Raw genomic sequence first — 57,671 nt, 5'->3', positions numbered from 1 at the left:
GGCAAGCGCGGGTTTCTTGTAAACGGGTCAAACAGCCTTACATACGCTGCAGATCGCGTTGAGCCAACTGAGCGGCGGAGGTGCCCGGATATTGGGAAACCACCTGCTGCAGAATGCCTTTGACCTTGTCGGTATGACCCAGGCGGCGCTCTACATCGGCAAGCTTGTACAGCGAGTCAGGCACTTTGGCGTGCTTGGGGTACAACTGCGAAACCTTGGCAAAAGCCTGACCCGCACCTTGCAGATCGCCCTTGGCCAGGTTCACTTCGCCCAACCAGTACTGGGCATTGCCCGCGTACTGACTGTTCGGGTATTTGCGCAGGAATGCCGAAAACGCCTGGCTGGCCTTGTCGAAATCCTTGGCTTTGATCAGGTCGAAGGCCGCGTCGTAATAGAGCTTTTCCTTCGCCGGATCACCCGGTTCGCTGCTGGCCGCTGGCGCTTGAGTAGCAGCACTGGCACCTGCAGCTGCACCGGCGGCATTCATATCGCCACCGGCTGGAGAATTTTCAGGAGCCGCAGCGGGTGCACCGCCGGTTCCAATACGCCGATCAAGATCCTGGTATCGCTCCAGGTTTTCCTGCTTCATGCGCGCTACATCATTTTGCAGAACTTCGATCGCACCTTGTTGGCGTGCGAGTTGCTCCTGCATTTGTTGCAGTTGGTTGAACAGCACGCCCTGTGCCGAGGCAGGGGCCGTAACCCCTCCCCCGGCATAGGCGCCGTTCGTACCGTAACCCGCAGGCGGATAACTGCTCCCGCTATTGTTATAACCGGAGTTGTCATCGACCACAGGAACCGCAGCCCACACCGCAAGCGGTGCGAGGCTGAGAGCCAGAACAGTTACAGCACGACGGCACGTTCGCATGTCAAATTACTTACGCAGTTCGACGCGACGGTTTTGAGCCCAGGACTGCTCGTCGTGGCCAGTAGCAACTGGACGCTCTTTACCGTAGGAAACCAGTTCCAGCTGAGCTGGGGAAACACCTTGCAGTACCAGGTAGCGTTGAACGGCTTTCGCACGACGCTCGCCCAGTGCCATGTTGTACTCACGAGTACCACGTTCGTCGGTGTTGCCTTCCAGAACAACGCGAGCGCCGTTTGCTTTCAGGTCTTTGGCGTGAACGTCCAGAGCGCGCATGGCTTCTGGCTTCAGGTCCGAGCTGTCGTATTCGAAGTAGAAAGTGGTGATTGCGCGCAGAGCAGCTTCTTCGCTCAGGGAACCGTCAACTGCACCAGTGTTAGCGCCGTAACCAGCGTTTGGATCTACAGCGCCTGCACCGGCGTTGTCGCCGCCTTTGGACGAGCAACCTACAGCTACAGCCATGGCCAGAGCCAGCGCAGCAAATTTACCAAACTTCAGCATTTCCATCGTGAAACTCCTAATGAACCCCAGTGTGTTAAGTAAAACGTATAGCGCCGCGTCAGTTCAGGTAAGGGGACCAGGAAGGTTCTCTGACTTCGCCTTGAGCGGTAGGAAGCGGGAGCCTTACGCGTCCATTGATGGACACGAGCATCAAGACTCCCCGGCCCTGCTGGGCGGTGGCGTAGATTACCATGGTGCCGTTGGGCGCAACAGTGGCTGACTCGTCAAGGTTGGTGTCTGTCAGGATTTTTATGCTACCGCGCTGCAGATCCTGAGCGGCCACCCGGAAATTGGTGAAGCCATCCTGACGGTGAATCATGACAAGTGTCTTCTCGTCAGCCGACAGTTTCGGGTTGGCGTTGTAGTTACCGATAAAGGTCACACGCTCCGCGCCGCCACCACTGACGTTGGTCTTGTAGATCTGCGGCTTGCCGCCACGGTCGGAGGTGAAGTAGATGGTCGAACCATCCTTACCCCAGAACGGTTCGGTGTTGATGCCTGGACCTGAAGTCACGCGGGAGATCTGACGCGAACCCAGGTTCATCACGTAAATATCCGGGTTACCGTCCTTGGACAGGACGAAAGCCAGGCGCGAACCATCCGGTGACCAGGCTGGAGCACCATTCAGGCCTTCGAAGTTGGTGATCTGCTCGCGGCGACCGGTGTCGATGTTCTGCATGAAAATGCGCGGACGCTTCTGCTCGAACGACACATAGGCGATGCGCTTGCCATCGGGGGCGAAACGCGGCGACAGGATCGGCTCGCGCGATTGCAGCAGGGTCACGGCACGAGCACCGTCATAGTCCGAACGCTGCAGGGTGTAGCGCGTGTTGTTCACCGAAAAACGCTCGGCCGTCACGTACAGCAGACGCGTGGAGAACGCCCCCTTGATGCCGGTCAGTTTTTCGAACGACTGGTCGGAGATGAAGTGCGCCATGTCGCGCAGTTGATCGACACCACCCGAAACGCTGCCGGTCAGTACTTGCTGCTCGGTGGCGACGTTGAACAGAGCGTATTGCACCTGCAGACGACCGCCCGCCGGAACAATGCTGCCGACCATGATGTACTGGGCGCCCAGCGCCTTCCAGTCGCGGTAGATGACTTCGCTGGCCTGAGTCGGCTGGCTGATCATGTTCTGCTTCGGAATCGGCGCGTAGTAACCCGAGTTGCGCAGGTCATTGCCGATGATTTCCGCCATGTCATCCGGCAGGACGCTACCGCCCTGCCAGCCGAACGGCACTACCGCAATCGGTGTCGCCTGGGAGCTACCACTGCTGACCAGGATATTTTTTTCATCCGCTGTAGCCAATCCTGCAAAGCAGAACATGACTACAAGCAGTCCTCGAAGAAGGTTTCTCACAAGGCTAGATCCTCAGGTGTGAATGTCATCTTGAATGAACGATAGGGAGCGAAATCACTTGGTTTCAGACCCTGCATTTCGGTCAAACGACCAATATTTTTTACTGCCGCTACCGCGGAATTGTCGAACGGCACATCGCCACTGGAATGAGCGACCGAAACTCCGGAGATCGTTCCGTCAGGCAACATGTTGATCTGCAGGATCACTTTCATGCCCTTGCGTGCCGACGGCGGCTGCGCCCAACCTTCAGATGCCCTCGAACGAATCAGATCATCGAAGTTGCCCGCGGTTTCATCGCCCTGCTCATCCGCCAAAGCCTGTTGACGCTGCGGCTTGTCGGACAGCAAATCAGCCAAGGCCTGAGCCTTTTTCTCTTCGACCGATTTACGTGCAGCTTCCTGCGATTTTTTCTTCGCCGCATCGGCAGCCGCTTTCTTCTTCGCATCCTCGGCGATTTTCTTCTTCGCCTCCTCAGCAGCAGCTACTTTCTTGGCGTCTTCCGCGGCTTTCTTCTTCGCGTCTTCGACTATCTTTTTCTTCGCAGCTTCAGCAGCTGCTTTCTTGGCCTCTTCTTCAGCGGCTTTCTCGGCTTCTTCTTCGGCTTTCTTCTTGGCTATATCAGCCAATTGTTTCTGTTCGGCCTTTTTGGCTTCGGCGGTCTTCTTCGCTTCATCGGCTTTCTTGGCTTCATCAGCCTTTTTCGCCTCGTCCGCTTTCTTCGACTCGTCGGCCTTCTTGGCTTCCTCGGCTTTTTGAGCCACCTCTTCTTTCTTTTGTTCCGCAGCCTTTACCGCTTCCTGCTCGACCTTTTTCTGTTCCATCTGTTCGGCTTCGGTCTGGCGCGCAGCAGATTTCTGCGCTTCACCCGCAATCTTCTGATTGGTCTGGGTGGTCGCCCGACTTTTCGATTTCAGCTGGTACAGGGTCGCCTGGACAATCGGCTTGGCCGGCGGCAACTCCGGGGTCATGGCGAAACTGACGAACAGCATGCCAAACACCAGCACGTGCAGGCCAATCGCCCAGACACTAGGCCAGAAGTAGCTTTCCGAGGCTGTCGGCTCTCGCTGTTGCTGCATCAGGGCGCCTCGGTAATCAAGCCAACATTACCGACCCCGGCTTTCTGCAACCCACCCATGGCGCCCATCACGGAGCCGTAGTCGACGGTCTTGTCACCGCGAATGAACACTTGAGTGTGCTTGCCGCCTTCGTTACCGGCGCGAATGATCTTGGTCACCGCGTCAGTCATCTGCGGCAGGGTCATGGCCCTGTCCTGCTGCTTCTCGGTGTCGACTTCGCTGCCAAGGTTCCAGTAATAGGTCTTGTCAGACTTGATCGAAATGGTCAGGACCTGGGTGTTGTTGTCCTGCGGCAGGGCTTCGCTGGAAACCTTGGGCAGATCAACTTTCACGCCCTGATTGAGCATCGGTGCGGTCACCATGAAGATGACCAGCAGTACCAGCATCACGTCGATGTAAGGCACCACGTTCATCTCGGCAACCGGCTTGCGCTTTTTGCGAGCTCGAGCGATTAAAGCCATTGGGAATTACCTGCTTATTCTTCGCTGGTGTGCACTTTGCGGTGCAGGATCGCCTGGAACTCATCGGCGAAGGTGTAGTAACGGCTGAGCAAGGTTTCACTGCGAGCGGCGAAACGGTTGTAAGCGATTACCGCTGGAATGGCTGCGAACAGACCGATAGCGGTCGCGACCAGTGCTTCGGCGATACCTGGAGCCACGGTGGCCAGGGTCGCTTGCTGGGCAGCAGCCAGACCACGGAAGGAGTTCATGATGCCCCAGACCGTACCGAACAGACCGATGTACGGACTGACGGAACCGACGGTGGCCAGGAACGGCAGGCTCTGCTCGAGCTTTTCTTCTTCGCGGGAAATGGCCACGCGCATGGCACGCGCCACACCTTCCATGACGGCTTCCGGGTCAACGCCTGGCTGCTGACGCAGACGGGAAAACTCCTTGAAACCAGCGCGGAAGATCTGCTCTACACCAGAATCCGGGTCAGGGTTGCTACCGGCCTGGCGGTAGAGTTTGGACAAGTCGATACCCGACCAGAAGCGCTCTTCAAAGCTCTCCAGGGCACGGCGACCGGCGCGCAGCAAGTTGCTGCGCTGAAAAATCATGATCCACGAGGTCACCGATGCGGCTACCAGGATCAGCATTACCAACTGCACCACAACGCTGGCATTGCTGACCAGGCTCCACATGGAGGTATGGTCGACGACGTTAGCTTCCACGCTTTATCTCCTGCTCTGAGTGTGTACCCGCGCCGCTCACGTCGGCAAAGGCCGCACGTAGAGCTTCGGGAATGGCCCGGGGTTTCAAACTATGGGTGCGCACACAGGCCACCAAAAACTGCCCTTCGCAGAGCAGTGCATTATCCGCGGCTCGCCTGACCTGCTGTTTAAAGCGCAGACTGACGCGGTTCAATTCGATTACTTCTGCACTTACCAGAAGCTCGTCGTCCAGTCGCGCCGGCGCGTGATAGCGCGCTTCGCTGGAATGCACGACGAACAACAGGTCCTCACCTGCCAGCTGCGATTGGGCAAAGCCCAGTTCTCGTAGCCGCTCGGTTCGAGCCCGCTCCATAAACTTAAGGTAATTAACGTAATACACGATGCCGCCGGCATCGGTGTCCTCGTAATAAACGCGACAACGATGTGCGAACGACTCAAGCCCGTTTTGCGCGCGCATACTCTAGTGCTTACTCCTCAGGTTGCCAATCCAGCCAGGCAACTGTTTTTCATTCTTGAACGACTTTCGTGAGAAAGATCGGCAATCGCAGTCCTCTAGGACCACGCAAAGCCGAAATAAATCAGCACACAGAGGTCATCAATCGTCTACCACATCAAGAAACTCGTCTACCACGGGCATTTCACCCAAACGCGACGGGATATTCAAACCAAAATGCAGGTACGCATGCCGGGTCACTACCCGTCCACGCGGGGTCCGCATGATATAGCCCTGCTGAATCAGATAGGGCTCAAGCACGTCCTCGATGGTGTGCCGCTCCTCGCTGATTGCCGCGGCGAGACTGTCCACCCCGACCGGACCGCCATCGAACTTCTCGATCATGGTCAACAGCAGGCGTCGGTCCTGGTGATCGAAGCCACGCTCATCGACGTCCAGCAGGTTCAGCGCCAGATCAGCAATAGGTTTGGTGATATGCCCCTTGGCCCGGACTTCGGCAAAATCGCGCACCCGGCGCAATAACCGGTTGGCAATACGCGGCGTACCACGGGCCCGACGAGCGATTTCAAAGGCGCCCTCCGGATCCAGCGGCAAGCCGAGGATTTTCGCCGAACGGCTGACGATGGTCGCCAGATCCGCCGTGTTATAGAACTCCAGACGCTGCACGATACCGAAACGGTCACGCAACGGATTGGTCAACATCCCGGCACGGGTGGTGGCACCGACCAGGGTAAAGGGTGGCAGGTCGAGCTTGATCGAACGCGCCGCCGGCCCTTCACCAATCATGATGTCGAGCTGGAAGTCTTCCATGGCCGGGTACAGCACTTCTTCGACAATCGGTGACAGGCGATGGATCTCATCGATGAACAGTACGTCGTGAGGTTCGAGATTGGTCAGCAGCGCCGCCAGATCACCCGGACGCTCAAGGACCGGCCCCGAGGTGCTTTTGATCGATACACCCATTTCCTGGGCAATGATGTTGGCCAGGGTGGTTTTACCCAGCCCCGGCGGACCGAAGATCAGCGTGTGATCGAGGGACTCGTTGCGCCCACGGGCCGCCTGGATGAACAACTCCATCTGCTCGCGAACGGTTGGCTGGCCGATATATTCAGCCAGGCTGACGGGACGAATCGCACGGTCCTGGACTTCTTCGCGGTCACGGGGGCCACCCGTGGCGGCGATCAGACGATCAGCTTCAATCACTTAAATCATTCCCTTCAGGGCGCGACGGATCAGGTCTTCACTGCTCAAACCTTTCTCCTTGATGGCTGAAATCGCCTTGCTTGCCTCCTGCGGCTTGTAGCCCAGGGAAATCAGCGCGCTGACCGCGTCGTTTTCGGCGGTAGCCACCGGGGCCTGCGCATCCGGCCCACCCGGCTGGTTTGGGACCAGGGCGAACATCGCAGGCACGGTCTCCCAAGCCTTGAAGCGATCCTTGAGTTCCACCAACAAGCGCTCGGCGGTCTTCTTGCCGACGCCCGGCACCTTGGTCAGCGCCGACGTGTCCTGCGCTTGCACGCAACGCACCAATTCATCGACTTCAAGGCTGGACATCAGCGCCAGCGCCAGCTTGGGACCCACGCCATTGAGGCGGATCAGCTCACGGAAAAAATCGCGATCACGCTTGCCAATGAAACCGTAGAGCAACTGGGCGTCTTCGCGCACGACCAAATGGGTGTGCAAGGCGATCTGCTCTCCGACCGACGGCAGTCGATAGAGCGTGGTCATCGGCACTTCCAGCTCATAGCCCAGACCGTTTACATCCAGAATCAGGTGCGGCGGCTGTTTCTCAGCCAAGGTGCCGCGCAAACGTCCAATCACGTTTCAAATCCTTAAGCGTTGGCCAGATCTGGCTTTCGAGTACCAAAGTGAGCGTGGCCGCCGACAAAACAGGCGCAAAACGCTCAACGGATAAAATGAGTGGGCTGATGCTATCAGATCAGAGGCGAAGGCGACCGCCGCGACTGCGCGCTGCCCCCAGACCATGGGGTAACAGGCTGGAACGGGTGTGGGCATGACAAATGGCGATTGCCAGGGCGTCCGAGGCATCGATTTGCGGTTTGCTGGTCAGTTTCAGCATGTGCATGACCATCATCTGCACCTGCTCTTTATTCGCCGCGCCAGTCCCGGTCACCGCCTGCTTGACCTGGGTTGCGGTGTATTCGGCAATTTCCAGGTTTTCTTCAGCGCCCGCAACGATAGCGGCGCCGCGAGCCTGGCCCAGCTTCAGGGCCGAATCGGCATTGCGGGCCATGAAGACCTTTTCGATCCCCATGGTAACCGGGCCGTAGGTCTGGATGACTTCACGCACACCGCGAAAAACAATTTGCAGCCTCTCATGCAACTCGCCGCTGCCGGTACGAATACAGCCCGAGGCTACGTACACGCAGCCACGGCCGGTATCGCGTACCACGCCATAACCGGTAATGCGTGAACCGGGGTCGATACCAAGAATTAAAGTCATAACGCCTGCGGGTTAATTAAAAGCACGATAGTAAAAACAGCGAATAAAAAATGTGGGAGCGAGCCTGCTCGCGAAAGCGGTTTCATATTCAGCAACAATGCTGCCTGAAAATCCGCGTTCGCGAGCAGGCTCGCTCCCACATTGGATCTTAGTCGCCCTTAACCGAGCTGTGCGGCCACCGATTCCGGGATATCCGCATTGGAATAAACGTTCTGCACGTCGTCCAGGTCTTCGAGCATGTCGATCAGCTTGAGCACCTTCTCGGCGCCCTCCAGGTCCAGTTCGGCACTGGTGGTCGGCAGCATGACGATTTCCGCGTCATCACCTTTGAAACCGGCCGCTTCCAGGGCATGACGCACCGCGTAGAAATGGGTGAACGAAGTAAACACGTCGATGGAGCCATCTTCGTGGGTCACCACGTCATCGGCGTCGGCTTCCATGGCCGCTTCCATGAGCGCGTCTTCGTCGACGCCCGGCGCGAAGGAAATCTGCCCCTTGCGCTCGAACAGGTAAGCCACCGAACCGTCGGTCCCCAGGTTGCCGCCACATTTGCTGAACGCGTGACGCACAGCTGCTGCGGTGCGGTTGCGGTTGTCGGTCATGCACTCGACCATCACCGCTACGCCGCCCGGGCCATAACCTTCATAGCTCAGCTCGACCATGTCGTCGGTGTCGGCGGCGCCGGCACCACGAGCAACCGCGCGATCGATAATGTCACGACTCATGTTCGCGCCAAGGGCTTTGTCCAGCGCCAGACGCAAACGCGGGTTGGAGCCCGGATCACCGCCACCCTGACGGGCCGCGACAGTCAGTTCACGAATCCACTTGGTGAAAATCTTGCCCTTCTTGGCATCCTGACGTTCTTTGCGGTGCTTGATGTTCGCCCACTTGGAATGACCCGCCATAACTCGCTCCGAATTCTCTTTAAAACAACTCTCTTTAAAACAATGCCCGCACGCCCGTGAAGGCGAGCGGGCAACACAATCTGGATCTGACGCCCTGACGCATCGATCGATGCGCCAGGGCGATCAGTCTTACTCAGCCTTAGGCTGTTCGCGCAGACGAATGTGCAGCTCGCGCAGTGCCTTGGCGTCAACCAGACCCGGCGCCTGAGTCATGACACAGGCAGCGCTCTGGGTTTTCGGGAAGGCGATCACTTCACGGATCGACTGGGCGCCGGTCATCAGCATCACCAGACGGTCCAGACCGAACGCCAGACCACCGTGCGGCGGCGCGCCGTACTTCAGGGCGTCGAGCAGGAAGCCGAACTTCTCTTCCTGTTCCGCTTCGCTGATACCCAGCAGACGGAAGACCGATTGCTGCATTTCCTTGCGGTGGATACGGATCGAACCGCCGCCCAGCTCGGTGCCGTTCAGTACCATGTCGTAGGCGCGGGACAGAGCGGTCGCCGGGTTGGCTTCGAGCTCTTCCGGCGTGCACTTCGGTGCGGTGAACGGGTGGTGCAAGGCGGTGAAGCTGCCGTCGTCGTTCTCTTCGAACATCGGGAAGTCGACCACCCACATCGGTGCCCACTCGCAGGTCAGCAGGTTCAGGTCGTTACCGACCTTGATCCGCAGTGCGCCCAGCGCTTCGCTGACGATCTTGGCCTTGTCGGCGCCGAAGAACACGATGTCGCCATCAACCGCGCCAACGCGATCGAGGATCACATTGAGGTTGGCTTCCGGGATGTTCTTGACGATAGGCGACTGCAGGCCTTCGACGCCTTTGGCGCGCTCGTTGACCTTGATGTACGCCAGGCCCTTGGCACCGTAGATGCCGACGAACTTGGTGTAGTCGTCGATCTTGCTGCGCGGCATGCTCGCCCCGCCTGGAACGCGCAGAGCGGCGATACGGCTTTTCGGGTCGTTGGCCGGGCCACTGAACACCTTGAAGTCGACTTCCTTGAGCTGGTCGGCAACGTCAACCAGTTCCAGCGGGTTACGCAGGTCCGGCTTGTCGGAACCGTAACGACGCATGGCCTCTTCCCAGGTCATGTGCGGGAACTCACCGAATTCCAGACCCAGCACTTCCTTGAACAGGTTGCGGATCATGCCTTCGGTCAGGCCAATGATGTCGGCTTCGTTGAGGAAGCTGGTCTCGATGTCGATCTGGGTGAATTCCGGCTGACGGTCGGCACGCAGGTCTTCGTCACGGAAGCACTTGGCGATCTGGTAGTAACGATCGAAGCCGGCGACCATCAGCAGTTGCTTGAACAGCTGCGGCGATTGCGGCAAGGCGAAGAAGCTACCTGCGTGAGTACGGCTCGGCACCAGGTAGTCACGCGCACCTTCCGGGGTCGCACGGGTCAGGATCGGCGTTTCGACGTCGAGGAAGCCGTTCTCGTCCAGGTAGCGGCGGATGCTGGTGGTCATGCGCGAACGCAGACGCAGCTTCTCGAGCATTTCCGGACGACGCAGGTCGATGAAGCGATAGCGCAGGCGGGTTTCTTCGCCAACGTCGGAGAACTCGTTGAGCGGGAACGGCGGGGTTTCCGCTTCGTTCAATACTTCCAGCTCATAGCCCAGCACTTCGATCATGCCCGAAGTCATGTTGGCGTTGCCGGCACCGGCCGGACGCAGACGCACCTTGCCGGTGATCTTGACCACGTATTCGCTGCGCACACGGTCGGCGGCGGCGAAGGTTTCGGCGCGATCCGGATCGAACACCACCTGGGCCAGACCTTCACGATCACGGATATCGAGGAAAATCACCCCGCCGTGGTCACGACGACGGTGGACCCATCCGCAAAGGATAACTTCCTGACCTTCCAGGCTTTCGTTCAGTTGGCCGCAATAATGGCTGCGCATCATGGTAGTGGTTTCACTTCTCGTAATTCGAAATTCGATTGGAGGCCTTGCGCAGATGATGCAAGAGCTCGCGTGTGTCGTTCAACTTAGTCAGCTTTGTCGCCGCCGGCCAGATTCTTCTTCGAACCGGTTTTGAAGTCGGTTTCGTACCAGCCGTTGCCGCTGAGGCGGAAACCTGGCATGGACAGCATCTTCTTCAGTTCGGGCGCCTGGCAGGCAGGGCAGTCGACCAACGGTGCTGCGCTGATCTTCTGAATGGCTTCCAACTGATGACCACAGGAAGCACATTGATAGTCGTACATCGGCATGGGGTTGTCTCGGCAATCAGATTATTACCGCGCAAACGCTGGGTTTCGCGGCAAAGGGCGGGATTATATCCATTAAATCGAGCCTGTGCAGCCGTAACTCTGCACAGGCGTACGCTCATCCAGATCCGCAGACGGATACCACGGCCTGACCACGCAGGCCGGCCCGGCCACACACCTGCGCGTCATTCAGCGCTGCAGGTGCCTTCATTCAAACTGTGCACAACACACACCACCCGGACCAGCCCGCTGAAATTCTTTACCCCGCCATGACGCAGATGCACCTCTCTATCAACGTAGGAAAGCAACGCACTCACCGAGCAACTATTGATTTTCGCCATCCTGGCCAGAATGTCCCAATAGACCTGTTCAAGACGCAAACAGGTGGCAAAACCATTCAAACGTACTGATCGGGACAAGGGGCGCGCCAACCCCATATCAAACTCCCGAACAAACGGATCTCTCTTTACATCGTGCTGTACACCTTGAAACCGAGCGACATCGCCAGTCCCTTGTCCTGTTCCTTGATCCATACCGCTGACACTCCTTTGTCATACTTGCTTTCAACAAGAGCAACGCTCTGTTTCCTTATAGAAACGCAAGCGGATCGTTATATCCAGATGACTTTGTGACCATCAACGTAGGACAAGCCAACAACGGCAGGGAGACCGTTAACACGACCCCGGATCTATCCATAAGACAGGTTTTCATTGCAGGAAAAGTCAAAATCACCGGGCGAAAAAAGGCCGCAGAAGAGTCAGGCATCGCGCCAAGGCTCGGGGAAGCACTGACGGCACCGTCCGGGCACCCTCAACGATCAAGGCAGGTCCCTTGCCCGCGAGAAGCCAAAACCCCGCTTGAGCTCTCTAGAACAAGCCTTCAGATGACACCGGCAGACGACACCGATCACACCGTCGCCCTCTCCCTCCTTGTGCCGCCTGCGCTTGATTTGAGAAGGCCTGGGCTTTGCTGTTAAATAGAGGCGTGTCGCTGCCTCTATTTCCCTGGGTGCAGCGCATAGGCTGATACCGGGTACGTGTCCAGCGCCTCCCATTGTTCAGAAGCGAACCGTGCTCAATCAGCTCTTCCTTGTGATCCGTCTTAACGTGAGTTAATCAAAATGTTGAAAATCGTCCACCTGCTAACGGGCGCAGCGGCCCTGCTGCTGTCCTTCATCCCTAGCTTGCGAACCGAAGCCGTACCTTACCTGCAACAACCTGACGCGCTGTACCTGGCGTTCTTCGGCTTGCTCAACCTGACCCTCGCTCCGGTTATCCCCTACTGGAACAAAGGTCCACGTCACCAACTGCAAAATCTGGTCAGCGCCTTGCTGGTGCTTGCCGTTGTCCTGCAAACCCTGACACTCCTCGCACCGATGCCGGTAATTGGTGGTCAGCCTGCAGTTCTGCTCAGCCTCATCGTCGCTCTGGTTGCCGTATTTCTGCACCTGGCCATCAGCTTCTATCAATCCTCGCCTGCCGCCGCTACGCAAAATTACGATATGACCAATCGTGATACCGGCACCGTCAAGTGGTTCAACACCTCCAAGGGCTTCGGTTTCATTTCTCGCGACTCCGGAGATGATATTTTTGTGCACTTCCGTGCAATCCGTGGCGAAGGTCACCGCGTCCTGGTCGAAGGCCAGCGCGTGGAGTTTTCTGTCATGAACCGCGACAAGGGCCTGCAAGCTGAAGACGTGATCGCCGCTCTGCCGCGCCGCTGATTTCAGCCCCGTTCCCTGCGCAATAAAAAACCGCGATGCAGCCTGACTGCATCGCGGTTTTTTAATGCCTGTCGAATCGTTGCTGCAATCCGCACTCAGTAATGCGGCGGCGGAGCCTCTTCTTCAAAAGACTGGAACTGGCCGACCATCTCTTCCTGGCGCTTGAGCAACGCAGCCATTTGCAACTGCAAGCGATCGACCACTCGCTGCTGCGTCACCAGCACATCATTCATCGACTCAATAGTGTCATCCTGAAACGCCAGACGACTTTCCAGCTCGGTAACGCGCTCTTCCAGGCTCATGATTCAGCCCTCCAGAAACGTGAAGTCATCGGTCAAAACCAAACGAAGCCGTTCGCGAATCACTGCTACTTCTTCGGCACTGTAAGGCTTGGCCGGGTGTTTGCCCCAGACGGGGGCTGGCCAGGCAGCATCATCGCACTTACGCACAATGACATGCATGTGCAACTGACTGACGACATTACCCAAGGTCGCGACATTCAACTTGTCCGCGTCGAACGAATCCTTGAGTGTTTCGGCCAACTCCGTTGTTTCCCGCCACAATTGCAACTGGTCGGCGACATCCAGTTGAAACAACTCGCTGACATCCTCACGACGCGGCACCAGGATAAACCAGGGATAATTCGAATCATTGGACAGCAACAACCGGCTTAGAGGGAAATCCCCAATCGGCAGGGTGTCTTGTTCAAGTCGTGGATCTAAAGCGAACACCGCGCACACTCCTGCACCATTCATAAGATTCAGTTTAGCGCCCAGCCCCAAAGGCTGATCGCCTGCAACATAACAGCAGCATACCCGCGAACGCCGCACGGATCACGGCGAAAAAAACGTACGGCCTCCTCCGCCTGATGACCCGATACAAACGGTCAACGCATGAACGCCCCGACACTGAACATTTTTATTCTCGACGCACCAATCCAGAACCGAACCTTTTAACTTCGTCAAAAAATCAACGACCTACCCGCGAATGCAGACCTGTATTCGAGGCCTTCACTGTATGAATTTCGTACAATTTACAAAAAGTTTTGCACCAAATTCGCACAGTGCGTCTACGCTGAATCCATCGAGCATCCGCCGTCTACTCAACCACTAGGGTGAACAAGTAACATTTTTGGCTGTTACCCATGCTCTTTCATGGTGCAACACCAGAAGAACCACAGAGTCAAGCCCAAACAAATCAGCCTTGAAAGCCCTAGTTTCATGCGGTTTTGGTAATCAAGACAGGCGTTTGTAAAAAAACGTCTACAAAAAGCCGATTTGTGCACGCTTGTTGCATTGATACCCACATCGTCTATAAGGCATCCGCTGGAAGTCGGAACCTTAAGGCTCATAACAATAGCGGCATGGCTGCCCAAGGAGCTTCAAGTGCAGGACAGGGATTTCTTTTTTCTGATGCTGAAGCCTTGGAAAACGACGCTGAAGTTGTCAGTCCGAAGGCATGAAATTTATGGAATTACGACCTCTACAGCGCATTTTGCGACAGGGCCGTAAAGAAGCTGAAAGGTTAGATACGCAAGTATCGCCAACATTGTCGGCGTGATATAAGTTTGCGCCGACCCAAAAAGAAAGAGCCGCCCAGATAATAAATCAGGTGGGACGGCAGTACTCTTCTAAAACCAAAGGAGCAAATCACGATGCGCGTGATGAAGTGGAGCATGATCGCCCTGGCTGTTACTGCAGCTACCGGCACTCAAGTCGCTATGGCCGACCCGTTTGTAACCGACCAGGCTGACGCAAAAGGTTTCGTTGAAGGCGCCTCGGCTGGCGTAGTACTGAAGAACTACTACTTCAACCGTGACGTTAAAGCCGGCGGCAACGACCAGATCGACTGGACCCAAGGCATCCTGGGCAAATTCAGCTCAGGCTATACCCAGGGTACTGTGGGTGTTCGTGTTGAAGGCTTCGGCGATGCTGGCTATAAACTGGACGGTTCAGACGGACATGCTGGCACGGGTAACATGAGCTATTCCGTGGACAACGCCAATAATAAGCACGTCAACGACAGCATGGGTAAAGCAGGCGCGGCAGTAGCTGTTCGCATCTCCAAAACCGAGCTGAAATTTGGTGACCAGACGCCTACCACTGCTCCAGTATTCGCTCTCGGTGGCAGCCGCCTGTTCCAGCAGACCGCTCGTGGTTTCCAACTGCAAAGCAGCGAGGTCAAAGACCTCGATCTCGAAGCCGGTCACTTCTATGCTGGCAGCAGCCAGGACCAGATGACGATGCAGGGCAACCTCCGGACTGCATATGCGGGCACCACCGTCCAGTCCGCCGACTATCTGGGTGGCAAATATGGCATCAATGAGAACCTGAGCGTTTCCCTCTACGGTGCCAAGCTCCAAGACACCTGGAACCAGTACTACGCCAACACGAACTACACCCTTCCGTTGGCGACTGACCAATCCCTGAACTTCGACGTCAACGTCTATCACACAACTGACACCGGCGCAGCGAAAGCAGGCAAGATCGACAACACTGCCTACTCGCTGGCGGCTGCCTACTCCTTCCTGAAGGCGCACACCTTTACCCTGGCCTTCCAGCAGGTACACGGTGATACACCATTCGACTACATCGGTGTGGGCGATCGCCAAGACCGTGGTGGCGATTCGATCTTCCTGGCCAACTCCATCCAGTACTCTGACTTTAACGGCCCTGGCGAGAAATCCATCCAGGCACGTTATGACCTGAAAATGGCTGAATACGGCGTACCAGGCCTGAGCTTCATGGCTCGTTATGTCCACGGCCAAGGCATCGACGGTACCCATGCTGATCCTAACGGCCAGTATGTTGGTCAGTACGGCGCAGATGGCAAGCACTTCGAAACCAACCTGGAAGCCAAGTACGTTGTTCAGGCCGGTCCTCTGAAAGACCTGTCCTTCCGTGCACGCCAAGCTTGGCACAGAGCTAACGGTGACGACTCGGGCGAAGGCAATATCAACGAGTTCCGCCTGATCACCGAGTACCCGCTGAACATCCTGTAATCGCTACGACTACAGTTGTTCGCTGGATATAAAAAAGGCCCATCACTGATGGGCCTTTTTTTGTGCCTGATTTATGACAACTTGAAATCAACACTAATAAATAGCCAGCTAATAATAAGCCAGCACTCTATCCCGGTTTCAGAACAACAAAACAGCAGACTGTAAAAACACTCAAGGGGCTTATCGCCCCTTGAGTTCGTCGCCGATACTTGACCACAAGGCCAAGTGACCCGTACTTGTTACGCTGTTTCCTGAACCATACGAATGACGCGTTGTGGAAACGGAATATCAATACCTGCGGCCTTCAGACGATCGCGGGAGTGTTCATTGAACAGGAACAGCACATCCCAATAATTGGCGGTATTCACCCAGACACGCAGGGACACGGTGATCGAGCTGTCACCCAGGGTCGATACCACCGCTACTGGCGCCGGATCGGCCAACACGCGCTCATCCTTGGCCAGCTCCAGCAGCACTTCACGCGCCTTCTGCAAATCGGCGTCGTAATTCACACTCACGTCAAACACCACCTTACGGGTCAGCTGACGGTTGGTGTTGGTGATGATGCCGTTGGACAGAATGCCGTTGGGCACGATGACCGTCTTGTTGTCGCCAGTGCGGATAATCGTATGGAAGATCTGAATGCTGTCGACTGTACCTGCGGTACCTTGAGCTTCAATGAAGTCACCGATACGGAACGGACGGAACAACAGGATCAGCACGCCGCCAGCGAAATTCGCCAGGCTGCCTTGCAACGCCAGACCGATGGCCAGTGTCGCCGCACCGATAGCCGCCACGAACGAGGTGGTTTCTACACCGATCATCGAGGCTACGCTGACAATCAGCATCATCTTGAGAACGATATTCGCCAGGCTGGTCACAAACCCCTGCAACGCCAGGTCGGCATTACGCAGGGCCAGCAGTTTGCCAACCTTGTGGGTCAGCCTGTTGATCAGCCACCAGCCAATGGCCAGGGTAATGACCGCCAGCAGCACACGGCTGCCGTACTCCATGATCATCGGGATCCAGGTCTGGGAAGCCTTGACCAGGTTGTCCACTTCAGCATTTATGTCCATCTATATCTCTCCTGATTCCCGGCTACCCGGCGTGTAAAAAACCCAGCGGCAGAACAACCGAACCGGCTAAGGCTCAATCATTTCTGCCGCTGCTGGGGCCTCGGACGTCAATAACGCCCGGAGGTTCCCTGAGACTGATCAGTCGCGGAAGTTGTTGAACTGCAGCGGCATGCCAAATTCCTTGGCGCGCAATGCCGCAATGGCTTCCTGCAGGTCATCACGCTTCTTGCCAGTGATGCGTACCTGCTCGCCCTGAATGGCGGCCTGGACCTTGAGCTTGGCGTCCTTGACGTGAGCAACGATCTTCTTCGCCAGCTCCTTGTCGATGCCTTCCTTGAGCACAGCGTCCTGCTTCATCAGCTTGCCGGAAGCATAGGCGTCTTTTACCTCAAGGCACTGCACGTCGATCTTGCGCTTGACCAATGCCAGCTTGAGGATCTCGATCATCGCTTCAAGCTGGAAGTCGGCCTCGGCAGTGAGGTTGACGGTCAGGTCCTTTTCCTTGAACTCGAAGCTGCCTTTGCCTTTCAAGTCATAACGACGGTCGAGCTCCTTGACGGCGTTCTCGACCGCGTTGGTGACTTCGTGTTTGTCCAGTTCGGATACCACGTCGAACGACGGCATGTAATTTCTCCAATAAAAAGGGCGCGCTCAATAGAAATGGAGCACGCCTGGCTTGCGGTTAAAATCCGCGCTGATTATAACGGGTCTTTCACATCCTTCACTGCGAGCCTCACATGCGCCAGCCAATCCGAGCAAAAAGCTGATGTCGACCACCTGGCACATTCTTGGCGCTGGCAGTCTGGGCACCCTGTGGGCCACGCGTCTGGCGCGGGCCGGCCTGCCGGTGAAACTGATTGTGCGCGATGCGGCGCGATTGCAGGCCTATCAGGCCGCAGGCGGGCTGACATTGGTTGAACAGGGCGAAGCGCAGCGCTATGCGATTCCCGGCGAGACCGTCGACAGCATCGGGCCGATAGACCGCTTGCTGGTCGCCTGCAAAGCCTACGACGCCGAAAGCGCGGTGGCGCAACTGGCCCCGCGCCTGGCGCCCAACGCCGAGCTGATTCTGTTGCAGAACGGCCTTGGCAGCCAGGACGCAGTGGCCGCACGCGTCCCGCAGGCGCGCTGCATCTTCGCATCAAGCACCGAAGGCGCGTTTCGCGATGACGACTGGCGCGTGGTGTTTGCCGGTCATGGGTTCACCTGGCTCGGCGATGCCAGCCACCCTACCCCACCGATCTGGCTGGATGACCTGAGCGCGGCCGGCATCCCCCACGAGTGGAGCACGGACATCCTGACCCGGCTGTGGCGCAAACTGGCGCTCAATTGTGCGATCAACCCTCTGACCGTCCTGCATGACTGCCGCAACGGCGGCTTGCAACAGCACCATTGCGAGGTCGCCACCCTCTGCGCCGAGCTGAGCGAGTTGCTGCAACGTTGCGGCCAGCCGACCGCTGCGCAGAACCTGCAGCAGGAAGTCGAGCGGGTGATTCAAGCGACGGCGGCCAACTACTCGTCGATGTACCAGGACGTCGCCAATCAACGCCGAACCGAAATCAGTTACCTGCTCGGGCACGCTTGCGCCGTCGCGTCGAGACACCAACTGGTGCTGCCGCACCTCAACCAATTGCAGCAGCGGTTGATCACGCACCTGCACACGCGCGGATTGCCCAGCGACTGAGCAGCGGCTACGCTGCCTTCCTGTTCCTTTTTAGCGACGACCCCAATGCCATTGCGCCAGCGCCTTGAAAACCTGCCTGTCGGCCAGAAACTGCTGGCCGCCCTGTTGGTGCTGTTGACCACCGTATTGCTGGTGGCCAACCTGACTTTTATCAGCGCCGCCTATTGGATTTCCCAGGAAAGCATGGCCCCACAGGCCTTGCAGACCATCGGCCGACTGGTGGCCAACCCGTCAATCGCCGTCCAGGCGCTGAACTCGCCGGAAGAAGCCGAAAGGCTGCTCAACGAACTCAAGAGCTATTCACCGCTCAAAACGGCAGCGCTGTATGACGGCAAAGGCCAGCGCCTGGCCCAGGTGCAGCACGGCGAAAAGCTCAAGCTGCCTGAGCACTATCGGGATATCGAGGCCTGGCAGGCCACCGAATTTCGCAGCAATCAGTTGATAACCCTGCTGCGCCCGGGCGAGGCGCCCGGCCACCTGCTGCTGGTGGCCAGCAGCGAGTTGCCCATGGCCTTCTACACCGGCACCCTGACCGCCAGCCTCGGGATTCTGATTTTCAGCGTGCTGTTGTGGCTGGTCATTGCCCGGCAGATCAAACGCTTGATCACCCGCCCCATCCATGAGCTCGAAGAATTGTCCCGGCAGGTCACTCGCGAAGAAAACTACTCGTTGCGTGCCTCTCGCGGTAACCACGATGAAATCGGCAGCCTCGCCGAAGCCTTCAACACCATGCTCTCGCGCATCGAAGCCCGCGAGCAGCAACTCAAACGGGCGCGGGACGATTCCCAGGCCGCCTACGACCAGGCCCAGGGCCTGGCCGAGGAAACCCGTCACACCAACCGCAAGCTGGAACTGGAAGTCCAGGTGCGGAGCAAGATCGAGAAGAAACTCACCGGTTTTCAGAACTACCTCAACAGCATTATCGACTCGATGCCTTCGGCACTGATCGCCCTTGACGAACAGCTCTACGTGACCCAATGGAACCAGGAGGCCAGCGCACTCTCCGGCACGCGCCTGGACGAAGCGTTGAACCAGCCGATCTTCCTCGCCTTCGAACCGCTCAAGCCGTTCCTGCCGCAGCTCAAGGAAACCGTCGAGCAGCACAGCGTGGCCAAGATCGAGCGCGTCACCTGGGTCAAGGACGACGAACCCAAGCATTACGCGCTGACCTTTTATCCATTGATGGGCGGTGCCGGACGTGGCGTGGTGATCCGGATCGACGACATCACCCAGCGCCTGTCCCTGGAAGAAATGATGGTGCAGTCGGAGAAGATGCTCTCGGTCGGTGGCCTCGCGGCGGGTATGGCCCACGAAATCAACAACCCCTTGGGCGCGATCCTGCATAACGTGCAGAACATTCGCCGGCGCTTGTCGGCGGACCTGCCCAAGAACATCGAAACCGCCGAACAGCTCGGCATCGCGCTGGACAGCGTCAATCGCTACCTGCACAGCCGCGAAGTGCCGCAACTGCTCGACGGTATTCAGCAGGCCGGCGCCCGAGCGGCGAAAATCGTCACCCACATGCTCAGTTTCAGTCGTCGCAGCAACCGCCAAATGGCCCCGTGCGATCTGCCGGCACTGATCGATCAAGCGGTGGAAATCGCCGGCAACGACTTCGATCTGGCCATTGGCTTCGACTTCAAGGGCCAGGCCATCACTCGTCAGTTCGACCCGCAACTGGGCCCGGTGCCCGGCACCGCCAACGAACTGGAACAAGTGCTGCTCAACCTGCTGAAAAACGCTGCCCAGGCGATTCACCAGCGTGAAGACGACCGCGAGCCAGGGCGAATCATTCTGCGCACCCGACTGAACCCGCCGTGGGCAGAAATCCAGGTGGAAGATAACGGCGTGGGCATGAGCGAGAACGTGCGCAAACGCACCTTCGAACCGTTCTTCACCACCAAGGAAATCGGCCAGGGCACCGGCCTCGGGCTGTCGGTGTCGTACTTCATCATCACCAACAACCACAAGGGTCAGATGGAAGTGCAATCGACCCTCGGCCAAGGCACCTGTATCACCTTGCGCCTGCCATTGGCGGGCACCCCGCTCGCCTCTCACGAACTCAAACAACTGGAGGGCTAAGCATGGGTTTTCGCCTGTCGAAGATTTACACCCGCACCGGCGACAAAGGTGAAACCGGGCTTGGCGACGGTCGCCGTGTCCCCAAGGACCATCCACGCGTCGAGGCCATCGGCGAAGTCGATACGCTGAACAGTCAGTTGGGATTGCTGCTGGCCAGGTTGGCTGAGCAATGCCGCGAACATCCTGGCCTGGCTGAGGTGATCGAGGTGCTTGAGCCTTGCCAGCACCGGTTGTTCGACTTGGGTGGCGAACTGGCAATGCCGGTGTATCAGGCGCTGAATGCGGCGGAAGTCGAACGCCTGGAAGCGGCGATCGATGTCTGGAACGAGGAGCTGGGACCGCTGAAGAATTTCATTCTGCCCGGTGGTTCAGCCTTGATTGCCCAAGCCCACGTCTGCCGCAGCCTGGCGCGCAGTGCCGAGCGGCGGTGCCAGCATCTCAATGCGCTGGAGCCGTTGGCCGGAGTTGGCCTGGCGTACATCAATCGCTTGTCGGACCTGTTGTTTGTGGCGGCTCGGCTGATTGCCAAGCGCCAGGGGATTGCGGAGATTTTGTGGCAGGCGGCAGCGAAGCCTGAGGTTTAGTCCGTCTATCAGGCCGTCATCGCGAGCAGGCTCGCTCCCACACTGGATCTCCTGTGAACACAATATATGTGAACACTAGAGATCACCTGTGGGAGCGAGCCTGCTCGCGAAGGGGCCAGTAGCCACACCGCAGAATCAGGCCTCAGGCCAAAACGCCCGAATCCCCGCCACGCCCTGCGCGCCCGCTTCCCAGGCTTTCTGCCGTTCAGCGGGGCCTACTCCACCGAGCAGAAACACCGGTTTGCTGAAGCCCGCGATCAATTGCGAGGCCTGCTCCCAACCCAGCGGCAATGCATCCGGGTGAGTCTGGGTCGGCTGAACCGGTGACAGGGTGACGAAGTCCACGCCCATCTGCTCGGCCAGGCTCAGTTCCTCGGCGTTGTGGCAGGAGGCCGCCAACCAGCGCGAAGCGGGCAACGGACGCCCGGCACTCGCGTACTTACGCAGCTGCGCGGCGGTGATGTGCCAACCGGCGGCCGGGAAGTCTCCCAGCCACTCGAACGGGCCCTTGAGCATCAGTTGCGCCTTGCCGGCACACAACCCCACGGCATCCACCGCCAGATCGCGGTATTGCGGGTCGTAGCCATTCGGCGCACGCAACTGAATCAGCTTGATCCCACCGGCGATGGCTTTCTGAATACCGCGCAGCATGGCCGGAGTTTCCAGCCCTTCCGGGGTGATCAGGTAGTCGCCTGGCAAGCGCGCAGCCGCCACGATCGGCTGGTTGGCGGCCGGAAACTCGTAGTCACCCAGTTCACGCGCCGTTACCCACGCCAACGGCTGGCCTTCTGCGCCATGGGGTTCGCCGGTAAACGCCGAGACCTCCCAGACATCCAGCAACACCTGCTTGTCCGGGTAGTCATGCTGAACCTTGATCAATGGCCGAGCGGCACTGACCACAATGCCCAACTCTTCCTTCAGCTCGCGCGACAGTGCGGTTTGCACCGCTTCACCGTCCTCGACCTTGCCACCGGGAAACTCCCACAGGCCGCCCTGGTGTTGGTTATCGGCGCGGCGAGCGATGAGGATCTTGCCGCTGGCATCACGGATGACAGCCGCCGCTACATGAACTCGTTTCACCGCACTATTTCCTCTAAACCGGCTTTCTGCCAGGCCTTGAAGGCTGGCCATTGGTAAATTGCTTCGACATAGGCGGCATCAACCGCCGGCAACGCCACCTGATAAGTACGCAGGCGCACGGCAATCGGTGCGAAAAAGGCGTCCGCCAGACTCACACCACCGAACAGGAACGGGCCGGGCTCAGTTGCAACGGCACGGCATTCAGCCCACAACGCCAGCATCCGCTCGACTTCCACCTTCACTTCAGGCGGCATCGGCGACAGCGGTGCATCGTGGCTCAGGTCAAACGGCATGTTGCCGCGCATGGCAAAGAAGCCGCTGTGCATTTGTGCGCAGGCCGAACGGGCCTGGGCGCGGGCGGCGATGTCCTTCGGCCAAAGGTTGGCGTTCGGGAAACGCTCAACCAGGTACTCGGCGATCGCCAACGAGTCGGCAATGGTGCCGTGTTCGGTTTTCAGCAACGGGACTTTGGCGGTCGGCGAATGCTTGAGCAGGCGCTCGCGGGTGTCAGGCTGGTTCAGCTTGATCAGTTCTTCGGTGTAGCTCACGCCGGCCAGTTCCAGCGCCAGAGCCCCGCGCAGGGACCAGGAGGAATACAGTTTGTCGCCGATGATCAGGTGGTAACTCATGTTCAGGCGCCTTTTGATGAAATGAACAAGCCAGTCTTGTGGTGACTGACAGACCGTCATCGCGAGCAGGCTCGCTCCCACAGGGATTGAGGTGTACATAGATCCAATGTGGGAGCGAGCCTGCTCGCGATTAGAGCAACTGAGTCTAAATCCTGGTTATGTGCGGTACTCAGCGTTGATCTTCACGTATTCGTGGGACAGGTCGGTGGTCCAGATGGTTTCGCTGCAATCGCCGCGACCCAGTTCGATACGAATAGTGATTTCTTCACGTTGCATCACGGCCGAACCCTGGGCTTCGGTGTAAGTCGCGGCGCGCGCGCCACGGCTGGCGATGCAGACTTCACCAAGGAACACGTCGATCTTGCTCACGTCCAGGTTCGGCACACCGGCACGGCCAACGGCCGCCAGGATACGGCCCCAGTTCGGGTCGGAGGCAAACAGCGCGGTCTTGATCAACGGCGAATGCGCCACGGTGTAACCGACGTCCAGGCATTCCTGGTGATTGCCGCCGCCGTTGACTTCAACGGTGACAAATTTGGTCGCGCCTTCGCCGTCGCGAACAATGGCCTGGGCTACGTCCATGCAAACCTCGAACACCGCCTGCTTCAGCGCTGCGAACAGTGGACCGCTGGCGGAGGTGATTTCCGGCAGTGCGGCCTTGCCGGTAGCGATCAGCATGCAGCAATCGTTGGTCGAGGTGTCGCCGTCAATGGTGATGCGGTTGAACGACTTGTTGGCGCCGTCCAGCATCAGGTTTTGCAACACCTCGCGGGACACTTTGGCGTCGGTAGCGATGTAACCGAGCATGGTCGCCATGTTCGGACGAATCATGCCGGCGCCTTTGCTGATCCCGGTGACGGTGATGGTCACGCCTTCATACTGGAACTGCCGGCTCGCCCCCTTTGGCAGGGTGTCGGTGGTCATGATCCCGGTGGCCGCAGCCGCCCAGTTGTTCTCCGACAGGTCATCGAGGGCAGCTTGCAGCGCGCCTTCGATCTTCTCGACCGGCAGCGGTTCGCCGATTACGCCCGTGGAGTACGGCAGCACCTGGCTGGCGTCGACACCGGTCAACTCAGCCAGTTTGGCGCACGTGCGCTCGGCGGCAGCCAGGCCAGGTTCGCCGGTACCGGCGTTGGCGTTGCCGGTGTTGGTCAGCAGGTAGCGTACCGGGCCTTGCACGCGTTGCTTGGCCAGAATCACCGGTGCTGCGCAAAAGGCGTTCAACGTGAACACTCCGGCGACCGTGGAACCTTCAGCACAGCGCATGACCACGACATCTTTGCGCCCAGGGCGCTTGATGCCGGCCGAAGCGATACCGAGTTCAAAACCGGCAACCGGGTGCAACGTTGGCAAAGGACCAAGACCAACAGCCATGAATGCGCTCCTTAAAATGTTATCTGCACCGTCGTCGCCCTGTTCTTTTTTAACCTGGCATCGGTGATTTAAATGGCAAAACGCCGCGACGGCATAAGCCGGTCGCGGCGCGGGTATTTCAATGTCTGGCAAAAATCTTAGTTGATCTGGCCGTGACAGTGTTTGTACTTCTTGCCCGAACCGCAATAGCAAAGCTCGTTGCGGCCCAGCTTCTGCTCGTTACGCACCGGAGCGACAGCGAGGGCCACGTCGAGCTCCTCACCCAATGCTTCCGGTTGCTCCAGACCTGGGGCCTGGGCGTGTTCGAACTGCATGCGTGCAGCCAGTGCCTCGGCTTCCTGACGCAGGCGCGCTTCTTCTTCGATCGGATCTTCGCGGCGAACCTGAACGTGCGACAGCACACGGATCGAGTCGCGCTTGATCGAATCCAGCAGCTCGGAGAACAGCGTGAACGACTCGCGCTTGTATTCCTGCTTCGGGTTCTTCTGTGCATAACCACGCAGGTGGATGCCGTGACGCAGGTGGTCCATGGTCGACAGGTGGTCTTTCCACAGGTCGTCCAGCACGCGCAGCACGATTTGCTTCTCGAAGGTGCGCAGCGCTTCAGCGCTCGCCTGCTCTTCTTTCTCGTTGTACGCCGCCAGCAGCTCTTGCATCAGCTTCTCGCGCAGGGTCTCTTCGTACAGGTGATCATCTTCGTCGAGCCATTGCTGGATCGGCAGACTCACCCCGAAGTCACTCTGCAGGGCTGCTTCCAGACCGGCAACGTCCCACTGTTCAGGCAGCGATTGCGGTGGAATGTGTGCGCTGACCGTTGCGTCGAGCACATCCTGACGGAAGTCGGCGATGGTTTCGCCGATGTTGTCGGCAGCCAGCAACGTGTTACGCATGTGATAGATCACTTTACGCTGTTCGTTGTTGACGTCGTCGAACTCGAGCAGTTGCTTACGAATGTCGAAGTTACGACCTTCAACCTTGCGCTGAGCCTTTTCGATGGCGTTGGTCACCATGCGGTGCTCGATCGCTTCGCCAGGCTGCATGCCCAGGGCCTTCATGAAGTTCTTCACCCGGTCCGAGGCAAAGATGCGCATCAGGCTGTCTTCCAGCGACAGGTAGAAACGGCTGGAACCGGCGTCACCCTGACGACCGGCACGACCGCGCAGCTGGTTATCGATACGGCGCGATTCGTGACGCTCGGAGGCGATCACCTGCAAGCCGCCCGATTCGAGCACTTGCTGGTGACGCTTCTGCCAGTCGGCCTTGATCTGGGCGATCTGCTCGGGGGTCGGATCCTCGAGGGAGGCGACTTCCACTTCCCAGTTACCGCCCAACAGAATGTCGGTACCACGACCGGCCATGTTGGTGGCAATGGTCAGCGCACCCGGACGACCGGCCTGAGCGATGATCTCGGCTTCTTTTTCGTGGAACTTGGCGTTCAGAACCTTGTGTTCGATGCCTTCCTTCACGAGCAGGCTGGACATGTGCTCGGACGTTTCGATGGTCGCGGTGCCCACCAGTACCGGGCGGCCCTGGGCCATGCTTTCCTTGATGTCGGCAACGATGGCGGCGTACTTCTCGTCCGCGGTGAGGAACACCAGGTCGTTGTAGTCTTTACGCGCCAGCGGCTTGTTCGGTGGAATGACCATCACCGCCAGACCGTAGATCTGGTGGAATTCGAACGCTTCGGTGTCCGCCGTACCGGTCATGCCAGACAGCTTGTTGTAGAGACGGAAGTAGTTCTGGAACGTGGTCGAAGCCAGGGTCTGGCTCTCGGCCTGAATATTCAGGTGTTCCTTGGCTTCGATGGCCTGGTGCAGGCCTTCGGACAGACGACGACCCGGCATGGTACGGCCGGTGTGCTCGTCGACCAGTACAACCTGACCGTCCTGGACGATGTATTCGACGTTGCGATGGAACAGTTTGTGCGCACGCAGACCGGCATAAACGTGGGTCAGCAGGCCCAGGTTGTGCGACGAGTACAGGCTCTCGCCTTCAGCCAGCAGGCCGATGCGGGTCAGCACGTCTTCGATGAACTGGTGACCGGCTTCGTTGAGCTCGACCTGACGGGTCTTCTCGTCGACGGTGTAGTGACCGGCCTTGGTGACTTCGCCTTCCACTTCTTCGACATGCAGCTCCAGTTGCGGGATCAGCTTGTTGATCTCGATGTAGAGCTTGGAGCTGTCTTCGGCCTGACCAGAGATGATCAGTGGGGTACGGGCTTCGTCGATCAGGATCGAGTCGACTTCGTCGATCACGGCAAAATTGAGTTCGCGCTGGAATTTTTCTTCCATGCTGAACGCCATGTTGTCGCGCAGGTAGTCAAAACCGAATTCGTTGTTGGTGCCGTAGGTGATGTCGGCGGCGTAGGCAGCACGCTTCTCTTCCGGCGGCTGGAACGGCGTAACCACGCCGACGCTCAGGCCGAGGAATTCGTAGAGCGGACGCATCCAGTTGGCGTCACGACGAGCCAGATAGTCGTTCACGGTGACAACGTGCACGCCCTTGTCGGAAAGCGCGTTGAGGTAAACGGCCAGTGTGGCCACCAGGGTCTTGCCTTCACCGGTACGCATTTCGGCAATCATGCCTTCGTGCAAGGTCATGCCACCGATCAACTGGACGTCGAAGTGGCGCATACCCATCACCCGCTTGCCGGCTTCGCGGGCAACCGCAAAGGCTTCAGGCAGCAGTTTGTCGAGGGTTTCACCTTTGGCGATGCGGGCCTTGAACTCATCAGTCTTGGCGCGCAGCTGATCGTCCGAAAGGGCCACCATTTGCTCTTCGAAGGCATTGACGATCTGTACCGTCTTGAGCATGCGCTTGACTTCACGCTCGTTCTTGCTTCCAAAAAGTTTCTTTAACAAAGGCGCAAACATATCGGCAGGATCTTCCACACAAAGGGATGGAGGGCGGCCCCGTGAGTCGCCCGTGCAGCCCTCATGGCCGCATGCGAACGAGCATTCTACCCGGAAACGATGGTGAGGAAAGTGGCGTTGTTCCACGATGCATGCACAGCGCTGTTACGGGGCTCACTTAAAATAAGGGCTTTTTGCTGAACTTCAAGCCATGCACGGCAGAAGTTACTCATTGATTTAATGAGTAAAGCGGTCACAAAGCAATGGGTCAGGTGCATCAAGTGCTTTCTGCTACCATGGCGGCTCTGTTACTTCAGGTGTCTGATCATGGCATTTCGCCCTCTTACGGCCAGAGCACCCGCCGTTCTGCTTCGCGAAGCCAAACCGTTAAAAGCCATTTTCGGCCACGCACAACGCCTGGGTCATTTACAGCGGTTGCTGGAAAGCCAGTTGCAGCCGGCCGCTCGTGAACATTGCCATGTGGCGTCGTGGCGCGAAGGCAGCTTGTTGCTGATTGTCACCGATGGTCATTGGGCCACCCGCCTGCGGTATCAGCAAAAGCGTCTGCAACGGCAATTACAGATGTTCGACGAGTTCGCCAGCCTGACGCGAATTCTGTTCAAGGTTCAACCGCCAACCGTGCAACAAGGGGCGGCTGGCCATACCATCAGTTTGTCGACCGATGCGGGCGCAACCATCCAGGCCACCGCCGATGGCATCAGCGATCCGAAACTGCGCGCTGCGCTCGAACGCCTGGCGGCGCACGCCAAACCCAAGGCCTGACATAGAACCAATGTGGGCATCCAAAAAATATTCAGCGGCGTTTGCTGCCGCCGAGCAACGACCCCATCAAACCGCGGACCCGTTGTCGCCCCGACTGATTAACCGCCTGTCGCATTGCCGTCTTCAATACCTGCCCCGCCGCCCCCCCCTCATAAACTGCCGGGCTTGTCGGTGCGTCAGGCATTTGGTCGCCCGCGTTTAAGCTTTAGTCCTGCGCAGCCGATAGATATAAGCGAGAGACCAGACTGAAAATCAGGTCCGATAATTCCCTAAGGACAGACGGAAATATCAGCCTATGTGCAACAGCGCCCATTGTGCGCGCGCTTTTCAACGCAACACGCCCCAACAAATATGACCTTAGCGGACACCTCAAGCCATGAACAATAATCTGCGCTTCAGCCACAAAATCCTGCTTGCCGCCGCCCTCATCGTCATTGCCGCATTCGCCACCTTTACGCTGTACAACGACTATTTGCAGCGCAACGCGATTCGTCAGGACCTCGACAACTACCTGAATGAAATGGGTAATGTCACGGCTGCCAATATCGAAACCTGGCTGACCGGGCGCATTCTCCTGGTCGAAAACCTCGCCCAGAACATCGCTATCAACCCCGAACAAGCCAACGTCGCCAGCCTGCTTGAACAGAACGCCCTGACCTCGACCTTCATGGCGTCCTACCTGGGTGACGCCACCGGCAGTTTCACCATCCGCCCGGATGCGAAAATGCCGGACGGTTTCGATCCTCGCGTTCGCCCTTGGTATAAAGGCGCCGAAAACAGCGCAACCGCCACACTGACCGAACCCTATATAGATGCGGCCACTGGCCAAACCATCATCTCCATCGCCACCGCCTCGAAAAAGGCCGGCAAAAGCGTTGGCGTTGTCGGCGGTGACCTGAGCCTGCAAACCCTGATCAACAACCTCAAGGCCCTGGACTTCGGCGGCATGGGGTACGCGTTCCTGGTCAGCGCAGACGGCAAAATCCTGGTCCACCCGGACAAAGCGCTGGTGATGAAATCGCTCAGCGAAGCCTATCCGCAAAACACGCCACGCATCGGCAGCAACTTCACTGAAGTCGAGGTCGACGGCCAGACGCGCATTTTCACCTTCACCCAGATCAAAGGCCTGCCGTCGGTCAACTGGTACATCGGCCTGTCCGTGGACAAGGGCAAGGCTTTCTCGATGCTCAGTTCGTTCCGTACCTCGGCGATCATCGCCACGGTGATCGCCGTCGCAATCATCATCGCCTTGCTCGGCATGCTGATCCGTATCCTGATCCAGCCGCTGCACGTCATGACCCGCGCCATGCAGGACATTGCCGACGGTGAAGGCGATCTGACCCGTCGCCTGACCATCCAGAGCCAGGACGAATTCGGCATCCTGGGCAGCGCGTTCAACCGCTTTGTCGAACGTATCCATGGTTCGATCCGCGAAGTGTCGTCGGCGACCGAGCACGTCAACGAAGTGGCCCTGCGGGTGGTCAGCGCGTCGAACTCGTCAATGCTCAACTCCGACGAACAATCGAGCCGGACCAACAGTGTGGCGGCCGCGATCAACCAACTGGGCGCTGCTGCTCAGGAAATCGCCCGGAACGCGGCGCAAGCCTCTCATCAGGCCAGCGATGCCCGCAGCCTGGCCGAAGACGGCCAGCAAGTGGTCGACCGCAGCATCGCCGCAATGAATCAGCTGTCGAGCATGCTCAGCGCCTCCAGCACCAACATCGAGTCGCTGAACAGCAAGACCGTGAACATCGGGCAGATTCTCGAAGTGATCACCAGCATCTCCCAGCAAACCAACCTGCTGGCGCTCAACGCGGCGATTGAAGCAGCACGGGCCGGTGAGGCCGGACGTGGTTTCGCGGTGGTTGCCGATGAAGTCCGCAACCTGGCGCACCGCACCCAGGAGTCGGCGCAGCAAGTGCAAACCATGATCGAGGAGCTGCAAGTCGGCGCCCGCGAATCGGTCAGCACCATGAGCGACAGCCAACGCCACAGCCAGGAAAGCGTAGAGATCGCCAACCTCGCGGGTGAGCGCCTGAACAGCGTGACGCTGCGTATCGGTGAGATCGACGGCATGAACCAGTCGGTGGCCACCGCCACCGAGGAACAAACCGCCGTGGTGGAGTCGATCAATGTCGACATCACCGAGATCAACACCCTGAATCAGGAAGGCGTGGAAAACCTGCAATCGACGCTGCGGGCCTGTTCCGACCTGGAGCGGCAAGCGTCGCGATTGAAGCAGCTTGTAGGCAGTTTCCGGATTTAACGCCCTTTAGGGCTTTTTCTCGGGTAAGTTCGCGCCTACAGCTGTAGGCGCGGGCTCTTCCTGCAATTGCTCCCAGAGCTCGGCGGCACCAGGAAACTCGGTGCCATCTTCGGCACTCAGGTCATCCGGGTCGTAACGACTCAAGCACCCCTCGCCCAAGGTCGCGGGCGCTTTGGATGTTGCTTTATCCAGTGGATCAGTCATCTCCCCTACCTCACGCTGAAAAAAAGGGCCTGAAGCGATTGAACTCTCAGGCCCTTGTTTTTTCAATCAGTACTCAGCAGTCAGAACACGACGGTTTTGTTGCCATGCACCAGCACGCGGTCTTCCAGGTGATAGCGCAGGCCACGGGCCAGCACCATCTTCTCGACGTCACGGCCGAAACGCACCATGTCTTCGATGCTGTCGCTGTGGCTGACACGCACCACGTCCTGCTCGATGATCGGGCCGGCGTCCAGCTCTTCGGTCACGTAGTGGCAGGTCGCACCGATCAGCTTCACGCCACGCATCGACGCCTGGTGGTACGGCTTGGCACCGACGAACGACGGCAGGAAGCTGTGGTGAATGTTGATGACCTTGTGGGCGTACTCAGTGCACAACGCCGGCGGCAGGATCTGCATGTAACGCGCCAGCACCACCACTTCAGCGTCGTGCTGCTTGACCAGGCGCGAGACTTCGGCAAATGCCGGCTCTTTGTTCTGCGGGTCCACCGGCACGTGGTAATAAGGAATGCCGTGCCACTCGACCATGCTGCGCAGGTCGTCATGGTTGGAAATCACGCAGGAGATTTCACAGTCCAGCTCGTCGCTGTGCCAGCGGTGCAGCAAGTCGGCCAGGCAGTGCGACTCGCGGCTGGCCATCAGCACAACGCGTTTTTTCTGCGCGGTGTCGGTGATACGCCAGTTCATCGAGAACTCTTCGGCGATCGGCGCAAACGCCTCACGAAACGCCTCAAGGCCGAATGGCAGCGAGTCGGCACGAATTTCGTGACGCATGAAAAACCAGCCACTGAGATTGTCCGAGTGATGGCTCGCTTCAGTGATCCAGCCGTTATGTGACGCCAGAAAGTTACTGACTTTAGCAACGATACCGACGCGGTCCGGGCAAGCAATCACTAGCCGAAAAGTGCGCATGGGGGGAAAACTCCAGAACTTCGCAAAGGCCGCTATTCTAGCGATTGCGCAGCAAAACTGCAGTATTCCTGACGCCCTGCCCAGCGTATCAGCGCAACGAGCGGTGCCTCGCCATGCCGAAAGGCTCCCTGAACGCACAACAATGTTCTTTGGCGAAATACGCAAGCGGGCAATTGTGAGTATCTGTGATGAAACCCTGACAAGTTTTAACAGCGAATGCGGCTTTTGCGCTAAACACTCTAATTAATTTAAATAAAAGCCTGCTTAAATGTTTACTTGATGAAACACCCTGACTATTATTGCGCCACTGTTCCCTGCCATCCAGTGCCCAACATAAGGTAGTCCTCATGTCCTTGATCAACGAATACCGCGCCACCGAAGAAGCTATCAAAGAGCTGCAAGCCCGTTTGAAGAACCTGTCCCAAGACGACAAACTGCAAACCGAGCTGGAATTCGAAGGCAAACTGCGTACCCTGATGGGCGAATACTCCAAGTCCCTGCGCGACATCATCGCCCTGCTGGATCCGGAATCCAAAGTTAAAGCGCCACGCGGTGCAGTAAAAACTACCGGCACCAAGCGTGCCCGCAAGGTTAAACAATACAAAAACCCGCACAACGGCGAAGTCATCGAAACCAAAGGTGGCAACCACAAGACACTGAAAGAGTGGAAAGCCAAGTGGGGCGGTGACGTGGTTGAAAGCTGGGCTACCCTGCTGGGCTAAGCCGCAACCCGCTTCGCAGGTTCATTTGCGAACACCAGAAAACGCCAGCAACCGCTGGCGTTTTTTTATGTCTGGCATTCGGTATTTGTACGGCTTATTTCAAAGACCCAAACGTTTGCGTAATGAGTCAGCATACTCACGCCACTCGTTCAGTACCTGCTGCTGAATCGGTGTAGCACTAAGCGACCATTGCGCCGTCGCCTCATTAAAACCCTGCAAGGTATTGGGCGCACCCCATCGGGCGTCTGACAAACGTTGCTGACAGAATAATCTCCAGCGTTCGTGCTCCTCGTCATTCAACGTGTCAGGAAAGTTACGCGCGCGATAACGAAATAATAATTCCGGCAAACGTTCATCATCGAACGGCCACTGCTCTTGCGCTAATTGCATCGGGTCAGCCGTTCTGACTTGTTCACATAAACGCCGGTCCCGGTCGCCAATGAAGCCGTCGTATAACTGTTGCTCAGGATCCTCACTCGGCGTGAAATCCTCACTGGCATAAATCGCCAGAACTTTATCTCGCCACACTTCTTGTGCGTCACTTAGCCGCAGTACGCGCGCCTGATACAGCGCCGTGTCCAGTTGCAGTCGTTGCTGGTCTTCGGCGCGCAATACCGACAACGGCGCCACCACCGGGCAGCGGTTGATGTGAATCAGTTTGAGTGGCACCGGCAACTCGCCTTCGGCCAGATCCTCACGGCGAGTGTATAAACGCTGACGCAAGGTCTCGGCGTCCAGATCAAGTAGCCCCTGCGGGTCGAGATGCAGGTCGCAGACAATCAATGCATTGCGATTACGCGGGTGCCAGGCCAGCGGCAAGACCACACCGACATAGCTGCGGGCGGCCGAGAAACGCCCGGAGATATGCACCATCGGTTGCAACAGACGGACTTGATCCATGACCTTCTGCTTGCTGCGCAACTTGAACAGCCAGTCGTAGAGTTTCGGCTGTTTGTCGCGGATCAACCGCGCCAGGGCGATAGTTGCGCGCACGTCGGACAACGCATCGTGGGCCTGGCCATGATCGATGCCATTGGCGGCGGTCAGGCGTTCGAGTTTCAACGTGACGCGGCCGTCCTCTTCTGGCCAGACGATACCGTCCGGGCGCAACGCGTACGCCGCGCGCACCACATCGATCAGATCCCAGCGACTATTACCGCCCTGCCACTCCCGCGCATACGGGTCGAAGAAATTGCGGTACAGGCTGTAACGGGTCATTTCATCGTCGAAGCGCAAGGTGTTGTAACCCGCACCACAGGTTCCGGGAGCGGCGAGCTGCGCATGAACCCTGGTCATGAAGTCAGCCTCACTCAGGCCTTGTTCCGCCAGGCGGCTCGGGGTAATGCCGGTGATCACACACGCCGCCGGGTGAGGCAGGATGTCGTCACTTGGCTGGCAGTAGAGATTGACCGGCGCGTCGATCTCGTTGAGGTCGAAGTCAGTGCGAATGCCGGCCACTTGCAGCGGGCGGTCGCAGCGCGGTGTGATGCCAGTGGTTTCGTAGTCGTACCAGAAGATGGAGGTCACGGGTTGTTCCTGAACTTGAGACGGGCGAAGTCTAGGCGCTCAAGCGCGGCGCCGACCAGCTATCTTGCTATTCAAGCATTTCTTGTCATACATAGTTATGTCGTAAGCGCGGCGAAGACTGCTAGCATCGAAACCGTATTGAATCCCGACCAGGCCACTTCACCAGGTTGATCATGCGCAAGACGTCAGCACTGCCAAGGAAAGCAACGCTGCCCCCGCCACTGGACACGCGGTATCAGGTTGAAACGCCGGAAGGCATCGACCTGCCACTGCGACCGGCCGGGTTGATGCCGCGTGCACTGGCGTTTGCCATCGACCTGGGGGTGCGCGGGCTGGTGCTGGGCCTGCTGTTTATTGTCCTGGCCTTTCTGGGGAAGCTCGGCATCGGGCTGGGCTCGGTGCTGCTGTTTCTGGTCAGTTGGTGGTACATGGTGCTGTTCGAGGTGCTTAACCAGGGCTGCTCACCCGGCAAACAGCTGATGGGGCTGCGTGTCGTACATGACGATGGCACGCCCGTTGGCTGGTCGGCCTCGCTGATCCGCAACCTGCTGCGGTTCGTCGACATGCTGCCGTTCGGCTACAGCCTCGGCGCCATCAGTTGCCTGCAACATCCGACCTTCAAACGGCTGGGCGATATTGCGGCCGGCACACTGGTGATTTACTGCGAGCAACCGGTCACCCGACCACCGATTCCGCTGGCGTTGCCACTGCCCCCACCCTTTGCGCTGCACCTCAACGAGCAACGCGCGGTGTTGGGTTTCGCCGAACGTCAGGCGGAGCTCTCCAGCGAACGGATCAATGAGCTGGCCGCGATCCTCGCCGAGCCGCTCCACGTTCCACCGTCCCACGCGGCCGCCGAACTCAACGGTATTGCTCGCGGTTTGCTGGGGCCGGCATGAAGCAAAGCCTTTTCGAAAGTCGCCATCAACCCGAATGGGATCAATTTTCCCAACGGCTCGATCTGCTGGAGCGCGGCAAAGCCAGCGCCCATGACTGCACTTCATTCCCCAAGGATTACCGACGGTTGTGCCAGCACCTGACGCTGGCCCAGGAACGCGCCTACAGCAGCTATCTGATCGACCCCTTGCAACAGCTGGTACTGCGCGGGCACCAACAACTTTACCGGTATCGCAGCCGGGTCGGCGCGGATCTGCTGGCCTTTGTCCTTGCCGGTTTTCCTCGATTGGTCCGTGAGCAATGGCCCTTCGTGCTGGTCTCAAGCCTGCTGTTTTTTGGCTCGCTGATCGGCATCGGCCTGCTGGTGTACCTGTTCCCCGAGCTGATCTACAACCTGGTCCCGGTCGAACAGATTTCCGAGATGCAAGGCATGTACGACCCGCTGGCCGGTCACCTGGGGCGCGCGGCGGAACGTGCCGCCAGTGATGACTGGGTGATGTTCGGTTACTACATCATGCACAACATCGGCATCGCCTTTCAGACCTTCGCCAGCGGTTTGCTGTTTGGCCTGGGCAGTGTGTTTTTCCTGTTCTTCAACGGATTGACGATCGGTGCGGTTGCTGGCCACCTGACGCACATCGGCTATGGGGAAAATTTCTGGTCATTCGTCGTCGGCCACGGCGCCTTCGAGCTCAGCGCCATTGCCCTGGCCGGTGCGGCAGGCCTGCATCTGGGCTGGGCACTGATCGCCCCCGGGCGTTTGCCACGCGGTGAAGCGCTGCGCCTGGCGGCTCGCAAAAGCGTGTTGATGATTTGCGGCGCCATGCTGTTTCTACTGATTGCCGCCTTTATCGAAGCCTACTGGTCATCCCGTACCGGGCCTGCGCCGCTGATCAAATACCTGGTGGGCGCGGCCCTTTGGGCCATGGTGGCGATTTACCTGATTTTTGCCGGACGCACTCGTCATGCGCCTGAGTGATGCCAGCGTGGTCATTCGCCCTCGTACCACCTGGGAAGCCATGGACCTCGGCGTTCTGCTGAGTCAGCAACATCGCCGTCTGCTGATGACCAGTTGGGCCATTGTCACGCTGCCGGTTTTCAGCCTGTTGACCCTGTTGCTGTGGGATTCGCCCTCGATGGCCGTGTTGCTGTTCTGGTGGTTGAAACCGGCCTTCGAACGGCTACCGCTGTACATCCTCTCCAGCGCTTTGTTCGGCGAAACCCCGACCTTGAGGCAGGCGCTGCGCCAATGGCCGCGCCTGCTCAAACCCCAACTGCTGGCCAGCCTGACATGGCGCCGTTTTGGCCTGAGCCGCAGCTTCATCATGCCGGTCGTGCAGCTTGAAGGGCTCGGCGGCCTGGAACGCCAACAGCGCCTGGCCGTGCTGCAACAACGCGACGCCGGCGCCGCACGCTGGCTGACGCTGATTGGCGCTCATCTGGAAACCGCCCTGTGGATCGGCCTGATGGTGCTGTTCTATCTCTTGCTGCCGGCGCAAATCGAACTGGACTGGGACTGGCAGACGCTGATCTCCACCCCGGAGCAGGACTGGCTCTGGCTGGACCACCTGAGCAATACGCTCTATGCGCTGATCCTTATCGTCTGGGAGCCGATCTATGTCGCCTGCGGTTTCAGCCTGTACCTGAACCGCCGCACCCGGCTTGAAGCCTGGGATATCGAACTGGTGTTTCGTCGCCTGCGCCAACGCCTGAGCAGCGTCGCGGCCAGCCTGCTGATGATCGGGCTGCTGTGGTTGCCCGCAGCACCGCCACTCTGGGCCGCCGAACCCGCCGACGCACCTAACAGCCCGCGCCTGCTCCAGCAACCGCTGACCAGCCAGGCCGCCAGCAACAGCATCAAAGCCATACTCGACGCACCACCGTTCAAGAATCCGCAGACGGTCACCCACTATCGCTTCGCTGAAGAAAAGCCCGATCAACCTGCCAGGGCCGAAACACCGGGATGGCTCAAGGCGCTTTTCGCACTGCTGGACAGCAGGCGCTTCGCCGGCCTGGCGCAGCTCATCGAGGTGCTGTTGTGGGCGTGTGTCACCGGCACCATCGCTCTGCTGATCTGGCGCTACCGCGATTGGCTGCAAACCTTTGTCAGTCGCCAACCAAAACCGCGCAACACGCCTGCACGCCCGGCACTGCCGCAACTGTTTGGCCTTGACCTCAGTCGCGAAACCCTGCCAGACGATATCGCCGCCAGTGCTGAAAACCTCTGGCTGACTCAGCCCCGCGAGGCCCTTGGGTTGCTCTATCGAGCACTGCTCAGCCGCCTGCTGCACGACTTCAATCTGCCACTCAACGCCGCCGACACCGAGGGGCAGGTGCTTGCGCATGTCCAACAGTTGCAACAACCGGCCCTGCAAGCCTTCAGCAACACACTGACCGTGCACTGGCAGAACATGGCCTACGGACATCGCCTGCCACCGGCGCATCTGCAACAGGAACTGTGTGACGGCTGGCGAGCGTTGTTCGGCCCGGGAGCAATCCGTTGAACCGGCAGCGGCTGATCCTCGGTGTGTTGTTCGCCGGGTTGCTCGGTGTGCTGGGTGTTTATCTGTACCAGCAGGCCACGCCCTATCAGGAAGTCATCGACCACGGCCCCTCCCCGCAAGCCCGGGCAAACCCCTATCTGGCGGCCGAACACTTTTTGCGCAAACAAGGACTGAGCGTTTCTCACGCCAACAGTCTGGACATCCTGCCGTTGCTGGAACCGCGTCAGCACAGCCTGTTACTGCTCGGTGATCGCGCCAACATGACCCCGCGCCAGGTCGAGCAAGTACTGAACTGGACCCGCGCCGGTGGACGTTTACTGTTTGTCGCCGAAGCCTTGTGGGATGAAAAAACCGGCAAAAGTGGCGACCTGTTGCTCGACCGGGTGCAAGTGCATCAATCCATGAGTAAAGACCTCGGCAATCCACCACCCGATGCCGAAGCTGATCCTTACCCGAACCTGACCAAACTCTATCTCGAAGACGAAGATGCCCCGGCCTACGCCAGCTTCGACCCGCAGTTTCATCTCGAAGACCCGAAAAACCTCGCCCAGTCCTGGGCCAACAGCGCCCTGGCCACCCACATGATGCAACTCGGCTACGGCCAGGGTTCCATCACGGTGGTCACCGACGCCGAACTGTGGAAAACCCCGAATATCGGTCAATACGACAACGCCTGGTTGCTCTGGTACCTGTATTCGGACACGGGCGTGACCCTGCTTTTCAATATCGATCATGACAACCTGCTGACCTTGCTACTGCGTTATTTTCCTCAGGCACTGGTCGCGCTCGCCGCATTGTTGGGGCTGTGGATCTGGCATGTCGGGCTGCGCCAAGGGCCATTGCAGGCACCTGTCCCCAAAGCCCGCCGGCAACTTCAAGAACATTTGCGCGCCAGCGCCGACTTCATGTTGCGGCGCAGCGGTCAGCACACCTTGCTACTTGGCCTGCAACATGACGTGCTGCGCCGCGCCCGACACCGTCACCCAGGCTTCGAACACCTCGGCGTCGCCGAACAATGGCAGGTACTCGCACACCTGACCGGTCAACCGACTCGCGCCATCAGCCAGGCACTCAGCCCGCGGCCCAAACAGCGGCTGTCCAGCGCTGAGTTCAGCCGTCAGGTCGCCCACCTGCAAACCCTCAGGAATGCCTTATGATCCGGTACTAGGAAAGCGTTAGATCGCTGTGATATTAGAAACAGACACTTAGAAGTTCAGACGCTTTAAGGTAGATCTATCGGCCTAATTGGTCAGAGCTGACAAAGTGATTGAGTTTCTGATTAGCACAGAGGACGGCAGATGGAGCTAGTGTGGGCTACTGAGGACTTGGTAATCGTTGGGCAACCCTATCCTGGGTTCCCCATTTTGCTTTGGAACTCGATGGAGAGTTGCGTCCCGGCCAATCAATTCTTTCGTCACTACCTGCTTCGCGGGGCTATCGGCTCTAAGCGATCCTGGCCCAGTACTGGACGCGCTCTTTACGATTTCTTCAGCTTCCTCCAAGCCCATGAGTTGGACTGGCGCGACGTTGATCGTGGCGAGGCAAAGAGCCTTGTGGCGGGCTATAGGGACTATTGCCTGATGGTGTGCGAATTGGCACCAAATACCACGCGCCAGCGCCTGACTTATATCTGTAAATTCTACGAGTACGCGCTGAAGGAGGGTTGGGTGAAACGCCTGCCCTTCGCCTTTGAAGAACGCACTGTGAGGCGTAACACAGGCTTCCTTGCGCATGTCGATGCCAGTGGCGGCAAGGCCATGGCAAACGATGTTATGCCGCGTAGCCACAAGACCCTGCCCAAGTTTCTGAGCATGGCCGAGATCAAGTCGCTACTGGCCGCAGCGGAAAACCCCCATCACCGGATGATGATGCGCCTGGCGCTACATACGGGTCTGCGCCGCAAGGAAATCGCCGCCTTCCCGCTGGTCTATGTTTTCGACCCGGACAAGGCTGGACGTACCGAACGCAACTTCCGCATTCGGCTCGATCCGTTCGACGGCAGCGGCATGGTGACCAAGGGCAGCAAGCAGCGAGATATATACGTCAGCCGCAAATTCATGGCCGAACTCTATCGCTATGTGACGAAGGTCCGCGGCGAGCGTGCCTCGCAAAGCAAGACTCCACAAAAGGCGCTGCTCCTCAACCAGTCCGGGGAACCCTATGGCGACGACGGCAAGAGCCTCAATCGGATCATCAGTGAGACCGGCAAGCGGGGTGGAATCAAGGTCCATACGCACATGCTGCGGCATACCTATGCAACCCATACCCTGGTCAGCCTTCAGCGTAACCCTGCAACCGGGCTGGAGCCACTGGTGTTCCTTCAGCGGCAACTCGGTCACAGCTCGATTCAGACGACCATGGTGTACCTGCACCTGGTCAACGAAATGGCCGACGAGGCGGTGCTGGCCTATGACGATGAGTTGAACGAACTGGCGGGGGCGGCCTGATGGGCAAGCGCAAGGAATTTACTAAGACAGACCTCAGCGTCCCGCAAGTCGACCACAGCCGCGACATGGCAGGTAATGTGGTCATTTTGCCCGAGGCCATCCCTCCGACGAACACCACGGTCAAGTTCGGGCGGAACGCCACCACCAGCCGTAACTTCGACTTTTCCCGGTGGTACGGCGTTGGCATCGACCCCATCACGTACGCCTGCCAGCGACAGATCGAGCGATTCATCGTCGACCAGAAGGGCTCCGTCTCGGCCTGCACCGTGACTAGCTACTGCAAGGACGGGCTGCGCCATTTACTCAACTACTGCGCGCTGCGGGCGACCGCTTTTGCCCGTGACTTGACCCTGAGCGACGTGAATCGCGACTTGGTCGACGGTTATCTCGGCCATCTGGCTGAACTTGGCGTTGCAACTATCACCCAGAAGAACTTTTACTCGAAGACCAAGCCCGTGCTACTCGCTATCGGGCGGCGCAGGTTGATACCTTTGGTCGACTCCGGCGATGCAGCCACCTTCCCACGCAATCCCTTCCCGAACAGCACCCGCAAGGCTAAGGGCGAGACGGCGCTGTCCAAGCGCGAGCGGCAAGCGTTTACGATGGCACTGCGTCAGGCCATCAAGCCGATCTGGGCCGATAATGTGTCTATAACCGGCGAACTGCTATCCCTCGCCCTACTGATCGTGGCGTTGCACACTGGACGTAATACCACGCCACTTCTGGAAATGCGCCGAGACTGCCTGCGCCCGCATCCCAAGGACAACACTGTGTTCCTGGTGCTGTGGAAGCGGCGCGGTTACAACAGTAACAAGGTGGTGCTACGCGCCGAGTCGAACGCCGAACGCGTTCTGGAATCCACGCCGAGTGTGAGAACCAACGTGGAGTGCCTGATCCGCCGCGTGATGGCCCTTACGGAGGCCCTGGATGCAGAGGTCCCGGACGACCTCAAGGGTCGCGTGTGGCTATATCGCAGTCGCAGCAACAAGAGTATCGGTCAAATCACGGCGTTGAGCGGAGAAATGTTGGGTCGAGCGACAAGCCGCCTTATAGCTGAGTATAAGCTGATCGACTGCAACGGAAAGCCACTGCGCATCAACATCTCGCGTTTACGCAAGACTTTCGCCAATCGCATCTTTGAACTGACTGACGGTGATCTTGCCACCACCGCCGCAGCTCTCGGCAATACGCCGCAGGTGGCCGGCCAAAATTACCTGGCACCCAATGAGAATGCCCGTCGAAACTGGCAGTTTATGGGTGAGGTACTGGTGCAAGAGTTGCTGACTGAGACCATCGGTGCAACCTATAGGGATACCCCCATGGGCCGATGCACCGACCCGGTCAACGGCCAGTACGCGCCGAAGCGCGAGGATACGACTTGCATGAACTTCATGAACTGCCTGCGCTGCAAGCATTACGCGGTGACCGCCGAGGATCTGTACAAGCTTTTTAGCTTCTACTTCCGCGTGCTCGCCGAGCGCTCGCGCATGGACAAGCGACGCTGGGCACGGGAGTACTCCCATATCCCCCGCTTGATCGATCACTACATCATCTCCGAGGGGCTACGGCGCGGAATCTTCAAGGCCGCAGCGGTTGAGGCCGCTCGGGAACAAGCCCGCACCCTGCCGCACCCGTTCTGGTCGGTTGATCTGATCGATAATTTAGAGGTCTTCGCGTGAGCGACAAAAGCCCGGTAGCACTAACTTGGGGATCCGTTGCCGATCAACCGAACGATATGCGGGGGCTCACCGAATCCGAACGCGACGCCCTGATCATTAGCGCTACTCAGGTCGATGGGCAGTGGGTCATTCTCAGCCGCTACGGCGACGACACTTGGCAACTCGACGGCTTCACCACCAACGCGAAACCCAGCCATAAACGGTTGGACTTCGGCAACTTTCCACCGGTATTTCGGACTGTGATGAAGGCGATATTGTACCGCTACTTACGCCGCGGGCGTCGTGGCGTGGGGCGGCCCAAAGGCCGCGCATTACGACAACTTTTCTCTGATACAAGGCCATTTCTGCGTCACCTTGTAACGCTGAAACTCGACCATCTGGGTGCGGTGACACCGCTAATCTGCGCAACCTATATGACTGCCTGCAAGGCGCATCGCCAAATCAGCCAATCCAAAGAAAAGCCACTGTCGCAGCGTGGGTTGGAGGGCCGCTTCGTTGCCGTTGAATCCCTTTATGAACTGAGCCAATACACCGACGATCCGATGCCGCAACATCCTTGGCCCGAGACTTCCGCGAAGGCTATGGCGGGGCTTACCGGCAGCGGCGCCCAAAGCGGCAGGACGCCACTGATTCCCGATAACGTGTTCTGCATCCTGTTCGAGCAAGCCTATCAGCAGATTGAACGCGGCCAGCAATTGCTTGACCTGCGCGTTGGGCTGGATGCCGTCACGGAGCAGCTAAAGGGGTTGTCGTTATTCGACATGATAAGAGCGAAGAACCAACATTTGGAGGCCCATGGTTGGGATGGGGGTCTGAGGGCATTCAACAAGGCGATGATCGACCTACGCACGGCCTGCTACATCGTCCTAGCCAGCACCTCCGGCTGTCGCAACCACGAATTGAGCAACCTACAGTCGGGCGCGCACCACCGAACCCAGGATGATGAAGGCACCGTCTTCCACTGGATGCGCTCACGTTCAGACAAGACCGATACCGGCATCCATGACTGGATGATCCCCGAAGCCGCCGTGCGTGCCTTGCGCCTGATGGAGCGCTGGGCCGCTCCCTATCAAGCCATGCTCGCCGCCGAGATCGCGCAACTGCGACGCGTCAACCCACACGATCCGCAAATCGTCGAAGCGTACAAGCACCGCCATGCGCTCTTTCTCGGTGTATATGCGACAAAAGGCAACCAGGTGCGCACGCTTACCAACTCGAGCTGGAATTATTGCCTCAAAGCGTTTGCCAAGGATTGCGGACTGAGCTGGAACCTATCCAGCCACCAGTTTCGCCGCAAGTTCGCCAACTACGCCGCGCACAGTCGCTTCGGTGACCTGCGCTATCTCAAAGAGCATTACGCGCACTGGACGCTGGACATGACCTTGGGCTACGCCATGGACGATAGCTGGGGACAGCATCTGGACCTTGATCTTTACGCCGATATTCAGGGGGAGTTGGAAGATATAAAATTCGGCATCGTGGATAACTGGCTAGGTGACGAAGCCTTGGCCGGGGGCTATGGCATCGAGCTCAAGCAGTGGCAGCGGGAGCCGCAGAACTTGTTGATCTTCAAGGATCACGCCTCGATGCTGAAGTCCATTGCCGAGAGCACCGCAATTCGCAGCAACGGCCATGCCTGGTGCACGGCGGACAATGACGGATGCGTCGGCAATACCCTTGAGCGTACTCGCTGCAGCAACTGCAACAATGCCGTAATCGGGCGCGGTCACGCGCCCATCTACCAGCGGCTCTACGATGATTTGAAAGGGCTGCTGCATTGCACGGACATTGGCGAGGGCGGCCGCCAGCGCGTTGAGCGCAACCTGAATCGCTGCCGTGACGTACTGGCCCAGCTGGGAATGGCTCCGGAGACTCTAATCGCATGAAACCCAAGGACAAGGCAACCAACTACAAACCGGCTGAGGATCGGGAAAAGGATCTACGGCTCGCGCTCTACCGCATCCAGAAGGGACGCGCCCATACCGGGGAAACCAAGGTTACCATCGCCGCCGTAGCCCGCGAAGCGGGCATATCGACGTCACTGATCCACAACTACTACCCAGACATTGCCGAGGCTATCCGCGAAACTCAGGGGCGCTCCAGTCGCGCGATGCGAGATGTGAAGCAACAAGATTTGATGGCCGAGCGAGCGAAGTCCGCTGGCTACCGTCAGGAGATAGAGGAACTGCGGGCGAAGGTCGCCAATCTCGCTTCAGTCAACGAGGTGCTACTGGACGAAAACCGTGTCCTCAAGGCGAAGATGAGCGATCGTAATGTGGTCGCTCTGGCTTCAAGGAAGCCGCACGGATAGGTCGATTTCACATAACCGGCTTGATCGGCAAAGGTCACAACGCGACAGACAGAGAGACGGATACCACGGCCGGATGAAGATGTCGGTTCGTAGGCAAAACTCCATATGAGCTTGGCGCTTTAGAACGTGCGATTGACCCTATGAACTTCCGCCTCCGGGTTGAGGGCGGTCTACTTCGTCTCCGTCCTCTGAGGTGTAGAGGAAGTCCATGTCTTCAGCTTTGAAAGACCATTTTCCGACAAGCTCCCTGCCTGCATCTGCTCCGCCTAATACGGCCTGCGCAGCAGGGAATAGGTTCGCGTAGAACAGCGCGAAATGTCCCATCACCATGAGGCCGATCTGGATGTTCGACAGGGCCAAGTCGTATTGGGTGCTGAGGTCTGCCGCTTGGCCAATCTGTATGCTGCTGATGAAGTCACTGTGAACATACCCGCTCAGGTACGGATAGATCGACGTAAAATACGTACGATGGAGGCCGGCCTCCTCCGCCAATTGATTCCACGGTGCACCGGCTTGCCAGTTTCCTTGCCGCAGTTGCTTCTTCCGGTCGGAGTGATATGCCTGGTAAATAGGTGACGCTTCGATCAGCAGGAGAAGTGCTGCTGCGTCCTCTATTGCTTTCTGCTTCCCAATTTTCACTTCCTTGGTGGATGCAAATAATTTGCTTCGTTTTTTCCAGCCGCCATACACCCAGACGTTGTGTCGGAAGGTACGAATCGCGGCGTCACCATTGGCGTGCAGCCAGTGCATCACCAGATAGTTCTCAATAGCGGATCGTGTGACGACCATCACTGATGAATGGTCGATGTAACCATACGGTGGCAAAATGGGTGTCCTGAATCCACAAGGCTCAAGCAGAGCTCTAGCCGAGCACAGATGCTTGAAAAGCTTCATCGACAAGTTATGCAAGTCAACCGACCACGCCGGAGCGTTGACGTTGACATACCCCGCTCGTGCCTGAGCGGTGATCATGTCAGCCATCAATGTGATCAGAACATCGAATTCACCCTCCAGCTCGGTGCTTCGCTCGTAGTGCCATACCATTGTCATTTCCTATGCTTTGGGCTTCCGCGCTGGAGATATAAGTAACGCGCAATTTGAACACAAATAGGTGCTATTTAGCCTTTCTCTGGGCACCAGCTGCGCCTTATGGCGGGGTGAGTCCACCGAGTCGCGTTTGCTCGTTGTGCCTATACCGCATGTCGGGAATAAAAGGAGGGAATACAGCCATCAACCAGAGGTCTGAATAAATGAGTGCAATGGCGAATATATGCTAAACCCTAGGTAGATTCGTAGAGGTCCACAGGCCGATGCAAGGCTATTGCTGATGGGTAGCTAGGGGAATATCCTCCGCTGCCTCGCACCATATCGGCAACCGTAGGCTGGTCGTGGGCTCCTAGGAGCTATCTCCTATGTTGCGTTCAACACGGAAGCTATTTTGATGTCGAAACGGAAGACGGATTTGCCTAGAGGAGAATGACAATGAGCAAAAGTCGCGAACATAAAACTTTGATGGATAGACTAAAAAGCTATTACCAAGGTGCGGAACGTGAGGCAGCGAAAACAACGCCTTTCTACGTCACAGGAGACGGCGTGATGTTTGCTGACCCAAAAGAGGTAATTCGTTCACAAGCTGTGCAGAATCAGCTTTCGGCCTTCGAATCCTTGCGGACGGAGATGCAGGGCAAAAAGAGCGACGCCAAAAAACGGGTCACAAAAGGCGATTAGACTAGGCGTTTTTAATCGCCTCCTAAGGATAGGTTGATGCTCAAAGCAGCGCTGGCGCTCTTCCCTTTGATAGCGGGCTATCTATTTGTAAGCACATGGCATCAGACCAGATACCTTATAAAGCGTGAAGACTCTCAGAAGGTCTATATCAGAGCCGCATTCTGGGGTATTTGGCTTTTCCTTCTCGCCTTTGCTTTTCTCACTTCGCTCAAACAGAAAATAGAACCGTATCTAGCCTTTGTAAGAGAGTGGGCGGACCTGGCGATCCTTCAGAGGACTCCAGTGACCGGCCGACAGATACAGCATTTTGGATGCTGGTTCTGTTTTCCACACTGATCCTAGGAATGATTGGCGGCTATTTTCTCAACTGGCTGTTAGCGTTCAAATCCATTTCTGGACAAGAATTTTTCCGGCTATTCGTACGTCGGGTCAAAAACCGTGACCGTCATTTTTTTAGTCTTGTCTATGAGTATTCCAACCGGTCTGCGCTCAAAACAGCAGTGCATGCGTTGAATGCCGATCTTGAGATCATCTTGATGAGGTCATTGGAGCTGACTATTCCGGTATCCGTGACCTTGGGGACCGGTAAGGTTTATATAGGTTATGTGACCGGGGCGATTGATCCGGGTGACAAACGCGACATGCTCAGGATTCTTCCAGTGGTGAGTGGCTATCGAGCTGGAGAGGAAATGAGGCTTTGTTTCACCACCTGGTACATAACGGTGTATCAGCGCTTCAAAAAAGATGAATCACTGAGTCACTTGAACCCTGAGTTGTTTGAGGTGGCCTTTCCCCTGAGCGAAATCAAAACAATCAATCTGTTCGATACCCAGGCGTACCAAGCCTTTCAACAAGAAAACGCTCCGCCCGCTTGATTTACTCACTCGCTATAGTGCTACGCGCCGGCAGTTGGGCCTATTTACCCGAAGGGTGCAGCACCTGTAATTCCAGCCAAGACAGGGAGACCTCAACCTTAGCCGCTGCATGCCAAATTGTGACGAAGGTCCATCCGGCAAGACAGTACACGGAGTAATTTCAGGGCGATGTGTATCAAAATTAGCGAGTTTATGTCCTGAGCATAAACTCACTAATTTTGATACACATGCGGTTTAGCGCCGAGGGAAACGCTTGGTTCTGCACGGTACTTGAGGACCAGGACTTGAGGTGCAGCAGGCAGATTAGTCCTGGAACATTGACTTGAGCTCATCATCGCTGGCGCCCCGCATGGCAGCTTCAAATGAGTCGAGGTCGTCGTCGGAAGGGACGGTCATTGCGGGTATCGCTCGAATCCCATCCGCAATGTCCCTGCGGCTCAGATTGCAGATTATCATCTGGCCGCTGTTGATCTGGTACTCCAAGGAGCCACACCAGCGATTCATGTACCCTACGGTAGGTGTCAGGACGGCTGCGCTGGGGCGCTTTCTCATCTGGTGTTTTGCGAGTGACATTCGCAGGAGCTCCATCTGAGTGAACAGCATTTGGGTACGCTTTAGGTCATCCCTCATCGTTTCAACGAGCTCTGGTTTCTCGATGAGCAGATTGATTTCCTCGATGCGTTTTTGGATCGTGTAGCTCTCGTAGCCCAAGGGCTTCTGCAGTTCCTTCAGCTTGAGCGGCAGCCCGCCATTGTCTGCTGCTTTGAGGTACTTACTGATTTTCTCGCGCCATGTGCGCATCAGCTCGTAAGCAGAGAAAATCCACATCTGTGACTGCGCAGACAAGAACATCGACTGGTAAGGCGTGTTTGTCTCATCGAATTTACTACGAAGGTATCCGTACTCCAGATCCATGATGAACTCATCCACAATCGTGAGATTCATCGCTTGGTTGCTGAAGTCGAGATTGTTTGCGAAGAACACCAGGCTGTTTAGAGCCGAGTAAATCGCCATCTGATCGATTTTCTCAGGGCTCTCGTAAGGAGTCTCTTCGTCGTACTCTTCGTAGTCATCCATGGTCTATCCTTTCAACGGGCTTCGATGCTCACCACATTACAGCTTTGCTCAATGCTGGCAGGCAGTCTTTGGATTTGGGCTACATCGACCCACTGCTAGGCAATGTGACCAGTAGCGATACCGGTTTTCGCGGCTGTTCGCTCAAGTTGATCCTTCACTGCGAGCCAGCCGTAGCGGTCGGCTATAGACCGGTCGCTGCTTGGAATACGCCCCTCTGGCACTAACAATATAGTTTGACACGAGGCACCTGCCACCTCACATGGGGATCGGCTAGGATGGCGGGGTCAATTCGGGAGTTGCATGGACGGAGCTATGTGTCGAAAGTCTGTAGGGATAGAAAACGGAGAGAGTCCTGGGGGGATGTATTCACTAGCCTCATTGCCTCTGCCATCAAGTTGCATCTCGGCACAAACGCTCCATCGAGTCGATAGACCCAACGTCTCTCTTGGAGTCTTTGCATCATGCCTACATCAACGACTACTCGGCGTCAGACGAGAACGACAGACGAATCGCGTGAAGTAATGATCGCCGCATTTTGGGACTTCAGCTCCAATCGAAATTTGCTCAAAGACTCGGAACGGCTATTCCAGATCAAGGCGGGCTTTTCTGCTCACCTTTTCCAGGCTTTTCGCATGACCTTTGACCTCCAGGAGCGCAGTTTGGAAACGCTGCTCAATGCGTCGATCTCCACGCTTAAACGACGTGGGCGCGAACAAAAGCCCCTCAATTCTGTCGCATCAGAACGACTAGATCGAATTGCTGCTGTCTGTCACATGGCCGAAGAGGTTTTCGAGAGCCGAGAAGCTGCCGCGCGATGGATGTCGAAGCCTAACAAAGCCCTTGGCGAAGGTACGCCGGTTATGCTCTGCGAAACCGAGATCGGAGCCAAACAGGTTCGCCGTGTGCTTAGAGCTCTGAGATGGGGTGGTGCTGCTTGACTTGGTTTCGTAAAAGCGAAGGCCAAACGAGCGAACGCCTTCTCTTAAGGGGAATCTAACCGTCTACGAAGCGTTAATGCACTCCCATCGTTGCAGTACCGAAAGTCGCGCTCGCCAACGGATTGAAATTTCCGCACCTACGTTCCGACTGTCGCTCGCAAAGCAGAAAAGAAGGACTGTTACCCGATACAGGGGTCGACAGCACTTTGAACATCACGCCCAGTTGCATACGGAAAAACTCGGCGGCAATATCGTCCCAGTCCTGCCCTCTGGCTTGGTTGTGCACATCGAACAGCGAACGCTGTATAGAAACTTAACCACAAAGTGGCCGTGCGTGGACACTTGCTCAGCCCATTCAGCAGCTTGGATGGCCGCGATCGCTCGATCGAGTCTTTGTTTCGAAATCACGGGGATCGTGTAGGGCGACATTCGACTCACGATCCCTGGCGGCCAGCCTAATCTACGATTGTCAGACACGTAGACATCGAGGCGGCAATGCAAGGCTCATTATTCGATCATGAGCAGAATCCATTCGATGGAGATCTGCCCCATCAATCAAGAATGCCCTTGAATTTGGGGGAGCGTAACGTTTACTCCGTAGTCGTTCGTGACCTCTGCAACCAATGGGATGCGCTGGTAGTCACTGGATACAGCGGCTTAGAACAGCTCATCCATTTGATCACATCACGTGGAAAAGCGCCTATCCCAATGCGCCTCATCCTTGGATCTGATCCGGTAACAGTGCGCCACCCCCGACTCAGCCTCAAAAGCTATGATTTTTCTGCGGAAATACGAGCCTACTGGCTTGAACGTGGCATTTCTTTAGCTTTAAGCGGGCAAGTTTTGCACTGCATTGAGCTTGTACGGGCTGGGCATGTCCAAATCCGCTATCCCATAGGTAGTCGACGACTACACGCCAAGCTTTACTGTTCCGCGGGGGCCGTGACTCTGGGGTCAAGCAATTTCACCTGGCCGGGTTTGCATACTCAGCATGAAGCGAATGTGCGTTTCACATCAGGAGATCGAGCCCGATTCATTGAGGCATGGCAAGTAGCTGAATTCTATTGGAGCCAAGGTAAGGATGCTGAGAACGCCTTCGTGGCGCTGCTGGAGCAGCTTCTGAAGTTCGTCACTTGGCAAGAGGCTTTGGCTAGGGCTTGCGCCGAACTGCTTGAAAGTGAGTGGGCCAACCACTATCTGGAATCGCTGATGGAAATCGATCCCGCTGACCTCTGGCCTTCGCAGCGCCAAGGCATAGGGCAAGCGCTGTACCTCCTAGACACCCTGGGGGCGGTTCTGGTCGCAGATGCAACGGGGTCTGGAAAGACCCGCCTGGGAGCACATCTGCTCCGGGCGATGCATGACCGAAACTGGTCCTTGGCCAGCGGACGCAAGGGCGCGATGCTTTTGATTTGCCCACCATTGGTCAGGAAAAACTGGGATCGGGAAACGGCCAAGTGCGGGCTCAATGTCACCATCGTTTCTCATGGCCTGCTGAGCAGGCTGAGCAAGCAAGATACCTCCAACCTCGCCATTCGATTGTCGTCAGCACAAACCCTCGCCGTGGACGAAGCTCACAACTTTCTCAATCAAATGTCCAAGCGCACACGGAGCCTCAAGCACCATCTGGCGGACCAGGTGGTGTTGTTTACGGCAACCCCTATCAATCGGACGCGCGCAGATCTATTGCGCTTGATTGACATTCTAGGCGCCGATAATTTCGACGATGAAGTGCTGGCTGTCTTCGAGCGTTTGAGCAAGGGCGGTGCAGGCGTGGCTGATATTCACGTCAAAGATCTGGAGGCACTCCAGGCAGGAATCGCCAGCTTCACCCTCCGCCGCACCAAAGCGCAGCTCAATGCAATGGTTGATCTCGATCCCGAAGCCTACCGGCTGCCAGGAGGGCGCGTGTGCCGTTATCCGAAGCAGCTATCTGCGAGCTACATGCTGGGTGAGCCCGCACGTGACAGGAAGCTGGCGCAAGAAATCCGCGAGTTAGCGCTGCAACTAAAAGGAGTTTCACATTTTCGGAAGCCGTTGGTGCTTTCGGAAAGCTTTAGACAAAACGGCGTCACGCCCGATGCTTACCTGATCTTTCGGTTGAAAGCAGCCCGTTCATTGGCTCTGTTCCATGTGATGTCGAGTTTGCGGTCGTCACGTCTGGCTCTCTACCGGCACCTCGAAGGGGAGCGCGCCGCTTGTCGCCGAATGGGGTTGAACAGTGAGTCTGTAAAGGGGGGGGATGACGAAACGGGGAATATGCTGGAACGCATTGCCAGGCTCGCCGGCAGCACCCCAGAAAATCATCTGGGGATCACACTGCCCCCTTGGCTTTCGGACAGTTCGGAGCATCGGCGTACCTGTGAGGGAGAGTGCTCGATTTATGCGGCAATTCGCGACCGCTTGGAAAGGATGAGCGGCCATCGCGAAGCGCGTAAGGTAGAGCTGCTCGTTGAGCTTCTCACTCGGCACGACCAAATTTTGGCATTCGACCATTACCCGCTGACACTGAGGTACTTCGAATACCTCCTGACGAAAGCGCCTCCTGACCAAAAGACCTTCGACGTGGTTTTGGGCATTGGTGGTGATCCCCGAAGCCACGAGTACATACAATCACTGCTGAATCCGGAGGGGCAGTCTGTGGGACGGCTGGTGGTCCTTTGCAGTGATGCTTTGTCAGAAGGGGTAAACCTCCAGCGTGCCTCAACTCTTGTCCATCTGGACATGCCCAGCGTTGTACGTGTCGCCGAGCAACGCGTAGGACGCATTGATCGGATGGACAGTCGCCATACGGAGATTGAATCCTGGTGGCCTAAGGACAGTGCCGAGTTTGCTTTGAGATCAGATGAGACGTTTTTCCGCCGAGTCGATGAAGTAGACAGTTTAATCGGGGGGAATTTGATGCTCCCGGAGGACATGCGCACTCAGCGAGAGGACCGGATCGTTACGCAGGAGGAGCTGGAGGAACAAATGCGTGCTCGGGAGTCTAGGTACTGGGATGGGATCGAGGATGCATTTGCCCCAGTACGAGGCCTTGTATCTGGCCCCAATGCACTGATTAGCTCTGCTCTGTATGAGCAGTATCGATATGAGACGAGCAAGGTGATGTCAAGGGTAAGCGTCGTTCGAGCGGCCAAGCCTTGGGTGTTCCTATGTCTAGCCGGAGAGCGAGCACGTGCACCTCGATGGATTTTGCTACCAGGCCTGGCTAATCGACCGGTTATCGATTTGCGTGAGATCGCGGGACAACTGCGGGACCGCCTGCCGGATGAAGTGCAGACTCTCAACCCGACACGGGCAGCTATGGCTGAGCTGCAAAAGTTTTTGACCTGTCTGTGCGAGATGGAGAAGCTACTCTTGCCGAAGCGCAAGCAGCGAGCCTTAAAACAATTTCACTGGGCAGTGAGGTTGTGGGTACGCAATCGACATTGGATAACTTCAACGGATCAAGCCGATCAAGTTAAACAGCTGCTGGAGTTATTTGAGGTTGGTTCAGGAGAGCTAACCCCAGATTGGGGGCATTTGGCTGATCTTTGGCTTGAACTGGTGCGCCCCCGGAGCGCCGAACTCCTACTAAAGAAAGGACGTCGAGCCTCGATGATGCGACTTCGCGACATTGAGCCCGACCTTAAGAGTAAACCCATTGCGGTAGAAGTGCTGCTGAAAAAACTACATGGGGTCGAGCTGCGAAGACGTTGGGAGGAGCGCATTGTCGCTTGCATCTTGGGCTACGGATCGGGGAGTGCCGATTGATAGAGTATATGGGTGTCCGGAATCATTAGACCACTACACTCGCGAGACGCCTTGTAAAAGGTTTGTCTGCATGGTTATGACTTAGGAACACCTTACTCATCGTCTAACTTCCATCAAATGACTCTCCGAACTATATCACCTAGCAACGCAGGATCTTGTAGGAGGCTATGCATTTTGAGGGGGAAGCGAAAGCGATTGCTCGCTTCCCCTTGCTAAAACGCATTTCGCACGTTCCACAGTCAGCAGGCATTATGTGGATTATCTCCTGCGGATTTTTTCTGTTCCTTTGACCCAGCCGGATAAATCGGCGTACTCATTTGCTGATCTATTAATCCAGAGTTGCCTTCTCGTGGAGTTTTTTACCAAGGCAAGATCGGCATATGGGTATAAGCCTAGGTACTCCTCCCCCTTAAATTCACTTTGAGCGTACTGGGTGACCGGAAGAATACCTACTGAGCCTCTCAGTGCATCGAAGTAACCGAGTTCCCAAGGCATCCAGCGAGATGTAGTCGAGTGACGGCTGTAAACGTACAAAAGCGATTTTGATGACTTCATGCGCATCCGCAGAGTTTCAGCTGTCTCAGGTGTGACGTGATCTGGGGAAAGCTGAGGATCATCGACTTTATCAATATAGACGCTCAAGCTTGCGTCTTCCAGATACCCTTTTATTCCGAATATGATATTGTCGGGCTCGTTGGAGGAGTGACTCAGGAAAACGTCATACGTTTGCGTGCTTGCAGTGGCCTTAAATAAACGCCCTGCCCGACTGACTGAGCGTGAGCGGGAAATAACTTCTGCTTCCGTGAGTAGTGACATATTGCGCGCTAGTCTCTCTGTGCTTCTACCTGGTTATCGGCATGAATATTCATAAGACCCCGAATGACCAAAATAATTGCTTGGTCTATGTGAGGGGTATTGGCAAGTGCCGTATTTTCTTCAGTAGTAAGCCCGTTCCTCAGATCTTCAAGTTTGTACTGTTTAAATTCGTCTGAATACGGCCAGCATGGGAGTGATGCATCGAACTGGTTATCAACACCCATCAAATCTAGAATCTCTCTTGTACAGCCACCGAATCCGCCTAGCAGATATACAGGTTTATGGCTCTGCAGAGATATAAGTACCTCCTCGGCTATACCTGGCATACTGCCGTTGAATTTCGATGTTTTTCCCCCGAGGACTATCCTAGCTGTCGACTCGGCGGTAATTATTCTCCGCATGGCAGTTAGCCCTGAAGACCAATCAAAAGTTGAGCTACGCATCAGAGAGCTAGCGTCCTTAAGCGATAATGGATTGCATTGCTCGTCAATTACTTTTATCTCAGCCGTTCCTTCCATTTCGCTGCTCAAAGCAAAAAGAGCGTCGATATCGGAGTTCATGAAGACTGGCCAGGCAAGGTAATTGATTACACTTGCCAGGTTCTTGTTGTCACATGAGTCTTTTCGATATCTACAGACGAGTTCGTACAGTATCCTGGTGAAACCATGAGTTCGTAGGTCACCTCCATAAGTAACCGTTGCCCCCAAAGCTAGCATGTGACGTGCTGCCTCACACATCGCATCCACCAAATGCGCATGACTTAGACCCAAGGCAGGCATGCTTTCGCTTTCTGATATCGAAATTGAAATCTTTGAGCCATCGAGTACTTCTTTATAACTCATCTGGTAGCCCCCGCTTTCCATTCAGCTAGGCTTCTAAGCTGCACATTTGGCGAAACCCTGTTGATGAGTCGTTCCTCCTCCGTGCTCAATGGAGGATCTGGGTAAATAAGTATAATTTCTTTAGAGTCAACCTCGGCCTGCTCGCCTCCCTGAGGAATGGACGATAGAGAAATCAACTCCGGCGGGCGTGGGATGAGGAATGCTTTTCTAGGTAGCTGTTTCTTTATTTCATGTGTCTGACAACACCACAGAAAATCCTTCAAAACCTCATCGAGGAGCCTACTTATGACAATATCTATTCGAGAAACATCTGTTGGGTCGTAACCGAGACGAACTACCGGTACGTTCCCCATGTAAGGGAAACCTCTTTCGTCCATATTACTTATGCTGTTGGCGACTACGAGGGGAATATTCCAGGTTTTGGCTTCAATGATTTCTTTTCGACACCACTCTCTTGATGAGTAGGAGTCTGTATGAATCGCGACCATTGCGCTGATACGTACTTGCTCCAGCAGTACTTCGTCAAATCTTAGGCCTGCTGGGATGTCATTTACATCAAAAAATGAGGATAATCCATGCCCTTCATAGATCCTCATTCTTATAGCTGTGGCAATTTCGATTCCGTCGTCATCATGTTTTGAATGACTCAAGAAGATTTGTACTTTTTTTAAGTAGTCTTGCAGGTTTTTGTGGGATGGGTTCTCAAGTTGAGCCAAGTGGTGCCTGAGCATTCGGCAGAACTCATAGGTGAGTTCGCTTATTAGGCGCGTTATTCTCTCCGCGTCATCACCCTTCCACAAATCCCATCTAAGCGCTTGCTCTTTCAAGCTTGCTTTTTGCAATGTTGCTTTGTTGAAAGAGACAGGAAATAGGAGGTTGTTAAATCCAGTTCTGTTGGATTCATCTGTTTTTGATGAGAGAGTATTGAGGTAGTCAACCCAGTCTTGCGATTCGCACAGGTTATCGTCAAGGAGTGCAATGATTGCGGACGCTTCAGAGTCTTCAGGGGTTACCGATATGGGGGTATCACTACCCGGCATACAGGCACTACGGAATACCACCGGAATGCCCACGCCCCCTACAATATTTCTGTATAGATCGCGCCGAAAATGTTGCATTATAGTTCCGGCAACTTTTTCCCCTAACTCAAAGCTAGGGTGCCATACGACATAGATCACAAAAAAAGGCTTTGCGAGATCGTTCTCTTTTGCCTCACCCATTGCGCTTCTTCTTTTCGCGGCTGTTGACTATGAGAGATTTGTATTTGGATTTGGCCTCGGCGACGTATTTTTCCAAAGATTCTGGCGATTCAGTGGCGTTTTCCCAGCTTGTAAAAACTGCATAACCACTTTGAATGTTGTCATGTAGTCTACCCGGCACACTAATGCGATTTTCAGTTCGCGGTGCTGATGGGAGATAGATCCCAAGGAGGGCGTGTTCCTTATCAAGTGTTGCCTTAATTTCCCAGTCGATATACTTCCTTTGATACGTTTCAGCACCAATTAGCACTACGGTACAGGAGGTACCTGTTATATATTCTTCGCGAATCCGTCGAAGTACATAGTCAACGTCGTCGCTGTCTATTTCGCTGTCCAATGATGCATCGTGTATCGATTCGTAGGTATCATGAAACTTTGTCGAGAACGCATCGTAATATTCTTGATCTAATTTGTGATGATAACTCACGAAAATTTTGTGCTTGACTGGCTTTTCCAGAGACTTAAGAATTTCTTGAAGATTCATTGATATTTCGGTCCTTGAGATTTTTGTAGATACCCCCGACGCACAGAGTAGTGCCGGGTGGCTATTTAATATCAAAGCTTGGAGAGATAGTGCAATCTCTTTCGGCAGGATTTCTCGCGCGGAATTTTGAGGATTGACACCTGCGCCATCTCTGTAGGCCACCGAAGTGGCAATACCTGAGTGATATTGAGCAGAAATCGTCAATCTAGACTCACAAGATGACTGTCAATGCATTTTGTGAGGATGGCTGAAAGGGGCATCCTTTCTGACCCAAGCTTGTCAAGCTTAGAGGCCGCAATGGATACCAAGCATGTGGTGCAGATCGATGCCTAGGCGCTTCAATTTCACTGCCAGAGTGGGTGCACCTGCCCTCGATCCCAGCGAGAGCGAACAAACGGGCATGCAACGAGCTGATTCGCGCTGTAGTACGCGTTGCCATCCCGACGCTGCGCGCTGTTTTTTAATCCTTCACACGTGATTCGGGATCGAGACCACGGAAAGACCAACTGGCACTTGGGGTGCATTACCCCCAAACATAAGTGGCCGTCATGGCCTAACCTCCACTTCAGACGAGCTCAAAATGAGAGGTTACGATGGAATTGCACTTGTGCAGATTGTCAGTCACTCACTCGTTACGCACGTAAAAAACATGAAAAAGTTAAATTAGGTAAGTGACTGATTTATGGAAGATAAAACACATGTAACAGTTAGCAAGGCTCCGGAATCTTTGAATGACCCCATCGAGCCCGCCAGCCAGACCCATGCCGCCCAACAGCGCCAGCGCGCCAGCCAACTGGCACAAGCCGTGCGCCTTGAATTGCGAAAGGCCGTTATCGGCCAGGAAGCGGTGATCGACGATGTGCTCTGCGCGCTGATTGCCGGCGGTCATGTGCTGCTCGAAGGCGTTCCGGGCTTGGGCAAGACCTTGCTGGTACGTGCTCTCGCCCGCTGCTTCGGTGGCGAATTCGCACGGATTCAATTCACCCCGGACCTGATGCCCAGCGACGTGACCGGGCATGCGGTGTACGACCTGCAAACCGAGCAGTTCAAACTGCGCAAAGGCCCGGTGTTCACCCATCTTCTGCTGGCTGACGAAATCAACCGCGCACCGGCGAAAACCCAGGCCGCGTTGCTCGAAGCCATGCAGGAACGCCAGGTCACCCTTGAAGGCCGCGCCCTGCCGATTGCGCAACCGTTCATGGTGCTGGCGACGCAAAACCCGATCGAACAGGAAGGCACCTACCCCCTGCCCGAAGCCGAGCTCGACCGTTTCATGCTCAAGGTGCGCATGGACTACCCCGACGCCGATCAGGAGCTGGACATGGTCCGTCAGGTCAGCCGCTCGACCCGCGCCGACATGCTGGATGTGCAGCCGTTGCGCACGGTTCTGCAAGCCAAGGATGTACCGGCCTTGCAACGGATCGCCAGCGACCTGCCGCTGGACGAACAGGTGCTGGACTACGCGGTACGCCTGGCCCGCACCACCCGCAGCTGGCCCGGCCTGACCCTCGGCGCCGGCCCGCGGGCCACCATCGCGCTGGTCCGGGTGGCACGGGCACGGGCGCTGCTGCGCGGTGGTGAGTTCGTGATCCCGGATGACATCAAAGGCTGCGCGCTGGCTGTACTGCGCCATCGCGTGCGAATCGCCCCGGAACTGGACATCGAAGGGCTGGACGTGGATCAGGTGCTCAAGCAGCTGCTTGATCAGGTTCCGGCGCCAAGAGCGTGAGCATCGCGACGTCGATGTCACCCACCCCTGCGGCGAGGGAGCTTGCTCCCGCTCGAGCGCGAAGCGCTCGTAATCAAGCAGGTGCGCAATGCCTGAAAAAATACCGTGGCAGGTTTCAGGACTGCTGCGCAGTCCAGCGGGAGCAAGCTCCCTCGCCACACTCCGCATGCCTTTCAAACAGGTGGGTGGCCTTATGACCAGGAACCCCATGCCATGAAACCCACCCGCCTCTTGCTGATCTGGCTCGCTACCCTGCTGGGCCTGAGCATCGTACTCGGCGCACTCCGGGCGTTGGGTTTGAGCGTTGCACCCAACCTGCTGTCGATCAACTGGGGATTGCTGCTGGCGCTGTTACTGCTCGCGCTGTTCGATGCCATACGCGTCACGCGCCTGCCATCGCCCAAAGTGCGACGCCAGATGCCCGGCAGCCTTGCGCTTGGGCGCTGGGGCGAGGTGCGCGTCGACATTCAACACGACTACCCGCAGCCACTGAAGGTGCAACTGCTCGACCACGTTCCCGACGGCCTGAGCTTTGAACACCTGCCGCAATCGGTCGGTCTGCAACCCGGTCAATACAGCCAGATCAGCTATCGTCTGCGCCCCCTGCGGCGTGGCCATTTCAGCTTCGAACGCTGCGAAATCAACCTGCCCAGCCCATTGGGTCTATGGTCCGCCCGCCGCTACCTGACCGTCACCGACAGCACCCGCGTCTACCCGGACTTCGCCCGCCTGTACGGCGCACAGTTACTGGCCGTCGACAACTGGCTCAGTCAGCTTGGCGTTCGCCAGCGCCAGCGTCGCGGGTTGGGTCTT

At 56.9% G+C, this 57,671-nt stretch carries 53 protein-coding genes and 1 pseudogene (1 of these 54 only partly in view); 22 read left to right on the top strand and 32 right to left on the bottom strand.

From position 1 onward, the window contains the following. Window positions 1-37 precede the first annotated feature (37 nt). The 14 genes from ybgF to NTD87_RS17955 all read right to left on the bottom strand — a co-directional run bounded on the left by ybgF (window position 38) and on the right by NTD87_RS17955 (window position 11,536). Entirely contained in the window at window positions 38-868 is an 831-nt protein-coding gene (gene ybgF / locus NTD87_RS18020; protein WP_262115411.1) for a tol-pal system protein YbgF, read from the bottom strand. A gap of 6 nt (window positions 869-874) precedes the next feature. Further along, on the bottom strand, window positions 875-1,372 hold the full coding sequence (gene pal / locus NTD87_RS18015) for a peptidoglycan-associated lipoprotein Pal (protein ID WP_071553673.1): 498 nt from the start codon (window positions 1,370-1,372) through the stop codon (window positions 875-877). A 52-nt stretch (window positions 1,373-1,424) separates the two neighbouring features. Further along, window positions 1,425-2,693 (bottom strand): Tol-Pal system beta propeller repeat protein TolB, encoded by a 1,269-nt coding sequence (gene tolB, locus NTD87_RS18010; RefSeq protein WP_262115410.1) that lies wholly within the window; start codon window positions 2,691-2,693, stop codon window positions 1,425-1,427. A gap of 29 nt (window positions 2,694-2,722) precedes the next feature. Beyond that, the gene (tolA, locus tag NTD87_RS18005) at window positions 2,723-3,802 is read right to left on the bottom strand and encodes a cell envelope integrity protein TolA (RefSeq protein WP_262115409.1); all 1,080 of its coding nucleotides are present in this window, start codon (window positions 3,800-3,802) and stop codon (window positions 2,723-2,725) included. Then, entirely contained in the window at window positions 3,802-4,254 is a 453-nt protein-coding gene (gene tolR / locus NTD87_RS18000; RefSeq protein WP_262115426.1) for a protein TolR, read from the bottom strand. Before tolR ends, tolA begins: the two co-directional genes overlap by 1 nt. 23 nt (window positions 4,255-4,277) lie before the next feature. Further along, a complete protein-coding gene (tolQ, locus tag NTD87_RS17995; RefSeq protein WP_262115408.1) occupies window positions 4,278-4,973 on the bottom strand; it encodes a protein TolQ in 696 nt (231 codons plus the stop codon). After that, window positions 4,963-5,430 (bottom strand): tol-pal system-associated acyl-CoA thioesterase, encoded by a 468-nt coding sequence (gene ybgC / locus NTD87_RS17990; RefSeq protein ID WP_019693257.1) that lies wholly within the window; start codon window positions 5,428-5,430, stop codon window positions 4,963-4,965. The genes tolQ and ybgC overlap by 11 nt, the downstream gene beginning before the upstream one ends. 138 nt (window positions 5,431-5,568) lie before the next feature. Continuing rightward, complete coding sequence (ruvB, locus tag NTD87_RS17985; RefSeq protein ID WP_262115406.1) at window positions 5,569-6,630, bottom strand: Holliday junction branch migration DNA helicase RuvB; 1,062 nt, start codon at window positions 6,628-6,630, stop codon at window positions 5,569-5,571. Further along, on the bottom strand, window positions 6,631-7,248 hold the full coding sequence (gene ruvA, locus NTD87_RS17980) for a Holliday junction branch migration protein RuvA (RefSeq protein WP_262115405.1): 618 nt from the start codon (window positions 7,246-7,248) through the stop codon (window positions 6,631-6,633). Window positions 7,249-7,366: 118 nt separating this feature from the next. Then, entirely contained in the window at window positions 7,367-7,891 is a 525-nt protein-coding gene (gene ruvC / locus NTD87_RS17975; protein ID WP_262115403.1) for a crossover junction endodeoxyribonuclease RuvC, read from the bottom strand. 158 nt (window positions 7,892-8,049) lie between these two features. Next, the gene (locus NTD87_RS17970; RefSeq protein ID WP_262115401.1) at window positions 8,050-8,796 is read right to left on the bottom strand and encodes a YebC/PmpR family DNA-binding transcriptional regulator; all 747 of its coding nucleotides are present in this window, start codon (window positions 8,794-8,796) and stop codon (window positions 8,050-8,052) included. Window positions 8,797-8,925: 129 nt separating this feature from the next. Further along, the gene (aspS, locus tag NTD87_RS17965; protein WP_262115400.1) at window positions 8,926-10,701 is read right to left on the bottom strand and encodes an aspartate--tRNA ligase; all 1,776 of its coding nucleotides are present in this window, start codon (window positions 10,699-10,701) and stop codon (window positions 8,926-8,928) included. A gap of 83 nt (window positions 10,702-10,784) precedes the next feature. Further along, on the bottom strand, window positions 10,785-11,006 hold the full coding sequence (locus NTD87_RS17960) for an FmdB family zinc ribbon protein (RefSeq protein ID WP_003209804.1): 222 nt from the start codon (window positions 11,004-11,006) through the stop codon (window positions 10,785-10,787). 182 nt (window positions 11,007-11,188) lie between these two features. Continuing rightward, on the bottom strand, window positions 11,189-11,536 hold the full coding sequence (locus NTD87_RS17955; RefSeq protein ID WP_262115398.1) for a ribbon-helix-helix domain-containing protein: 348 nt from the start codon (window positions 11,534-11,536) through the stop codon (window positions 11,189-11,191). Window positions 11,537-12,123: 587 nt separating this feature from the next. Between NTD87_RS17955 and NTD87_RS27885 the strand changes: the two genes are divergently transcribed. After that, a complete protein-coding gene (locus NTD87_RS27885; protein WP_315975329.1) occupies window positions 12,124-12,726 on the top strand; it encodes a cold-shock protein in 603 nt (200 codons plus the stop codon). Window positions 12,727-12,821: 95 nt separating this feature from the next. On the opposite strand, the gene NTD87_RS17945 is transcribed toward NTD87_RS27885, so the two are convergent. Together NTD87_RS17945 and NTD87_RS17940 are read right to left on the bottom strand one after the other, a co-directional pair. Beyond that, complete coding sequence (locus NTD87_RS17945) at window positions 12,822-13,028, bottom strand: SlyX family protein (protein ID WP_262115396.1); 207 nt, start codon at window positions 13,026-13,028, stop codon at window positions 12,822-12,824. Window positions 13,029-13,031: 3 nt separating this feature from the next. Then, window positions 13,032-13,457: an HIT domain-containing protein gene (locus NTD87_RS17940; protein ID WP_262115395.1), complete on the bottom strand. Its 426-nt coding sequence runs from the start codon at window positions 13,455-13,457 to the stop codon at window positions 13,032-13,034. Window positions 13,458-14,380: 923 nt separating this feature from the next. On the opposite strand from NTD87_RS17940, the gene NTD87_RS17935 reads away from it, so the two are divergent. Then, window positions 14,381-15,727, top strand: a complete 1,347-nt coding sequence (locus NTD87_RS17935; protein WP_262115393.1) for an OprD family porin — start codon at window positions 14,381-14,383, stop codon at window positions 15,725-15,727. Window positions 15,728-15,966: 239 nt separating this feature from the next. Here the strand turns inward: NTD87_RS17935 and NTD87_RS17930 are convergent, their stop codons facing one another. Further along, window positions 15,967-16,803 (bottom strand): mechanosensitive ion channel family protein, encoded by an 837-nt coding sequence (locus tag NTD87_RS17930; RefSeq protein WP_262115392.1) that lies wholly within the window; start codon window positions 16,801-16,803, stop codon window positions 15,967-15,969. A 138-nt stretch (window positions 16,804-16,941) separates the two neighbouring features. Further along, window positions 16,942-17,427 carry a YajQ family cyclic di-GMP-binding protein gene (locus NTD87_RS17925; protein ID WP_262115390.1) on the bottom strand — a complete coding sequence of 162 codons (486 nt, stop codon included), beginning with the start codon at window positions 17,425-17,427 and terminating at the stop codon, window positions 16,942-16,944. Window positions 17,428-17,569: 142 nt separating this feature from the next. Between NTD87_RS17925 and NTD87_RS17920 the strand changes: the two genes are divergently transcribed. The 3 genes from NTD87_RS17920 to NTD87_RS17910 are packed head-to-tail and all read left to right on the top strand — an operon-like array spanning window position 17,570 to window position 21,153. Next, complete coding sequence (locus NTD87_RS17920) at window positions 17,570-18,487, top strand: putative 2-dehydropantoate 2-reductase (protein ID WP_262115389.1); 918 nt, start codon at window positions 17,570-17,572, stop codon at window positions 18,485-18,487. Between the two features lie 45 nt (window positions 18,488-18,532). Continuing rightward, window positions 18,533-20,569 (top strand): sensor histidine kinase, encoded by a 2,037-nt coding sequence (locus NTD87_RS17915; protein WP_262115388.1) that lies wholly within the window; start codon window positions 18,533-18,535, stop codon window positions 20,567-20,569. 2 nt (window positions 20,570-20,571) lie between these two features. After that, on the top strand, window positions 20,572-21,153 hold the full coding sequence (locus tag NTD87_RS17910) for a cob(I)yrinic acid a,c-diamide adenosyltransferase (RefSeq protein ID WP_262115386.1): 582 nt from the start codon (window positions 20,572-20,574) through the stop codon (window positions 21,151-21,153). 135 nt (window positions 21,154-21,288) lie between these two features. On the opposite strand, the gene NTD87_RS17905 is transcribed toward NTD87_RS17910, so the two are convergent. From NTD87_RS17905 to secA, 4 genes are all read right to left on the bottom strand, one after another. Further along, on the bottom strand, window positions 21,289-22,233 hold the full coding sequence (locus NTD87_RS17905) for a Nudix family hydrolase (protein ID WP_262115384.1): 945 nt from the start codon (window positions 22,231-22,233) through the stop codon (window positions 21,289-21,291). Further along, window positions 22,230-22,862: a glutathione S-transferase family protein gene (locus NTD87_RS17900; protein ID WP_262115383.1), complete on the bottom strand. Its 633-nt coding sequence runs from the start codon at window positions 22,860-22,862 to the stop codon at window positions 22,230-22,232. Before NTD87_RS17900 ends, NTD87_RS17905 begins: the two co-directional genes overlap by 4 nt. Window positions 22,863-23,018: 156 nt before the next feature. After that, a complete protein-coding gene (argJ, locus tag NTD87_RS17895; RefSeq protein ID WP_262115381.1) occupies window positions 23,019-24,236 on the bottom strand; it encodes a bifunctional glutamate N-acetyltransferase/amino-acid acetyltransferase ArgJ in 1,218 nt (405 codons plus the stop codon). Window positions 24,237-24,373: 137 nt separating this feature from the next. Continuing rightward, window positions 24,374-27,109 (bottom strand): preprotein translocase subunit SecA, encoded by a 2,736-nt coding sequence (gene secA, locus NTD87_RS17890; RefSeq protein WP_262115379.1) that lies wholly within the window; start codon window positions 27,107-27,109, stop codon window positions 24,374-24,376. A gap of 306 nt (window positions 27,110-27,415) precedes the next feature. Between secA and NTD87_RS17885 the strand changes: the two genes are divergently transcribed. Continuing rightward, a complete protein-coding gene (locus NTD87_RS17885; RefSeq protein WP_262115378.1) occupies window positions 27,416-27,871 on the top strand; it encodes a DUF721 domain-containing protein in 456 nt (151 codons plus the stop codon). Window positions 27,872-27,902: 31 nt separating this feature from the next. Here the strand turns inward: NTD87_RS17885 and NTD87_RS28095 are convergent. Beyond that, window positions 27,903-28,019: pseudogene (locus tag NTD87_RS28095) on the bottom strand (hypothetical protein); the annotation flags it as partial. 228 nt (window positions 28,020-28,247) lie between these two features. Between NTD87_RS28095 and NTD87_RS17875 the strand changes: the two are divergent. Beyond that, window positions 28,248-30,137 (top strand): methyl-accepting chemotaxis protein, encoded by a 1,890-nt coding sequence (locus tag NTD87_RS17875; protein ID WP_262115377.1) that lies wholly within the window; start codon window positions 28,248-28,250, stop codon window positions 30,135-30,137. A 6-nt stretch (window positions 30,138-30,143) separates the two neighbouring features. On the opposite strand, the gene NTD87_RS17870 is transcribed toward NTD87_RS17875, so the two are convergent. Together NTD87_RS17870 and purU are read right to left on the bottom strand one after the other, a co-directional pair. Further along, on the bottom strand, window positions 30,144-30,341 hold the full coding sequence (locus NTD87_RS17870) for a hypothetical protein (RefSeq protein ID WP_262115376.1): 198 nt from the start codon (window positions 30,339-30,341) through the stop codon (window positions 30,144-30,146). An 80-nt stretch (window positions 30,342-30,421) separates the two neighbouring features. After that, window positions 30,422-31,270: a formyltetrahydrofolate deformylase gene (purU, locus tag NTD87_RS17865; protein ID WP_262115375.1), complete on the bottom strand. Its 849-nt coding sequence runs from the start codon at window positions 31,268-31,270 to the stop codon at window positions 30,422-30,424. A 347-nt stretch (window positions 31,271-31,617) separates the two neighbouring features. Between purU and mvaT the strand changes: the two genes are divergently transcribed. Further along, window positions 31,618-31,992: a histone-like nucleoid-structuring protein MvaT gene (mvaT, locus tag NTD87_RS17860; RefSeq protein WP_083356977.1), complete on the top strand. Its 375-nt coding sequence runs from the start codon at window positions 31,618-31,620 to the stop codon at window positions 31,990-31,992. 99 nt (window positions 31,993-32,091) lie between these two features. Here the strand turns inward: mvaT and sbcB are convergent, their stop codons facing one another. After that, window positions 32,092-33,519 (bottom strand): exodeoxyribonuclease I, encoded by a 1,428-nt coding sequence (sbcB, locus tag NTD87_RS17855; RefSeq protein WP_262115372.1) that lies wholly within the window; start codon window positions 33,517-33,519, stop codon window positions 32,092-32,094. Window positions 33,520-33,692: 173 nt separating this feature from the next. Here sbcB and NTD87_RS17850 point away from each other — a divergent pair, with 173 nt between their 5' ends. The 8 genes from NTD87_RS17850 (at window position 33,693) to NTD87_RS17815 (ending at window position 43,357) form a co-directional block, all read left to right on the top strand. Further along, entirely contained in the window at window positions 33,693-34,418 is a 726-nt protein-coding gene (locus tag NTD87_RS17850) for an RDD family protein (protein WP_262115370.1), read from the top strand. After that, the gene (locus tag NTD87_RS17845; RefSeq protein ID WP_262115368.1) at window positions 34,415-35,395 is read left to right on the top strand and encodes a stage II sporulation protein M; all 981 of its coding nucleotides are present in this window, start codon (window positions 34,415-34,417) and stop codon (window positions 35,393-35,395) included. Before NTD87_RS17850 ends, NTD87_RS17845 begins: the two co-directional genes overlap by 4 nt. Then, on the top strand, window positions 35,382-36,920 hold the full coding sequence (locus NTD87_RS17840; RefSeq protein ID WP_262115367.1) for a DUF4129 domain-containing protein: 1,539 nt from the start codon (window positions 35,382-35,384) through the stop codon (window positions 36,918-36,920). Before NTD87_RS17845 ends, NTD87_RS17840 begins: the two co-directional genes overlap by 14 nt. Continuing rightward, the gene (locus tag NTD87_RS17835) at window positions 36,917-38,077 is read left to right on the top strand and encodes a DUF4350 domain-containing protein (RefSeq protein WP_262115366.1); all 1,161 of its coding nucleotides are present in this window, start codon (window positions 36,917-36,919) and stop codon (window positions 38,075-38,077) included. The genes NTD87_RS17840 and NTD87_RS17835 overlap by 4 nt, the downstream gene beginning before the upstream one ends. A 141-nt stretch (window positions 38,078-38,218) precedes the next feature. Then, the gene (locus tag NTD87_RS17830) at window positions 38,219-39,367 is read left to right on the top strand and encodes a tyrosine-type recombinase/integrase (RefSeq protein WP_315975328.1); all 1,149 of its coding nucleotides are present in this window, start codon (window positions 38,219-38,221) and stop codon (window positions 39,365-39,367) included. Beyond that, complete coding sequence (locus NTD87_RS17825; protein ID WP_262115363.1) at window positions 39,367-41,046, top strand: hypothetical protein; 1,680 nt, start codon at window positions 39,367-39,369, stop codon at window positions 41,044-41,046. Before NTD87_RS17830 ends, NTD87_RS17825 begins: the two co-directional genes overlap by 1 nt. Window positions 41,047-41,102: 56 nt before the next feature. Continuing rightward, the gene (locus NTD87_RS17820) at window positions 41,103-42,932 is read left to right on the top strand and encodes an integrase (RefSeq protein WP_262115424.1); all 1,830 of its coding nucleotides are present in this window, start codon (window positions 41,103-41,105) and stop codon (window positions 42,930-42,932) included. Then, complete coding sequence (locus tag NTD87_RS17815) at window positions 42,929-43,357, top strand: TetR family transcriptional regulator (RefSeq protein WP_262115362.1); 429 nt, start codon at window positions 42,929-42,931, stop codon at window positions 43,355-43,357. The genes NTD87_RS17820 and NTD87_RS17815 overlap by 4 nt, the downstream gene beginning before the upstream one ends. 138 nt (window positions 43,358-43,495) lie before the next feature. On the opposite strand, the gene NTD87_RS17810 is transcribed toward NTD87_RS17815, so the two are convergent. Further along, the gene (locus NTD87_RS17810; protein ID WP_262115361.1) at window positions 43,496-44,401 is read right to left on the bottom strand and encodes a DUF5677 domain-containing protein; all 906 of its coding nucleotides are present in this window, start codon (window positions 44,399-44,401) and stop codon (window positions 43,496-43,498) included. A gap of 438 nt (window positions 44,402-44,839) precedes the next feature. Between NTD87_RS17810 and NTD87_RS17805 the strand changes: the two genes are divergently transcribed. After that, window positions 44,840-45,085 carry a hypothetical protein gene (locus NTD87_RS17805; protein ID WP_262115360.1) on the top strand — a complete coding sequence of 82 codons (246 nt, stop codon included), beginning with the start codon at window positions 44,840-44,842 and terminating at the stop codon, window positions 45,083-45,085. A gap of 311 nt (window positions 45,086-45,396) precedes the next feature. Continuing rightward, window positions 45,397-45,960, top strand: a complete 564-nt coding sequence (locus tag NTD87_RS17800) for a hypothetical protein (protein WP_262115359.1) — start codon at window positions 45,397-45,399, stop codon at window positions 45,958-45,960. 303 nt (window positions 45,961-46,263) lie between these two features. On the opposite strand, the gene NTD87_RS17795 is transcribed toward NTD87_RS17800, so the two are convergent. Continuing rightward, on the bottom strand, window positions 46,264-47,037 hold the full coding sequence (locus tag NTD87_RS17795; protein WP_262115358.1) for a hypothetical protein: 774 nt from the start codon (window positions 47,035-47,037) through the stop codon (window positions 46,264-46,266). 461 nt (window positions 47,038-47,498) lie between these two features. On the opposite strand from NTD87_RS17795, the gene NTD87_RS17790 reads away from it, so the two are divergent. Further along, on the top strand, window positions 47,499-47,975 hold the full coding sequence (locus tag NTD87_RS17790) for an MbcA/ParS/Xre antitoxin family protein (protein ID WP_262115357.1): 477 nt from the start codon (window positions 47,499-47,501) through the stop codon (window positions 47,973-47,975). 495 nt (window positions 47,976-48,470) lie between these two features. Then, window positions 48,471-51,728: an SNF2-related protein gene (locus NTD87_RS17785; protein WP_262115355.1), complete on the top strand. Its 3,258-nt coding sequence runs from the start codon at window positions 48,471-48,473 to the stop codon at window positions 51,726-51,728. A gap of 258 nt (window positions 51,729-51,986) precedes the next feature. Here the strand turns inward: NTD87_RS17785 and NTD87_RS17780 are convergent, their stop codons facing one another. From NTD87_RS17780 to NTD87_RS17765, 4 genes are read right to left on the bottom strand one after another with little or no spacing between them, the layout of a single operon-like run. Then, entirely contained in the window at window positions 51,987-52,544 is a 558-nt protein-coding gene (locus tag NTD87_RS17780; protein ID WP_262115354.1) for a toll/interleukin-1 receptor domain-containing protein, read from the bottom strand. 8 nt (window positions 52,545-52,552) lie between these two features. Further along, on the bottom strand, window positions 52,553-53,386 hold the full coding sequence (locus NTD87_RS17775; protein ID WP_262115352.1) for a hypothetical protein: 834 nt from the start codon (window positions 53,384-53,386) through the stop codon (window positions 52,553-52,555). Then, window positions 53,383-54,606, bottom strand: coding sequence for a toll/interleukin-1 receptor domain-containing protein (locus tag NTD87_RS17770; RefSeq protein ID WP_262115351.1), 1,224 nt, complete (start codon window positions 54,604-54,606; stop codon window positions 53,383-53,385). Before NTD87_RS17770 ends, NTD87_RS17775 begins: the two co-directional genes overlap by 4 nt. Then, window positions 54,599-55,333, bottom strand: a complete 735-nt coding sequence (locus NTD87_RS17765) for a TIR domain-containing protein (protein WP_262115350.1) — start codon at window positions 55,331-55,333, stop codon at window positions 54,599-54,601. Before NTD87_RS17765 ends, NTD87_RS17770 begins: the two co-directional genes overlap by 8 nt. Window positions 55,334-55,856: 523 nt before the next feature. On the opposite strand from NTD87_RS17765, the gene NTD87_RS17760 reads away from it, so the two are divergent. Continuing rightward, on the top strand, window positions 55,857-56,858 hold the full coding sequence (locus tag NTD87_RS17760; protein WP_262115348.1) for an AAA family ATPase: 1,002 nt from the start codon (window positions 55,857-55,859) through the stop codon (window positions 56,856-56,858). A 213-nt stretch (window positions 56,859-57,071) separates the two neighbouring features. Further along, window positions 57,072-57,671: the start of a DUF58 domain-containing protein gene (locus NTD87_RS17755; protein ID WP_262115347.1), read on the top strand. The gene runs 732 nt beyond the window's last position; the window shows 600 of its 1,332 coding nt (coding positions 1-600); its start codon is at window positions 57,072-57,074; the stop codon falls past the right edge of the window.

The organism is Pseudomonas sp. 6D_7.1_Bac1 (genome assembly GCF_025465945.1).
Classification (GTDB): Bacteria; Pseudomonadota; Gammaproteobacteria; order Pseudomonadales; family Pseudomonadaceae; genus Aquipseudomonas.
Note: the sequence above shows the minus strand (reverse complement) of the source record. Positions and strands in the feature narration are given on the sequence as shown.

Excerpts from the sequence above, each read along its gene's own strand:
- NTD87_RS17875 (WP_262115377.1), top strand. The coding sequence starts at position 28,248 with ATGAACAATAATCTGCGCTTCAGCCACAAAATCCTGCTTGCCGCCGCC.
- NTD87_RS17795 (WP_262115358.1), bottom strand. The coding sequence starts at position 47,037 with ATGGATGACTACGAAGAGTACGACGAAGAGACTCCTTACGAGAGCCCT.
- tolB (WP_262115410.1), bottom strand. The coding sequence starts at position 2,693 with ATGTTCTGCTTTGCAGGATTGGCTACAGCGGATGAAAAAAATATCCTG.
- NTD87_RS17785 (WP_262115355.1), top strand. The coding sequence starts at position 48,471 with ATGCAAGGCTCATTATTCGATCATGAGCAGAATCCATTCGATGGAGAT.
- mvaT (WP_083356977.1), top strand. The coding sequence starts at position 31,618 with ATGTCCTTGATCAACGAATACCGCGCCACCGAAGAAGCTATCAAAGAG.
- tolA (WP_262115409.1), bottom strand. The coding sequence starts at position 3,802 with ATGCAGCAACAGCGAGAGCCGACAGCCTCGGAAAGCTACTTCTGGCCT.
- NTD87_RS17915 (WP_262115388.1), top strand. The coding sequence starts at position 18,533 with ATGCCATTGCGCCAGCGCCTTGAAAACCTGCCTGTCGGCCAGAAACTG.
- NTD87_RS17830 (WP_315975328.1), top strand. The coding sequence starts at position 38,219 with ATGGAGCTAGTGTGGGCTACTGAGGACTTGGTAATCGTTGGGCAACCC.
- NTD87_RS17945 (WP_262115396.1), bottom strand. The coding sequence starts at position 13,028 with ATGAGCCTGGAAGAGCGCGTTACCGAGCTGGAAAGTCGTCTGGCGTTT.
- NTD87_RS17845 (WP_262115368.1), top strand. The coding sequence starts at position 34,415 with ATGAAGCAAAGCCTTTTCGAAAGTCGCCATCAACCCGAATGGGATCAA.
- NTD87_RS17970 (WP_262115401.1), bottom strand. The coding sequence starts at position 8,796 with ATGGCGGGTCATTCCAAGTGGGCGAACATCAAGCACCGCAAAGAACGT.
- NTD87_RS17930 (WP_262115392.1), bottom strand. The coding sequence starts at position 16,803 with ATGGACATAAATGCTGAAGTGGACAACCTGGTCAAGGCTTCCCAGACC.
- purU (WP_262115375.1), bottom strand. The coding sequence starts at position 31,270 with ATGCGCACTTTTCGGCTAGTGATTGCTTGCCCGGACCGCGTCGGTATC.
- NTD87_RS17810 (WP_262115361.1), bottom strand. The coding sequence starts at position 44,401 with ATGGTATGGCACTACGAGCGAAGCACCGAGCTGGAGGGTGAATTCGAT.
- secA (WP_262115379.1), bottom strand. The coding sequence starts at position 27,109 with ATGTTTGCGCCTTTGTTAAAGAAACTTTTTGGAAGCAAGAACGAGCGT.
- NTD87_RS17960 (WP_003209804.1), bottom strand. The coding sequence starts at position 11,006 with ATGCCGATGTACGACTATCAATGTGCTTCCTGTGGTCATCAGTTGGAA.
- NTD87_RS17805 (WP_262115360.1), top strand. The coding sequence starts at position 44,840 with ATGAGCAAAAGTCGCGAACATAAAACTTTGATGGATAGACTAAAAAGC.
- NTD87_RS27885 (WP_315975329.1), top strand. The coding sequence starts at position 12,124 with ATGTTGAAAATCGTCCACCTGCTAACGGGCGCAGCGGCCCTGCTGCTG.
- NTD87_RS17925 (WP_262115390.1), bottom strand. The coding sequence starts at position 17,427 with ATGCCGTCGTTCGACGTGGTATCCGAACTGGACAAACACGAAGTCACC.
- NTD87_RS17800 (WP_262115359.1), top strand. The coding sequence starts at position 45,397 with ATGCTGGTTCTGTTTTCCACACTGATCCTAGGAATGATTGGCGGCTAT.
- NTD87_RS17885 (WP_262115378.1), top strand. The coding sequence starts at position 27,416 with ATGGCATTTCGCCCTCTTACGGCCAGAGCACCCGCCGTTCTGCTTCGC.
- NTD87_RS17780 (WP_262115354.1), bottom strand. The coding sequence starts at position 52,544 with ATGTCACTACTCACGGAAGCAGAAGTTATTTCCCGCTCACGCTCAGTC.
- NTD87_RS17850 (WP_262115370.1), top strand. The coding sequence starts at position 33,693 with ATGCGCAAGACGTCAGCACTGCCAAGGAAAGCAACGCTGCCCCCGCCA.
- ybgC (WP_019693257.1), bottom strand. The coding sequence starts at position 5,430 with ATGCGCGCGCAAAACGGGCTTGAGTCGTTCGCACATCGTTGTCGCGTT.
- NTD87_RS17770 (WP_262115351.1), bottom strand. The coding sequence starts at position 54,606 with ATGGGTGAGGCAAAAGAGAACGATCTCGCAAAGCCTTTTTTTGTGATC.
- NTD87_RS17840 (WP_262115367.1), top strand. The coding sequence starts at position 35,382 with ATGCGCCTGAGTGATGCCAGCGTGGTCATTCGCCCTCGTACCACCTGG.
- NTD87_RS17955 (WP_262115398.1), bottom strand. The coding sequence starts at position 11,536 with ATGGATCAAGGAACAGGACAAGGGACTGGCGATGTCGCTCGGTTTCAA.
- pal (WP_071553673.1), bottom strand. The coding sequence starts at position 1,372 with ATGGAAATGCTGAAGTTTGGTAAATTTGCTGCGCTGGCTCTGGCCATG.
- aspS (WP_262115400.1), bottom strand. The coding sequence starts at position 10,701 with ATGATGCGCAGCCATTATTGCGGCCAACTGAACGAAAGCCTGGAAGGT.
- ybgF (WP_262115411.1), bottom strand. The coding sequence starts at position 868 with ATGCGAACGTGCCGTCGTGCTGTAACTGTTCTGGCTCTCAGCCTCGCA.
- NTD87_RS17815 (WP_262115362.1), top strand. The coding sequence starts at position 42,929 with ATGAAACCCAAGGACAAGGCAACCAACTACAAACCGGCTGAGGATCGG.
- NTD87_RS17775 (WP_262115352.1), bottom strand. The coding sequence starts at position 53,386 with ATGAGTTATAAAGAAGTACTCGATGGCTCAAAGATTTCAATTTCGATA.
- NTD87_RS17790 (WP_262115357.1), top strand. The coding sequence starts at position 47,499 with ATGCCTACATCAACGACTACTCGGCGTCAGACGAGAACGACAGACGAA.
- NTD87_RS17870 (WP_262115376.1), bottom strand. The coding sequence starts at position 30,341 with ATGACTGATCCACTGGATAAAGCAACATCCAAAGCGCCCGCGACCTTG.
- argJ (WP_262115381.1), bottom strand. The coding sequence starts at position 24,236 with ATGGCTGTTGGTCTTGGTCCTTTGCCAACGTTGCACCCGGTTGCCGGT.
- NTD87_RS17820 (WP_262115424.1), top strand. The coding sequence starts at position 41,103 with ATGCGGGGGCTCACCGAATCCGAACGCGACGCCCTGATCATTAGCGCT.
- NTD87_RS17910 (WP_262115386.1), top strand. The coding sequence starts at position 20,572 with ATGGGTTTTCGCCTGTCGAAGATTTACACCCGCACCGGCGACAAAGGT.
- NTD87_RS17825 (WP_262115363.1), top strand. The coding sequence starts at position 39,367 with ATGGGCAAGCGCAAGGAATTTACTAAGACAGACCTCAGCGTCCCGCAA.
- NTD87_RS17900 (WP_262115383.1), bottom strand. The coding sequence starts at position 22,862 with ATGAGTTACCACCTGATCATCGGCGACAAACTGTATTCCTCCTGGTCC.
- NTD87_RS17935 (WP_262115393.1), top strand. The coding sequence starts at position 14,381 with ATGCGCGTGATGAAGTGGAGCATGATCGCCCTGGCTGTTACTGCAGCT.
- ruvC (WP_262115403.1), bottom strand. The coding sequence starts at position 7,891 with ATGACTTTAATTCTTGGTATCGACCCCGGTTCACGCATTACCGGTTAT.
- NTD87_RS17920 (WP_262115389.1), top strand. The coding sequence starts at position 17,570 with ATGTCGACCACCTGGCACATTCTTGGCGCTGGCAGTCTGGGCACCCTG.